Origin of the sequence: Acinetobacter sp. ANC 3929 (assembly GCF_000369405.1) — a bacterium.
GTDB lineage: Bacteria > Pseudomonadota > Gammaproteobacteria > Pseudomonadales > Moraxellaceae > Acinetobacter.
The window spans coordinates 478,054-535,724 of sequence record NZ_KB849999.1; the positions used below are offsets into that span (position 1 = coordinate 478,054).

At 38.1% G+C, this 57,671-nt stretch carries 42 protein-coding genes and 2 pseudogenes (1 of these 44 running past the window's edge); 31 read left to right on the plus strand and 13 right to left on the minus strand.

Annotated elements, in window-relative coordinates; all coding sequences use genetic code 11:
- Together F909_RS10575 and F909_RS10570 are read left to right on the plus strand one after the other, a co-directional pair.
- On the plus strand, positions 1 to 558 hold a 558-nt coding region (locus F909_RS10575; protein ID WP_032877875.1), incomplete at its 5' end, for a YagK/YfjJ domain-containing protein.
- A gap of 1 nt (position 559) precedes the next feature.
- Entirely contained in the window at positions 560 to 1,489 is a 930-nt protein-coding gene (locus F909_RS10570; RefSeq protein ID WP_005058232.1) for a hypothetical protein, read from the plus strand.
- A 68-nt stretch (positions 1,490 to 1,557) separates the two neighbouring features.
- Here F909_RS10570 and F909_RS10565 read toward each other — a convergent pair whose 3' ends face one another.
- Entirely contained in the window at positions 1,558 to 2,067 is a 510-nt protein-coding gene (locus tag F909_RS10565; RefSeq protein WP_005058234.1) for a hypothetical protein, read from the minus strand.
- Positions 2,068 to 2,179: 112 nt separating this feature from the next.
- Positions 2,180 to 3,301, minus strand: a complete 1,122-nt coding sequence (locus F909_RS10560; RefSeq protein ID WP_005058235.1) for a hypothetical protein — start codon at positions 3,299 to 3,301, stop codon at positions 2,180 to 2,182.
- Positions 3,302 to 4,100: 799 nt separating this feature from the next.
- On the opposite strand from F909_RS10560, the gene F909_RS10555 reads away from it, so the two are divergent.
- The 13 genes from F909_RS10555 to F909_RS21145 all read left to right on the plus strand — a co-directional run bounded on the left by F909_RS10555 (position 4,101) and on the right by F909_RS21145 (position 17,680).
- Positions 4,101 to 4,418, plus strand: coding sequence for a hypothetical protein (locus F909_RS10555; protein WP_005058237.1), 318 nt, complete (start codon positions 4,101 to 4,103; stop codon positions 4,416 to 4,418).
- Between the two features lie 63 nt (positions 4,419 to 4,481).
- A complete protein-coding gene (locus F909_RS10550; RefSeq protein ID WP_005058238.1) occupies positions 4,482 to 5,531 on the plus strand; it encodes a DUF932 domain-containing protein in 1,050 nt (349 codons plus the stop codon).
- Between the two features lie 170 nt (positions 5,532 to 5,701).
- The gene (locus F909_RS10545; RefSeq protein ID WP_005058240.1) at positions 5,702 to 6,844 is read left to right on the plus strand and encodes a YqaJ viral recombinase family nuclease; all 1,143 of its coding nucleotides are present in this window, start codon (positions 5,702 to 5,704) and stop codon (positions 6,842 to 6,844) included.
- A 99-nt stretch (positions 6,845 to 6,943) separates the two neighbouring features.
- Complete coding sequence (locus tag F909_RS10540) at positions 6,944 to 7,840, plus strand: recombination directionality factor (protein WP_005058241.1); 897 nt, start codon at positions 6,944 to 6,946, stop codon at positions 7,838 to 7,840.
- Between the two features lie 155 nt (positions 7,841 to 7,995).
- On the plus strand, positions 7,996 to 8,448 hold the full coding sequence (locus F909_RS10535; protein WP_005058242.1) for a hypothetical protein: 453 nt from the start codon (positions 7,996 to 7,998) through the stop codon (positions 8,446 to 8,448).
- A gap of 48 nt (positions 8,449 to 8,496) precedes the next feature.
- Positions 8,497 to 9,696, plus strand: a complete 1,200-nt coding sequence (locus F909_RS10530; protein ID WP_005150543.1) for a TolC family protein — start codon at positions 8,497 to 8,499, stop codon at positions 9,694 to 9,696.
- Positions 9,697 to 9,706: 10 nt separating this feature from the next.
- Positions 9,707 to 11,185, plus strand: coding sequence for an efflux RND transporter periplasmic adaptor subunit (locus F909_RS10525; RefSeq protein WP_005058244.1), 1,479 nt, complete (start codon positions 9,707 to 9,709; stop codon positions 11,183 to 11,185).
- A gap of 11 nt (positions 11,186 to 11,196) precedes the next feature.
- Positions 11,197 to 14,325 carry an efflux RND transporter permease subunit gene (locus F909_RS10520; RefSeq protein WP_005058246.1) on the plus strand — a complete coding sequence of 1,043 codons (3,129 nt, stop codon included), beginning with the start codon at positions 11,197 to 11,199 and terminating at the stop codon, positions 14,323 to 14,325.
- 11 nt (positions 14,326 to 14,336) lie between these two features.
- Complete coding sequence (locus tag F909_RS10515; RefSeq protein WP_005058248.1) at positions 14,337 to 14,672, plus strand: hypothetical protein; 336 nt, start codon at positions 14,337 to 14,339, stop codon at positions 14,670 to 14,672.
- Positions 14,673 to 14,713: 41 nt separating this feature from the next.
- Positions 14,714 to 15,427, plus strand: a complete 714-nt coding sequence (locus F909_RS10510; RefSeq protein WP_005058251.1) for a HupE/UreJ family protein — start codon at positions 14,714 to 14,716, stop codon at positions 15,425 to 15,427.
- 11 nt (positions 15,428 to 15,438) lie between these two features.
- Positions 15,439 to 16,077, plus strand: coding sequence for a hypothetical protein (locus F909_RS10505; protein ID WP_005058253.1), 639 nt, complete (start codon positions 15,439 to 15,441; stop codon positions 16,075 to 16,077).
- A gap of 81 nt (positions 16,078 to 16,158) precedes the next feature.
- A complete protein-coding gene (locus F909_RS10500) occupies positions 16,159 to 17,466 on the plus strand; it encodes an MFS transporter (protein WP_005058254.1) in 1,308 nt (435 codons plus the stop codon).
- Between the two features lie 88 nt (positions 17,467 to 17,554).
- Positions 17,555 to 17,680: a YHYH domain-containing protein gene (locus tag F909_RS21145; protein WP_000733641.1), complete on the plus strand. Its 126-nt coding sequence runs from the start codon at positions 17,555 to 17,557 to the stop codon at positions 17,678 to 17,680.
- A gap of 50 nt (positions 17,681 to 17,730) precedes the next feature.
- On the opposite strand, the gene chrA is transcribed toward F909_RS21145, so the two are convergent.
- The 4 genes from chrA to F909_RS10480 all read right to left on the minus strand — a co-directional run bounded on the left by chrA (position 17,731) and on the right by F909_RS10480 (position 22,537).
- Positions 17,731 to 19,083 (minus strand): chromate efflux transporter, encoded by a 1,353-nt coding sequence (gene chrA, locus F909_RS10495; RefSeq protein WP_005058256.1) that lies wholly within the window; start codon positions 19,081 to 19,083, stop codon positions 17,731 to 17,733.
- An 11-nt stretch (positions 19,084 to 19,094) separates the two neighbouring features.
- The gene (locus tag F909_RS10490; RefSeq protein ID WP_005150545.1) at positions 19,095 to 20,006 is read right to left on the minus strand and encodes a chromate resistance protein ChrB domain-containing protein; all 912 of its coding nucleotides are present in this window, start codon (positions 20,004 to 20,006) and stop codon (positions 19,095 to 19,097) included.
- Positions 20,007 to 20,307: 301 nt separating this feature from the next.
- Positions 20,308 to 21,186, minus strand: coding sequence for a toll/interleukin-1 receptor domain-containing protein (locus tag F909_RS10485; protein WP_005058259.1), 879 nt, complete (start codon positions 21,184 to 21,186; stop codon positions 20,308 to 20,310).
- A 73-nt stretch (positions 21,187 to 21,259) separates the two neighbouring features.
- Positions 21,260 to 22,537 carry a tyrosine-type recombinase/integrase gene (locus tag F909_RS10480; protein WP_005058260.1) on the minus strand — a complete coding sequence of 426 codons (1,278 nt, stop codon included), beginning with the start codon at positions 22,535 to 22,537 and terminating at the stop codon, positions 21,260 to 21,262.
- 837 nt (positions 22,538 to 23,374) lie between these two features.
- Between F909_RS10480 and F909_RS21655 the strand changes: the two genes are divergently transcribed.
- Positions 23,375 to 23,497 carry a hypothetical protein gene (locus F909_RS21655; RefSeq protein WP_265596701.1) on the plus strand — a complete coding sequence of 41 codons (123 nt, stop codon included), beginning with the start codon at positions 23,375 to 23,377 and terminating at the stop codon, positions 23,495 to 23,497.
- 199 nt (positions 23,498 to 23,696) lie between these two features.
- Here F909_RS21655 and F909_RS10475 read toward each other — a convergent pair whose 3' ends face one another.
- Positions 23,697 to 24,047 (minus strand): hypothetical protein, encoded by a 351-nt coding sequence (locus tag F909_RS10475; protein WP_005150546.1) that lies wholly within the window; start codon positions 24,045 to 24,047, stop codon positions 23,697 to 23,699.
- Between the two features lie 193 nt (positions 24,048 to 24,240).
- Between F909_RS10475 and F909_RS10470 the strand changes: the two genes are divergently transcribed.
- From F909_RS10470 to F909_RS10450, 5 genes are all read left to right on the plus strand, one after another.
- Positions 24,241 to 24,588 (plus strand): hypothetical protein, encoded by a 348-nt coding sequence (locus tag F909_RS10470; protein WP_005150547.1) that lies wholly within the window; start codon positions 24,241 to 24,243, stop codon positions 24,586 to 24,588.
- A gap of 35 nt (positions 24,589 to 24,623) precedes the next feature.
- On the plus strand, positions 24,624 to 24,941 hold the full coding sequence (locus F909_RS10465; protein ID WP_005150548.1) for a hypothetical protein: 318 nt from the start codon (positions 24,624 to 24,626) through the stop codon (positions 24,939 to 24,941).
- 83 nt (positions 24,942 to 25,024) lie between these two features.
- Positions 25,025 to 29,836: an RHS repeat protein gene (locus tag F909_RS10460; RefSeq protein ID WP_005150549.1), complete on the plus strand. Its 4,812-nt coding sequence runs from the start codon at positions 25,025 to 25,027 to the stop codon at positions 29,834 to 29,836.
- Complete coding sequence (locus F909_RS10455) at positions 29,826 to 30,851, plus strand: RHS repeat domain-containing protein (RefSeq protein ID WP_005150550.1); 1,026 nt, start codon at positions 29,826 to 29,828, stop codon at positions 30,849 to 30,851. The genes F909_RS10460 and F909_RS10455 overlap by 11 nt, the downstream gene beginning before the upstream one ends.
- Positions 30,852 to 30,854: 3 nt before the next feature.
- The gene (locus F909_RS10450) at positions 30,855 to 31,352 is read left to right on the plus strand and encodes a hypothetical protein (protein ID WP_005150555.1); all 498 of its coding nucleotides are present in this window, start codon (positions 30,855 to 30,857) and stop codon (positions 31,350 to 31,352) included.
- A gap of 1 nt (position 31,353) precedes the next feature.
- Here F909_RS10450 and F909_RS10445 read toward each other — a convergent pair whose 3' ends face one another.
- Entirely contained in the window at positions 31,354 to 31,950 is a 597-nt protein-coding gene (locus tag F909_RS10445) for a DUF4291 domain-containing protein (RefSeq protein ID WP_005150556.1), read from the minus strand.
- A gap of 196 nt (positions 31,951 to 32,146) precedes the next feature.
- Here F909_RS10445 and F909_RS10440 point away from each other — a divergent pair, with 196 nt between their 5' ends.
- Positions 32,147 to 33,022, plus strand: a complete 876-nt coding sequence (locus F909_RS10440) for a hypothetical protein (RefSeq protein WP_005150557.1) — start codon at positions 32,147 to 32,149, stop codon at positions 33,020 to 33,022.
- Positions 33,023 to 33,090: 68 nt separating this feature from the next.
- Positions 33,091 to 33,489, plus strand: a pseudogene (locus F909_RS10435) (hypothetical protein); the annotation flags it as partial.
- Between the two features lie 225 nt (positions 33,490 to 33,714).
- On the opposite strand, the pseudogene F909_RS21540 reads toward F909_RS10435, so the two are convergent.
- Positions 33,715 to 33,968, minus strand: a pseudogene (locus tag F909_RS21540) (integrase); the annotation flags it as partial.
- Positions 33,969 to 34,545: 577 nt separating this feature from the next.
- Here F909_RS21540 and F909_RS10430 point away from each other — a divergent pair.
- The 6 genes from F909_RS10430 (at position 34,546) to F909_RS10405 (ending at position 53,552) form a co-directional block, all read left to right on the plus strand.
- Positions 34,546 to 37,221, plus strand: a complete 2,676-nt coding sequence (locus F909_RS10430; protein ID WP_005150561.1) for a DUF11 domain-containing protein — start codon at positions 34,546 to 34,548, stop codon at positions 37,219 to 37,221.
- Positions 37,222 to 37,240: 19 nt separating this feature from the next.
- Complete coding sequence (locus tag F909_RS10425; RefSeq protein ID WP_005150564.1) at positions 37,241 to 39,928, plus strand: DUF11 domain-containing protein; 2,688 nt, start codon at positions 37,241 to 37,243, stop codon at positions 39,926 to 39,928.
- Positions 39,915 to 43,910, plus strand: a complete 3,996-nt coding sequence (locus F909_RS10420; RefSeq protein WP_005150566.1) for a prealbumin-like fold domain-containing protein — start codon at positions 39,915 to 39,917, stop codon at positions 43,908 to 43,910. The genes F909_RS10425 and F909_RS10420 overlap by 14 nt, the downstream gene beginning before the upstream one ends.
- A 233-nt stretch (positions 43,911 to 44,143) precedes the next feature.
- Entirely contained in the window at positions 44,144 to 44,638 is a 495-nt protein-coding gene (locus tag F909_RS10415) for a hypothetical protein (protein ID WP_005150569.1), read from the plus strand.
- 38 nt (positions 44,639 to 44,676) lie between these two features.
- A complete protein-coding gene (locus tag F909_RS10410) occupies positions 44,677 to 47,361 on the plus strand; it encodes a beta strand repeat-containing protein (RefSeq protein ID WP_005150571.1) in 2,685 nt (894 codons plus the stop codon).
- Positions 47,362 to 47,492: 131 nt separating this feature from the next.
- Positions 47,493 to 53,552 carry an SdrD B-like domain-containing protein gene (locus tag F909_RS10405; protein ID WP_005150573.1) on the plus strand — a complete coding sequence of 2,020 codons (6,060 nt, stop codon included), beginning with the start codon at positions 47,493 to 47,495 and terminating at the stop codon, positions 53,550 to 53,552.
- Between the two features lie 106 nt (positions 53,553 to 53,658).
- On the opposite strand, the gene yghU is transcribed toward F909_RS10405, so the two are convergent.
- Positions 53,659 to 54,510, minus strand: a complete 852-nt coding sequence (yghU, locus tag F909_RS10400) for a glutathione-dependent disulfide-bond oxidoreductase (RefSeq protein WP_005150577.1) — start codon at positions 54,508 to 54,510, stop codon at positions 53,659 to 53,661.
- A 115-nt stretch (positions 54,511 to 54,625) separates the two neighbouring features.
- Entirely contained in the window at positions 54,626 to 55,543 is a 918-nt protein-coding gene (locus F909_RS10395; protein ID WP_032877954.1) for a LysR family transcriptional regulator, read from the minus strand.
- A 110-nt stretch (positions 55,544 to 55,653) separates the two neighbouring features.
- Here F909_RS10395 and F909_RS10390 point away from each other — a divergent pair, with 110 nt between their 5' ends.
- Together F909_RS10390 and F909_RS10385 are read left to right on the plus strand one after the other, a co-directional pair.
- Positions 55,654 to 56,085: a CidA/LrgA family protein gene (locus F909_RS10390; protein ID WP_005150584.1), complete on the plus strand. Its 432-nt coding sequence runs from the start codon at positions 55,654 to 55,656 to the stop codon at positions 56,083 to 56,085.
- A gap of 11 nt (positions 56,086 to 56,096) precedes the next feature.
- Positions 56,097 to 56,786, plus strand: a complete 690-nt coding sequence (locus F909_RS10385) for an LrgB family protein (protein ID WP_005150587.1) — start codon at positions 56,097 to 56,099, stop codon at positions 56,784 to 56,786.
- Positions 56,787 to 56,870: 84 nt separating this feature from the next.
- Here F909_RS10385 and xseB read toward each other — a convergent pair whose 3' ends face one another.
- Together xseB and xseA are read right to left on the minus strand one after the other, a co-directional pair.
- Complete coding sequence (gene xseB / locus F909_RS10380; RefSeq protein ID WP_005150589.1) at positions 56,871 to 57,071, minus strand: exodeoxyribonuclease VII small subunit; 201 nt, start codon at positions 57,069 to 57,071, stop codon at positions 56,871 to 56,873.
- On the minus strand, positions 57,046 to 57,671 hold the 3' end of the coding sequence (gene xseA, locus F909_RS10375; RefSeq protein WP_005150591.1) for an exodeoxyribonuclease VII large subunit. The gene runs 652 nt beyond the window's last position; only the last 626 of its 1,278 coding nucleotides appear in the window; the start codon falls outside the window, past its right edge; it ends in the stop codon at positions 57,046 to 57,048. The genes xseB and xseA overlap by 26 nt, the downstream gene beginning before the upstream one ends.

The following is a 57,671-nucleotide window of genomic DNA, read 5'->3' on the forward strand; positions in this document are numbered from 1 at the left end:
ATTGCTCGTGTCGATTTTCGTTATGGAAAAACACAAAACCCTGAACTTGCCCAAGTCAAAGCAGATTTAATCACATGCCTTCGTTATTTAAAGCGGACTTCAAATTTACATATATTGGGTTATCTATGGAAATTGGAATTTGCCGAAAAAACTGGTTATCACTACCACTGTTTTTTCTTTCTCGATGGTCGTAAACACTCACAGGACATTAAGCTAGCACAACAGATTGGTGAGGTCTGGAAAAGGGTGATTGGTATTGAGGGGGCTTACCATAATTGTAATCTTGATGCCCACAATGGCAAATATCGAGATGTAGGTATTGGCATCTTGCATCGCAAAGATAAACAAAAATACGAATATTTGATTGAAGCCATTCGTTATATCACCAAAAGAGACCAATTCATTGTGCATAAAAGGATTAAGCGGGATGAGGAAAATGAACAAAACCTTAGAAATGATAAAGCCTACTTCATACGTGTTTTTGGTAAAAATATTGCTAAGGATGTTGCAATAAAAATGGGGAAATCTGTTGGAAATACTGGAAAAAAGGAGGCTTGAAATGACCCATTATGCAATGACTCCTCAAGTACAACATATATTACAGACACCAATGCTCCCATTCATGCTAGATGTTAATACCCATTTATTTTTACGAGAGAGTATTCAAAATGCAGCCCAAATTGAAAATGGGAAACTAGCAGTTATGGATAAACGTGCGCCCAAGTGTATAGATAAGAATTATCGTATATTCTTAAATTCCCTACAGTGGCTGCATTACCATCGTATGGCATTACATGGATTCCAATTAAACCCTTATTGGGTTGCAATGCTTGATACGGCAGGTTTTTCTCATTACGGTAATATCAATTACCTTATAGCGAATGCAGAGGGTATTCATGGTCAATTTAAATATAAGTTCTTGAAACGACGGATTGCACTGGAATATACAAAATTTATTGAACCTATGAATGAAAGTATTAAATTTCAAAAGGCACTGTTTAAACGCTGTCTAGACAAACATAAGCAGATCAATTGTATGTTCTATGATTTGCCTTGTATTTTTACCATTCCTTTACAATTCGACGCTGAAGTTAAATTACCAAAACTTACTCGTAAATGGCTGGAAAGATTACACCGATCGGAAGTATTGTCTGATAAGTTGTATGATGTGCAATGGCGTATTGTTAAGTCACTGAATGGGTTTTACTCAGTCCAAGCAATTATTTATGTAATTGGTGATGAGACCCCATATTCCGATTTTATCTTGCAGGAATGGAAAGGGACTTGTTTAAATAAGGGGTATGAGATTAAGCAAGAAGCTCAATATTTACTTGAAGAAAAACACTGTTACTTTGCGGACAACGATATGCGTAGCTACTGGCGTAAACAGATTGAGTTTCTAAATGAACCACTCAAGATTTACCGCTATATGAGTCAGCATATTTCCTATTTGTGGCAAAGCTATACAGGGAACATCCCAACTCATTAAGTTTCTAAAATACAAGGCGCTCTGATTAGAACGCCTTTTTGCCATAGTAAATTTCCGTGATTAAATCTCTAAAAATTATAGGTATAGGTCAAACCACTATTGGTGGTAACCGTCACTTCACGCACATATTCAGCCGAACAACCAAGATAGACCTTTGCCACAGAACCATAGCGCATATTTTGGTAATCATAAGTACCTTTGCTTCTACAATTGCCACGATTGATTAAAACCCCTGTAATGGTGGTTGGCGCATCGTTCAAGGATATGATGTTTAATAAATCGCTATAACCTGTCATGGAGTATTGAGATTCCTCACGACGGACACGGACTTCAAACTGTTCTTGCACAGTGGGTTCAGTCACTTCTTCAGCATTATATGATTCATCTTCCAGAAAGGATTTATCAACGGCTGGAAAATCATCTTCGGATTGTTGAGGCGTTTCAGTCGCATCAGCAGTGCTATTCTCACTTGTTTGGGTCTGAGTATTTTTGGGTTTTGGTACATCGTTGCCTGAATTACATGCGGTTAAAGTCAGTAGCAGCATACTGTATAAAACAATAGATGGAATAAAATTCATTACACATGCCTATATTTAATTGAATATTGTGATCTACAGGGTTGGGCGAAAGCCCAACTCTGTGTATTTAATTGCTAGATAAATCAATTTCTTACTTTTATAAAAGTGGGAATTACTCATCGATCTTTTTAAATACCTTCTGGATCGGCGTGTAGTTATCCAGAGTGAAATCAAAAGGAATTGGTTTTTTCAGCGACACATCAAATTTCTTTAATCGGGCATTTTCTATGCCGTTGAAATGTTTGCGTTGAAAGGACATGGTACTTGGTTCAAGGATTGCGATCGGTTCATTTGCAGAATCAGCTTGAGTATTGTTAGTTTGATAAATGACTAAGCTATCTAATTCCAATTTATGGTTGTTGAAGTTGAAAATGTAACCGACATACTTTTGTCCATCAGCCGTAATAATATTTTGTGCTAACTCTGGCGTGGATGGTGCGGTGAAATTCACAATAAGATCCGATGCGAAATTCATATTCTCAAAATGTAATTGTTTCGAGTCAGCATCGTAATAAACAAAATTATCAATCGGACCATTTGGTCGATCATTCGGTGTATAGCTGCTTGGCATAAACAGACTTTGACCAGACGTAGCATTTAAACTAAGTTCTAAAAGCTTCAAGTCATAATTTAGATGGGCATTTTTAGTATCCAGTTCTTTTTGAAGTGTCTGAATACGTTGTTGATATTGTTCTGTACTCTCAAATTGATCTTTTTGCGGTGGAGTCACCTGCATTGTCGATCTTATATAATTGATTGCCGTATCATGCGCTGCACGCAAAGAATAGTCATCACCTAAAGCAAAAGTGAATGCTGGAAACTGTTGACCAGTATGTCCGATCACTAAAACCTGATTGTTTTTTAAAGCCAGTACATTTCTTAAATCATTCAGAACGGTCTGGAAATGCACACAGTTTGCACAATAGTCAGCCACATCCGAATTTTCAGCAAACATCTGCAATCCAGAGATGGTTTTATACGGCGGATAAAAGGAAAAATATCCCTCATCTTTTATTAATTCCTGAAAGCTTTCACCTGTTTTGGTGAGCGGAGGTGTAATTTCATTTCGAGCGATAATCAATGGAGAAGAAACAGCCTGTGCAGGGGCTTCATCATTCAATGATATTTTTTCAATCTTTTGAGATAGTTCTTCTTTCTGTACATTATCTTGTTGTGGTTTTGAGCAGCCGACCAACGCAAGGCTGGTGAGCAGTGCAATTGAAACGTATTTCATCCTCTTATTTCCCCATCCAATATTTTTAAAGTTTTTTAAAATGAATTATGAAATTGACTGTAATTTCAAATACATTTTGCTTGGCTGTCATAGGCTCTAGCTATGCTGTTACTGAGCACAATAAGGACACGCCAAATAAGCTGTGTGACGAATTCCATGATTTTTATCCAGCACAAAGCACCACTGTTGAATAACCCCATAAAGGAACAGCAGCGGATGGATGCCTTGAATCAATCAGGACACAGCGAAAGCGTGTGATAAATGAATCGGAATAAAATGTCGAAGAGGCGGGGAAAGTGCAGGGGAATAAAGCACAGTAAATTGCGTCATGGTTGACTATTCCTTTTGTAATGAGAAGTAGTCTTACCAAATTACTGTCAAATAATGGTGGCAAGACTAGAAGGGTTGACAGACTGATACAAAAGGAAATCAGCGCACGCAAGCGTGCCCCTCCTAGCCTCACCATAAAGGCGTGACTTAAGAGAACGCACAAAAACCCATATCGCGTTTGTTGTGCGCCTTTTGTAAACGGTCTGTCAAAACCGACTGACGATGTAGGTCAGCCCTAGCATCATAATCGTTGATAAAAAACAGGTCAATTGATCTGTAGACCGAGTATTCAAAAATCACTAAAAAATGATGATAAAAACGCATTCTAAAAAAATACAAATACATAGCATCTAAATGAGAACGATGCCTCTCCATTCGAGACAGCATCAAATAAACGTTTCACATACACAGCAATCATTTTGCCTGCTTTCCCAGCAGGCTTTTTTATTCATTTACAGGAAATACCACAATGAGTTTGCCATGTCCTTATTGCCAGTCCAGAGAGACGGTACAACTGCAATCACCCCAACATTTACCCAGCACCTCAACTAACAATCCAATTTCTAACAGTGTGATGTCACCGATGGCACTTGCCACATTAGGAGTGAGTGTTTCTAAAAGTCTAAACATTCCTCCGATTGCAGGTGCAATCGTTGGGGTGCTGATCGGAGGTATCTGGATGTTGATCACTGAAGATGAACAGCAACAACCACTACAACCAATCTATTGCAGACAGTATTACTGCAATCACTGTGACCGCAGCTTTAGCCCAAATTTACGCAATTGAGTATTCAGCAAAATTTAAATCTAACGCTTTACCCATTTTAAAATTAATACAGGAATTATTCTTATGGCACATTTAGTTGAAACAATGGCATTTGTAGGACAAACCCCTTGGCATGGTTTAGGCAATGAACTTACCCCAAACCAACCCATCGAGGTCTGGGCACAACAAGCAGGAATGGATTGGCGCATCGAATCCTCGGATGTCAGTTACATGGCTCAGAATGAAAAGGGACAAAGCATCATCATGCCTTTTGAAGAACAGCGTGTACTTTACCGTTCTGATACTCATGCACCGTTATCGGTGGTCAGCCAACGCTTTCAGGAAGTGCAACCGATGGAAATCCTACACTTCTATAAAGACCTGACCGAACAATCAGGCTTTGAACTGGAAACAGCAGGGGTGCTGAAAGGTGGCAAGAAATTCTGGGCATTGGCACGGACAGGACAAAGCTCAGCCTTAAAAGGCAAGGATGTCAGCAATGGCTACATTTTATTGGCAACTGCTTGTGATGGTACACTCGCCACTACTGCACAATTCACCAGTATTCGAGTGGTCTGTAACAACACTTTAGCCATTGCCCTCAAAGGACAGCACACCAGTGCAGGTGTGGTGAAAGTCCCACACAGCACTAAGTTTGATGCCGAGAAAGTCAAACAGCAACTGGGTATTTCAGTTCGCGCATGGGATGAACACATGTATGAAATGAAACAACTGAGCCAACGTAAAGTCACCCAACAGGAAGCAGCAGCTTATTTTGATGCGGTGTTTAACAATACCAGTCTGAGTATGGCTGAACAGGATGAAAGTATTATCCAGTTTTACCGTAATGCTGCAACAGCGACTCAAATAAACCCATCCAAAGCAGACAATAAAACCGAACCAAACGGACGTGCCATGTCGAAAGTCATGACCATGTTTAACGGACATGGGCGTGGGGCAGAACTGAGTTCAGCTAAGGATACCGCTTATGGATTATTGTGCGCGATTACCGAGTTCACCGACCATGAACGCCGCGCCATGAGTACCGATCACCGCCTTGATTCTGCTTGGTTTGGCGCAGGGGCAGCGATTAAACAACGCGGTTTGGAACAGGCACTTCGAATGGTGGGTTAAGAAAACTATACCATTCATTCAGTTTTATTTAAGCCCATTTATTTAGCCTAAGCATACGGTAAAGCAAGCCGTACAAGCACAGCAACACCTTTCGCCACATTCTCCAGATGTGGCTTTTTTTATGCCCGAAATTTAGCTTTTACGATTCTACTCATACAGGAATATTCAATATGCATAGCCATACTCAAATTCAAAACAGTTTAAATCATCCACCTTTACAACCTTATTCACCAAACCTGAATCCACCCACCCAAAACTCACCGACTCAGCAAGTTGAGGTGGGAACTCGAAGCAAACGTGACCGACCGAACAAACAGCCACGAAAAACCAAAGCCCCTGTAGCCAAACGTCTTGCCAATACTAAACAGCTCAATTACCAACAATGGCTTGAAGTTCGCAAACAGGGCATTGGCAGTAGTGATGCAGCAACTGCATGTGGATTGAATCCGTATATGTCGATGCTCGAACTATGGATGATTAAGACAGGACGGATGCAACAAAACATTGAAGATGAAAGTGCAGGCTATGCGCCTTTGTACTGGGGTAAACAGCTTGAGCCGTTGGTGGCAGAATACTACAGCATGCATACCAACCATAAAGTACGTCGAGTCAATGCGGTGCTGCAACATCCTGATGAAGACAAGTATTTTATGCTCGCCAATTTGGATTATGCCGTGGTAGGCAATGGCGAAGTGCAGATTTTGGAATGTAAAACCGTTGGAGAATATGGCTCAAAACTATGGAGAGATGGTGTACCACTGTATGTCCTCTGCCAAGTTCAGCATCAATTAGCCGTGACAGGCAAACAGGCAGCGCATATCTGTGCCTTGATCTGTGGACATGAAACCAAAATCTATAAAGTGACACGCAACGAAACCGTGATCCAGCACATCATTAATGCGGAACGTCACTTCTGGCAATGTGTGGAATCAGATATTCCACCGAGTGTAGATGCGTCAGATTCAGCAGCCAAAGCCTTGCAACAACTCTACCCAGAGCAGATTCCACTATTGGTGGAAGACTTGACCCAAAATGAACAAGCCAACTATCTGTTTAACCAATTGCTTGAGGAGCGACATAAGGTTGAGCAGCATCAACAGTATTTTGATGAACTCAAACATCAACTGCAAATACTGATGAAAGAAGCAGAGCGAGCGGTATTTACAGGTGGCTCTGTCACATGGAAGAAATCGCAGGACTCGATCAGCCTAGACAGTAAGTCCTTATTGAAACAGCATCCTGAATACCTACAGCAGTTTCCGCAAACCAAAGCAGGAACACGACGCTTTCAGATTTATCCGAATGGTGGATAAGACAGCTACGCATATCCCAAATTCAACTAAACCAACTGATCCCATACCTCAAAAGGTGTGGGATTTTTTATGCCCAATTTTTATTTAAAGGAAATGATCATGATTAAAGGTTTAGCAATTACACCACCAGTTTTAGGTCGTATCAGTATCGGAAAGATCATCGAAAAGAATGGTAAACGACTCCCTGAAAAGGATGACCAATTTACCATTACCAGTCAAATTCAAGGAAAAGATGGATGGGTCAAGCATCCACTGGATGAACAACTACGAGCTAAAGCACAAAACCAAAAACTCAGAACCATACCTGTACGGATGATCTTCAATGATCCTGATCTCAACTTAAGAGCAGAGTACAGCCTATTTGACCGCCAAACTGGACGTTTAATTTGCTCAGGCAACGGTGAAAGCTGTCAGCGACTTGGACAACATGGGATTGAGCAACATCCATGTCCATCTCCAGATTTATGCCCATTGGCACAAGGTGGATTGTGCAAGCCCTACGGACGACTTTACGTCAATCTGGATGAATCGGATGAGTTTGGCACATTCATCTTTAGAACCACAGGCTTTAACAGTATCCGCACTTTGGCGGCACGGTTGCGTTATTACCATGCCGCATCGGGTGATTTGCTTTCGTGCCTGCCATTGCAACTCACTTTACGAGGCAAGAGCACCACGCAAAGCTATCGCACGCCGATCTACTACGTGGATTTAACCTTAAGGGATGGCATAAACCTGAAAGATGCAATTAGCTCAGCCAAACAGATAGATGAGCAAAGTAAGGCAGCAGGGTTTTATCAGGAAGCTTTAGATCATGTGGCACGGCAGGGCTATGGCAATGCCAGTTTTGAGGTGGGTGGTGAAGAGGGCTTGGATATTGTTGAGGAGTTTTATACGGATGAAACGAAGCCAGAGCAGCATCAACAATCTTATGATCTCACTCATGTTCAGGATATTCAGAAAGGGTTGCAGCAGTCGGTGCAGGCTTTGAATTGAAATGAATTTAATTAGAAAAGAGTACTCGTACTCTTTTTTTGCAGATTTTGGTCTGTAAATAAGAAGATATTCACTTCTAGAATATCTGAGAGATGGATTTACTTTAATAACGCTTTTTAGTATTTTGTTAGCAAATCAGAAGTATGTCCATCGTCATGCGTTCAAGTAGGTTGTCTAAGCTTATACTCGCATTTATCCTGTTTTTGTTTACGATAACAATTACGGGAGTTCATGCGTGGGCACCTGTTTTACTTGAAAATATTGAACACCAACATGAATTAAGTATTGTTGTGGAAGATGATGCATCAAGTCATTGGTCTTTGCAGCACTCAGGTGATTCTTTTACAAGTATGACTGATCATGATGTAGAAACACACACTTGGAAGAATTTTGATGAGCCAATCTACCATCACTCGGTGAAGCCTATTTCTTCTGATAGTGATCTAAGCATAGACCCTGTGTTTATTCTAAGTTTTATCACTGCTCTTATTTTTCTGTTCCTAAAGTTATCTGAACATCAGATTCGGGTATTTGACTTTAGAAAAAGAATATTTATTTTACGTAATTCTTATACCTATACAAAAGCTCTTATTGTTCTAAGAAATTGATTTTTATATACAAAAAATAATTATTCATTTTTTTGTATAGGTAAAGTCATGTCTAAAATTTATCAGCTATTCCTTAGCTGTGGTTTTGTAGTAACGGCAGCAAACGCATTTGCGGAAACGAATTATGCTGAACTACAAAAGCAGGTTATCGCAAGTGATGCTGTACTCAATAGCCTACAGCAGTCCGAGCAAGCTTATGAAATCAACCAAAAGTTTGCTGGCAGATTAAATAATCCTACTTTCAATGTGGAGTTGGATAATCTTGGTAATTCCAAATTGAAGGGTTTGGATGGCTCAACAACCTTGTTAGGGTTGTCACAAGAGATTCCTCTTAGTAATAAACTCTCCTTGAGAAAGCAAATTGCGAGTTTTCAAGGTGATCGTAATCAGTTCGAAATAGCAAAGCGTCAGGCTGAACTCAAAGCAGATTTAAGAATCTGTATGGCGAACTGGTATGTGGCAACTCAACGTGCTGAAGTTTATTCAACAGAAAGCAAGTTTAATGCAAGACAAGCCAATGTTCTTTCGGAAAGGCTCAAGTTTGGGCGAGTCATTCCTTCGGATGCTCAGCTCAGTGCAGCACTTTCATCTGAATCAAAACTACGTTATCAAAATGAAGTGAAAAAGGGGCAGTTTCAGAAGAATCTGTGCTCTAAGTTCACATCGAATCTACCAAGTAACGCTTTAGAAGTTCCTCTAAGTTTTAATTTCACAGACAAAATTAGTTTGGCTGAGCAAGAAGCGTTTCTGAGTTCAAAATTGAAAAAGACACAATTTGAACTCGCTCGTAAAGAAGCAATACCTGATATCACTTTGGGTGTTGGGGTCAAAAACTATCAAGAAACCAATGACAAGGTATTCCAAGTTTCAACCTCAATACCACTCAATATCTTCAACCGAAATAAAGGCAATATTGCGATTGCCCAAGCGGAACAGATGAAAGCTGAAACGCAGTCTGTATGGGTTAGCCGTAATTCTAAAATTGAACTGGAAAACAAGTCCATTGAGGTTTCTAACTTAATCGATGTGATCCACCAATATGATCAAACCGTTTTGCCCGCAACCAATGAAAGTCTTCGCATTGCAGAGATGGGATACCAAGCAGGGAAAAACTCGTTACTTGAGTTCAATAGCATTAAGCAAATTTGGTTAGACAAACATCTTGCTCGATTCGATTTGTGGTTGGCTTTGCAGACAGAAATTGCAGAAGTCGAGCGCAACTACATTACTCATTTAGATCAAGAATAAGGGCAAGAATATGAATAAACCAACCAATACTTTAATGGCTACGGGCATTATTGCCTTGCTTGTCGTGTTATGTGCTGTGGCATGGTACAAGACAGGTCAAAAGACTCAGTCTTCTTCAGCACATGGGGAAGCAACAGAAGTAAAAGTTGCAGTAGCAGGTGACGAGAAAGGACCTCATGGTGGACGTTTATATCGTGATGGCGATTTCTCAGCGGAAGTGAAAATCTTTGAGCAGGGCGTAGAACCACATCTCCGTGTTTATGGGTATTTCAAAGATAAACCGCTTAAACCTGAAGCATTAACGGCAAATGTCTACATCAAACGTTTGGATGCAGAGCAAAATATTCAATTTAAACCAGAGAGTGATTACTTGATCGGTAATGAAATTGTCTATGAACCACATTCATTTTTAATGATTGTCAACGTTGATTATCAAGGTAAAAAACATACGTGGAAATGGGACACCAAAGAAGGTCGTGTCACCATGTTGGACAGTAGTATCAAGAGCAGTGGTTTAGAGCTCCTAAAAGTTGAATCCATGATGTTTGAAAATGCTTTAGAGTTAAAGGGAGAATTGAAGTTCCCTGATAATTTTGAAAGTTTTATCACACCGAAAGCAAGTGGAACACTCATCAAAACATATCGCACGATTGGCGATAAAGTAAGTCAAGGTGATTTATTAGCTACAGTACAAAGCCAAGACTTGATCCGCTTAAATGCTGAGCGTTCTATTGCAGTAGATAATTTGCAATTTGCACGTAAAAAGATGGAGCAAGAGCGAACGTTATTTCAAAAACGAGTATCGCCTGAAATTGACTACATTAATGCAAAGCGTGAATTTGATAATGCTCAGATTCGTGCCAATGAACTGAACAATTTAATCAGCTCTTATGGTGGTTCAGGCAACGGTACAATTGAAGTTCGGGCTGCGATGTCTGGCACAGTCTTACAAGTGCTAGGGGCAGTTGGATCAAATGTCACACCAGCTTCGCCAATATTTAAAATTGCCAATACATCTCAGTTACTTGCAGTAGTCAATGTTCCTGCGGATAAGCTGAATACAATTAACCCGAATGCTAAGGTGACTGTAAAACCTCAAATTCAATCAGGCACAGAAGAAGCATTGGGGACGATCAAATACATCAGTGATATCATTGATCCAAAAACACGTACTGCTCAAGTCTTTGTTGAAATTGCCAACCAATTTAAATGGCGTTCAGGTCAATTGATCACCGCACATATTTTTGAAAATCAAAGCTTGAAGCCTATGGTGGTTCGTGAAGATGCTTTACAAAACTTCCGTGATTGGGATGTGGTGTTCATTCGTGTAGGCAATGATTTTGAAGCACGTCCATTAGAGTTGGGTGAAAAATATAACGGGTTTGTTGAAGTTAAGTCAGGCTTAAAAGCAGGTCAGGTTTATGCGGCAGGCAATTCTTATTTATTAAAAGCAGAGCTAGGTAAATCTGGCGCTACTCATGATCATTAAGGGGTAGTACTATGTTTGACCAAATTGTTAAGCTTTCGATTAAGAATCGTTGGCTTGTACTGATCGTCTTCCTATTCGTAGCTGCATTGGGTGTTTATAACTATTTTAAACTACCTATTGATGCTGTTCCTGATATCACAAATGTACAAGTCCAAATCAACAGTGAAGCACAAGGCTTGTCTCCTATGGAGATGGAGTCACAAGTCACTTACCCGATTGAAACAGCTTTGGCAGGTATCCCTAATCTTGAATATACACGTTCTGTGTCGAGATACGGTTTATCTCAGGTCACGGCGATATTCAAGGAGGGGACGGACATCTATTTTGCCCGTCAAATTGTCAATGAAAAATTGCAAGGCGTGACACCAACACTACCAAGCGGCATATCGACTTCAATGGGACCTGTTTCTACAGGGCTTGGCGAGATCTTCATGTATACAGTTGAGAATGCCAAGAATAGTCTAAACCCACTTTCACCCACTGAATTAAGAACCTTGCAAGATTGGGTCATTAAACCTCAGCTTCGAAATGTAGAGGGTGTGAATGAAATCAATACTATTGGTGGCTATCTAAAACAATTTGTTGTTCAACCTGATTATGCTTATTTGCGTAGTATAGGGCTGGATCAGAAAGCTATTTTAGAGGCGATCTCTAAGAACAGCATGAACAAAGGTTCAGGGTACATTGAGAAAAATGGTGAGCAGTATTTAATCCGTTCTGATTCTCAAATTAACTCGATTGAACAAATCCAAAATATTCCGATCACGACGAGCAATGGTTATATCCTCAGATTGAAAGACGTTGCAAAAATATCGATTGGTCATGAATTACGGACAGGTGCTGCGACCAAAGATGGGCAAGAAATTGTACTGGGTACAGCGTTCATGCTTATTGGCGAAAACTCTCGAAATGTTGCTCATGCTGTAGATCAAAAGCTACAACAGGTTCAAAAGTCGCTACCTGAAGGTGTTGAAGCGAAAGCAGTCTACAACCGAACAACTTTAGTTGATGCAACGATTCAGACAGTGAAGAAGAATTTACTTGAAGGTGCAATTCTGGTCATTGTGGTACTTTTTCTTTTTCTTGGACATTTCCGAGCAGCCTTGATTACGGCGATGGTGATTCCATTATCCATGTTGATGACAATTACAGGCATGGTTAACCAAAAGATCAGTGCCAATTTAATGAGTTTAGGTGCACTCGATTTCGGAATTATTGTTGATGGTGCGGTGGTTATTGTCGAGGCATCTCTCGCTAAATTAGCCATGAAGCAAAAAGAGTTAGGACGTATTCTGACTCAAAAAGAACGTTTTACGACTGTGTTTGAAGCAACAAAGGAATCTCGAAAAGCGATTCTTTATGGTCAATTGATCATTATTTTGGTTTATCTGCCTGTGATGACTTTGACTGGTGTTGAAGGCAAGATGTTTACACCAATGGCTGCAACGGTAGTTATGGCTTTAGTTGGTGCAATGATTCTGTCAATTACGTTTGTCCCTGCAATGGTGGCATTAGTTACTACAGGTGAAATTAAAGAAGAAGAGTCAAAGATTGTTCATTTTATTAAGAAATTGTATAGCCCAATTTTAGATTGGTCTTTAAATCACAGATATTTACTGATCGCCTTTGTCTCAATATTCTTTATATTCAGTGCAAGTCTTTCAACTCGTTTAGGTTCAGAATTTATACCTTCTTTAGATGAGGGGGATGTGGCATTACATGCTTTGCGTATCCCAGGTACTTCATTAACTCAAGCCGTTGAAATGCAATACACGCTTGAAAAAGAAATTGTGAAAATTTCTGAAGTTCAGACCATGTTTGCCAAAGTTGGAACAGCAGAAATCGCCACTGACCCAGTTCCACCCAATGTGGCTGATAACTTTGTCATGTTGAAGCCACGTAGCGAGTGGCCAAATCCAAAGAAACCAAAAGCGGAAGTCGTTGCAGATATTGAACGAGTAGCTAAAGGTGTTTATGGAAATAATTACGAGTTCACTCAGCCGATTCAAATGCGCTTTAACGAACTTATTTCAGGTGTCCGTACCGATGTTGCTGTGAAAATATATGGTGATGATCTAGGTCAACTACTTGAATCAGCAAACGCTGCCGCTAAAATTTTAGAGGGAGTGAATGGTACTGCTGACTTGAAAGTTGAACAGATGACGGGTTTACCCATGGTATCTGTCGAGCTGAAAAAAGACATGATTGCCAACTATGGGCTTGATGCTGAGGATGTACAGCAACAGGTTTCTAGCCTCATCACTGGTGAGACAGCAGGTAAGGTATTTGAAGGTGATCGAAAGTTCGATATTGTTGTTCGAATGGATCAAAACTCTGTCACAGACTTAGAAAAACTCTATCAAGTTCCTGTGAATCTGCCTGATGGTTCAAGTGTACTTTTATCAGAATTGATCGAGTTAAAAAATGTTCAAGGACCAAACCAAATTTCTCGTGAGAATGGTAAGCGTCGTATCGTCATCACAGCAAATGTCCGTGGTACAGATATTGGTAGTTACATTGCAGAAGCACAATCTAAGCTGAATGCAGATTTTAAATTACCAGAAGGCTACTGGCTGACTTGGGGGGGTACATTTGAACAAATGGAGTCTGCATCGAATCGACTCATGGTTGTTGTTCCAATTGCTTTAATTCTGATCTTTGCCATGATCTACATGGCTTTAGGTAATGTTAGAAACAGTGTCTTGGTATTCACAGGCGTACCATTTGCATTAACAGGTGGTGTGATCGCTTTAGCTTTACGGGATATTCCATTCTCAATTTCTGCTGCCGTCGGCTTTATCGCATTGTCAGGTGTGGCTGTGCTGAATGGCTTAGTTCTTGTTTCTGCCATTCAAAGGCTTCGAGTGCAAGGGGAAAGTGTCATTGATGCGGTGAGACATGGTGCAATGGAACGACTTCGCCCTGTGTTGATTACAGCCTTAGTGGCTTCTCTAGGCTTTATCCCAATGGCTTTAAACGTAGGTATTGGTTCTGAAGTTCAACGTCCAATTGCAACTGTCGTTATTGGTGGGATTATTTCATCAACCTTACTGACTTTGATTATTTTGCCGACCTTATATGTGTGGTTTAACCAAGGTTGGTCAAGAAAATCAAACGATGCTACTGAACAGGTTGTTTAGGGGCATCTTTAATGACAAATATATTGCGAGATAAACAAAGCAAATTTGTGATGATGTGGCTAGTCTGCATGATCAGTCTCGCTTTATGTTTGCACTTTAATGAGCATGTAACTGAAAATGAATTTCAGAGACACGTTTCAATTGACGCAATTCATTCTCATCATCATGAGGTCAGCCAACAACATTCACATGGTCATCAGGATAACTACTATGAACATTTTGTTGGTTATGACGTACTTAAATCGATTGCTTTAGCTCATCTATTAAAGGGGATATCGATTCTAGATTGGTGTAAAGAATATGTTTTTTTGATGATAAGCCGTATTTTTAAACCGCCCAAAAAGTGAATGGATTTTCAATTCATTTTAAATTTTGGAGTTTGATATACATGCAAATTATTGATTCACACATTGTGAAATTAAGTGCTTACATAAAGCGATTACTTACTTTATTCATTACATTGGCAAGTCCTACACTTTTTGCTCATGGTGTAGCAGAAGGTGATAAGGGCTACATTCAAGAAATTTATGGCGTTCATGTGATTCCATTCATCTATTTGGGTGCTAAGCATATGGTCACTGGATATGACCATTTATTATTTCTTGTTGGCATTATCTTCTTTTTATATCGAATGAAAGATATCGGCTTGTACGTCAGCCTATTTGCACTTGGGCATTCGATTACCATGCTCGTGGGTGTTTATTACAATATCTCGATAAATGCTTACATCATTGATGCAATCATTGGTTTTTCAATTGTTTATAAGGCTCTTGATAACTTGGGGGCTTATCAGCGTTGGTTTGGTTTTCAACCAAACACGAAAGTAGCGACTTTAATTTTTGGTCTGATTCATGGTTTTGGACTCGCAGTAAAAATTCAGGAGTATGAAGTTCCGAGTGATGGACTGTTGGCAAATTTAATCTCATTCAATATTGGGGTTGAATTAGGTCAGTTTATGGCTCTGTGCATCATCATGTTATTGATGACGTTTTGGAGAAAGACATCGTATTTCTTTAAAACAGCCTATCAAAGCAATGTCTTCCTCATGTTCCTCGGTTTTTTACTTGTTGGCTATCAACTTACTGGCTTCATTACTCAATAAGGATCTAAATTATGTATAACGCTGAAATTCCAAAAGATATCGAATTACCTTCATCAAGAAAGTTAATTAAATCAACAGCGATAGCTGCCGTTAGTGCTGTGGTCGTGTTGGTTACCTGTGTCATGCCTGCGGAGTATGCGATTGATCCGACGGGTATAGGTAAAGTGCTTGGCTTAACGAAAATGGGTGAAATCAAACAATCACTCGCTCAAGAATCAGTGAATGGTCTCAATGCTCAACAGGTAGTGAATAGTGCTGAAGAAATGTCAGTAGAAACTCCGACTCAAACGGCAATTGATACTGTTCAGATGACCATGCCTGCGATTAATAAAGAGAGCATTAGTATTGAGTTAAAACCTGGGCAGGCAACAGAGGTAAAACTAACAATGCCACAAAGTGCAAGTGTCAACTTTGATTGGAAAGCTGTAGGAGGTGGTCTTAACTATGATACTCATGGTGATCCCGTAAATGCCCCTAAAGGGTTCTATCATGGCTATGGAAAAGGCAAGAATGAGACAACTCAACAAGGTGTCTTAAAAGCAGCTTTTGATGGTAAACATGGTTGGTTCTGGCGTAACCGTACAGAAAATCCAGTGACTGTAACTCTACTTGTAGAAGGACAGTTTAGTGAAATGAAGAAAGTCTTTTAAGCTTTAATCAATCTCCTTGGAATAGTCTTCCAAGGAGATTTAATCGTTATAGATGTCAGATTCTAAAAAGGAATCCATAAAATGCTAGAAGTACTAAAAAATACCACATATCGGCATTTGTTCTTGGCCCAAGTGATTGCACTCATTGGAACAGGGTTAATCACGATCGCCCTAGCTTTACAGGCATACGATATTGCCAAGGGAGAAGCTGCTCAAGTTCTTGGTATTGCTTTGGCAATTAAGATGATTGCTTATATCGGTGTAGCACCTATAGCATCAGCATTTGCAGAGCGCTTACCAAGAAAACAGGTATTGGTTGGATTAGATATTATCCGAGCATTAACAGCTTTGTGCCTACCATTTGTGACACAAATCTGGCAAATCTATATTCTCATTTTTATTCTGCAATCTGCATCTGCTGCATTTACGCCAACATTTCAGGCAATGATTCCAGATGTTCTGCCTGAAGAAAAAGACTATACCAATGCTTTGTCATTGTCTCGACTAGCCTATGATTTAGAAAACATTATCAGCCCAATGTTGGCAGGTTTCTTACTCACTGTCATGAGCTACCATAATCTGTTTTTAGGAACAGTATTAGGTTTTATCGGTTCTGCTTTGTTTGTGGTAAGTGCAAAATTACCAGTCGCCAAAGTGCCTGAGTTTAGAGGTGTTTATAGCCGTATAAAGCAGGGAGCTAAAATTTATTTTAATACGCCGAGACTTAAGGCGTTGCTTGCTTTAAATTTAGCTATTGCTTCGGCGAGTGCTGTTGTGATTGTAAATACTGTTGTATTGGTTCAATCGACATTTAAACTTACCGAAAATGCAACGACATGGGCATTTGGTCTTTTTGGACTTGGGTCAATGTTATCTGCTTTTGTTTTACCAAAGATATTGGATAAATTTCCTGATAGATCAGTCATGTTGACGGGAACAACAATTCTTGTCATTGGACTATTCAGTGGTTCTTTGATTGCATCTTATAATGGTTTGTTAGCACTTTGGTTTGTCCTTGGTATTGGATATTCAGTTTCACAAACACCTACAGGTCGCTTGATTCGTAAGTCTGCATCAAGTGAGAATAGAACATCATTGTTTGCCGCCCAATTTGCTTTCTCTCATGCTTGTTGGCTGATCACTTATCCATTGGTTGGATGGTTGAGTACGAATATAGGCACATTACAGACTTTTATTCCGATGGCTGTTATTGCGATTATTGCTCTCATTCTTGCATTATGCTTATGGACAACTAAAGATGAAGATTTTCTAGCACATAGCCATGATGATTTACCCGCAGACCACGAACATGTGATTCAGCATCAAATTAATGGTGTACATGTGCATGAGTATGTGATTGATGACCATCATCAAAAATGGCCTAAATAATTCTTTTCGACTAATGGCTTAGAAGTAAATCGTTTGTTTGTTGTACAATTTCAAACTTGTTTTATCGTTCAATAAAAAGGGAAACAATATGAAAAAACTAATCTTGGTATGTTTAATGGGGCTTGCGGTAACAAATGCTTTTGCTCATTCAGGTGGTACTGATTCTTCAGGATGCCACACGAATAGTAAAACAGGGGATCGTCACTGCCACTAATGGTATAAAAAAAGGAAGCTAAGCTTCCTTTTTTATTAAAAATTATAAGTTTACGCACCAATGTACAAAATCAAACCACAGAATGCCGAAGCTAAAATGACATACATGACTTTGACTTCAAAATGGAACAAGGCGATGAATGCTGCAATCGCAATAACCATTGCTTCATAGTTGAATGGATGATCGAATCCATTTGGCCATAAAACGTGGTAACTGAAGAAAAGTGCAAGATTTAAAATTACACCAACAACAGCGGCAGTGATTGCCGTCAAAGGTGCAGTAAATTTTAATTCATTGTGGGTTGATTCAATCACTGGAGCACCAGCTAGAATAAAAATGAAAGAAAACAGGAAAGTAAACCAAGTCACAATCACAGCACCCAACGCACCTGCCAAGAACAGATGATCATTGCCTAACAGAGCATGATTAAAGCCACCTAAGAATCCTACAAACGCAACAACCATGATCAGAGGACCTGGGGTGCTTTCTCCAAGGGCTAAACCATCGATCATTTGTGTTGGACTCAACCAACCATAAAAATTAACAGCACCTTGATAAACATAAGGTAATACTGCATAAGCACCACCAAATGTGAGCAAAGCAGCTTTTGTAAAGAACCAAGCCATTTGAGTATAAGCATGATCCCAACCAAGCGTTAAAACCAAACTGAAAATTGGGGCAAGCCATAGGATTGCTCCAATCAAAAGTATCTTAGCTAAATGTTTCCAACTAAATATGGCATGTTCTGGGGTAGGTGTATCATCATCAATTAATGCGGGACCATAATCTTTTTTACCTTGCTGATGTGAACCTCCGCCTGTAAAAACGCTTGGATATTTTTTACTTGCTAAATATCCAATGATCGCAGCCGTTAGAACGATTAAGGGGAATGGCAAGTTAAAGAAAAATATAGAGATGAATGCAAGCGCAGCGATTGCCCATAAAAACTTATTTTTCAACGATCGGCTACCAATCCGATATGTCGCATGAAAAACGATAGCAACAACAGCTGGTTTAATCCCATAAAAAAGACCTGCAATAATAGGAACATCACCAAATTTTACATAGACCCATGACAGACCAATCAGGATAAATAGAGAGGGTAATACAAAAAGGATTCCTGCAACTAATCCACCAACGGTTCTATGCATCAACCAACCGATATAGGTTGCTAATTGTTGTGCTTCAGGCCCAGGCAGTAACATGCAGTAGTTGAGAGCATGTAAAAAACGCTTTTCAGAAATCCAACGTTTTTGTTCAACGAGTTCTTGGTGCATAACAGCGATTTGCCCCGCTGGTCCACCAAAACTAATAAACCCCAATTTAAGCCAAAATAAGAAAGCTTGCCAAAAATGAACTGGCTGTGCTGGTTCTTCATGTACAGCGGCTTGTTCTTGTTCCATGATTATTCTCTTTATAGGTTGGCATATAAGCCATCGAAAATGTGATTTGATAAGGCAAATAGGTGGTCATCGTCACTTATCTGGCTTCTAATTCCTTGAATAACCTTTTCAATACCGATTGCTTCGGGAGGCTCAATTCCACCGACATCTAAGTAATGAACAATTTCAGCAATTTTCTTTAATGCAGGTGTTTCTAAATTAAAACTATGTAAAAGAACTTCGAAGGTCACCCAATGATTGACATGACTGAAAGTTGCACCATCAAAATCGAATCCTAATGCTGCTTCTGGGCAGTCACTTGGCATTTCTAACCAAATGAATGTTGGTGAGGTATCAATAAATGTCTTTATTAGCCATGCAGAGGCTAGACGATCAATCCAAGGTCTTTTACGTGTTGCCCAAATTCTGTTTTGATAACTAGCTTTATCTAGAAGTTGAATATGAGCTTGTATCGCTTGAGGCTCATTCACTTCACCAAGACGTGCAATTGAAAGTTCTAATGAAGATAGCTCATTTAAAACCTGTGCTTGAGTCTCATCGGGGTAGAAGTCAATTTCTACAAGCGCATCGATACTTTTTCTCAGTTTACGAACTTGCTTGAGTAGCTCTTTCTTTTCATCTTTAGTCTGTCGATCTCTTAACTCAGAAAGTTGTTTATAGAGAGTGTCGTATTCTTCTTTTCGATTGAAGAAAGGAGCAAGTTCAAGATTTAAGGGTTGCTCAGCATGAAACACATAAGCAGTTCCTTGTTCTGAAATAACATCATTAGCAATAGGGTCAAACTTTTCACTATGCGAAATAGGGAGTAAGTAGACCCCATCTCTTAGAATTGCTGCGCCACTTGCTTTGAGAGATCGCCAGACTCTCATACGAGTGGTTGTGTTCTGCGTAGGCAATGAGGATATGAGTAAGGATATTTTCATGTAATATACTCAACTTATTTGTTTAATATATTACATATAAAAAATTAAAGGGCAAATACAAAGAAGTGATTTCTTATATCAGAAGAAATATTAAAGTGCGGAAATGACTAAAGAGCAGTTGTTTTTTAAGTTTATGATTTTATATAAATTATTTGGTTATATATTGTTTCAGCACACTTCAATATTTGTGAGTTTAGTACTACTTATCAAAAAAATTGTTTAAATTGCAGGGTGTGCAAAAGTTGACTGAGAATTAGGTTCTTTGTAAATCTCAGTCAAAATTTTAACTCTTAGAAGGTGCTTATCGATTTAAGATGACATCAGCTAATTGATGGGCAATTTCCTCAATACTATTTACAGAAGTATTTAAGGCGACTTTATCAGCTAAATTCGGACTATAATCTAAAACATCATTTTTAGTAATTCTGTGCCAAATCGGTAGAATCATTTTGTGACCATTCATTTCACGGGCTACTAAGCCATCAAGTTCATAGTTGGTCCAGTCTTTTTTTATAAAGTCAGTTGAAAGAACAACGGTACCGTATTTAGAGTTTCGGAGACCACTATCAATTTTACGACGCAAACTATCCCCAACTTTTAACGTGAATTCGTCGTACCAAACTTTTACTCCAAGTTGCTGTAATGTCTCTGCAAGTGGTCTGACAAAATCTTCTTTATCTTCTGAAGCGTGTGAAATAAACAAATCATATTCTGGTTCAATCTCAGGTATTGTATTGTTGTAAGATGGTATTGAAACATCAGTAATGTATTGGGTAGAAGCCTTAATAGCATCAATTTCACGTTTCAGTTTCTTTTGATGTTCAATTTCGTCTTTCTGATGTTTTTTAGTCAGAGCCTCTAATTTTTTTCTTTCCAGTATTTCTTCTTTTATAAGGTTCTGTTTTTCTTTCAGTAGCTTATTGTCAATATCAGTTTTCTTCTTTTGCAAGTCTGAAAGTTTTGATTGTATTCGAGCGTTTTCTTGTTCTTTCCGACTAATTTCTGTTAACTTTGTTTTTAATGTAGAAGGGCTAGTTGTCTTCCCGATAGAATTTTGAATTTGTAAAATTTTAGAAATTATATCAGCTCCCTTTTTCTGTTCTAAGCTCATTCGATGGGTAATATCTGCTAACTCCTTATTTAATCTTGTTATGGTACTGCTTATAGTTTGTATTGACATGTTGGCTCAATGATAAATATTAAAGAATAAGATTATTATTTGGTTGGGTTAAATACAAGGTCTATGTATTACGTCATTGTGTAAGCGTAGAGCAATACTCTGCCCAATCAGCCATTAAACCTTTACGCTTTCCTAGATAATTTCCACGTAGATAAGAAGCTTCAACTTTATCTGGCAATTTATGTGCTAACACATGTTCACATACTGCACGATCGTAATTAGTTTTATCTGCCGACCAGTCACGGAATGTGGAACGAAAACCATGCGTAGTAATCACCCGATTTTGTTTAGGATCAATATAGCCTAAGCCATTTTCTTTAAGCTTTTGTTCATGCATTCGTTTGATCAATGTGGTTAATGACATATCAGAAAGCATTTCTCCAGAACGTGGAGCTGGAAAAATGAAATCTTGTGGTTGGCTATATTCTTGAATTGATTCAAGCAACGTAATGGCTTCTTCAGACAAAGGTACACGATGCTCTTTATCGGCTTTCATCCGTTCTTTAGGAATAATCCAGACCTTATTCTTAAAATCAATTTCCTGCCATTTCGCCCCAAAAATCTCACCAGAACGACAGGCGGTTAAAATTGCAAATCCCAAAGCTTTAGGTGAAATTCCTTTTTTCTGTCTTAGATGATGGATGAACTCAGCAACTTGTTCATAAGGCAGGGATGGGTGAGGGCGTGATTCCTGCTTTAAGTTACCCAAGATTGGTTCAAGATTACCTTTCCATTCAGCAGGGTTGTCACCCTCAAAATATCCCATAGCCTTGGCATAATCAAAAATGGTTTCTATACGACCACGGATACGTTTGGCTGTTTCGTTTTTCTCAACCCAAATAGGTCTTAAAACTTCAGCAATTTCGGCTTTAGTAATGTTACCAATAGTAAGATTGCCCAAAGTTGGGTAAATATAAGTTTCTAGTGTCGATGACCATTGTCCAATATGTTTTTCATTTTTGAGTTCACGGGTTTTATTGCCAATAACAACTTTTGCACATTCCATGAATGTTTTGTTCCGTAGTTGCTGAACATGAAGCTTTGCAAGCTGTTCCTGTTGATGGACAATTGGATCAATACCACTTCGTATTTGTAATTTTAATTCAGTGGCTTTGGCACGAGCTTCAGCTAAAGAAACTTCAGGGTATGGACCAATACCAATATCACGGCGATGAGGTTTTAATTTTCCATTTTTATCCAGACGTTTTCCCACAACGGCACGTAAAATCCAGACACGGGAATCTCCCTCGATATTTAAACAAAGACCATCAACACCGCCTACGTGGTATCGACCAGTCTCTTTAATTCTTGCTACACTGAGTGCAGAAAGCTCTTTGGATTTCTTTGGCATGCCTTTGATTTACCCCTCAACCTACCCCTCATAAAATACTGGAAATGGTAGGATTAGACAAGATGGATTAGGATGATATAATTATTAAGTATTTGAATAATATATTTTTATAGCATTTATTTGGATTGCTTAGGACTATTGTTAGACGGACACCGCTTCCGCCAAATATCTAAATAAGCCCTTGTTTTTACAAGGGCTTATTTTTATCTATGCTTTTGCCCCACAACCTACCTCACATCAAATATTGGATTGTAATCACATCTAATGGGTCTGTTTAGGGCATACTTGGAACATCATTAAAATAGATATTAGAATACTAAACTGATTGTTCATAGGTTGAGTAGGGTTGTTTTAGCTGATTAAGTCTGAAATTTTAATCAAATGATGGCAATAAAAAACAACATAAGTTTCTCTATACTGTTTTTATTTAATCAATTGGAGTTGTAGCTCATACTGTTCTATCACGGCCAACCTCTAAAATTGGAGTGTCTTGGCCTAAATCACTAATCAGGAATAACTAGTTGTTCTTCAGTTTCATTTTTTCATGGAAAAAATGCCAATGATGTTCAATTGAGATAGCTGGATTACGAAGATTCTGAATCACAAATCACTCAAGGATATTAAGTTCTTCTAACTGTCTGATGAGATTAATTGGATTTTCATATGAAATCATCTGTTATGAATTGAAAGAGTGATATCAAAATAAATTCGCCGTTTATCCAGTGATCGGTATAAAGGGGGCTAATGATGTGCAAAGTTGGCTATAAAATATGATTTTTCAATGGCTTAGAAAATACTTATCACCCTTGATGGGGACGTGGATTTACACAAGTCTAGATGTACAGTCTGCTAACCCTTTCGATAGAGGTTGCCAAACAACTCAAACCGTATAAGAAAAGACAATGTCTGGAAATTCAATCCAAATATGGTTTCTTTAAAGATACTGGCGATGGTGCTTAAATTCACAGTATCCGTCCACGTAAGAAAACAGTCCCAACTATTTCAAGGAAATATATAAGCCATAAAAAACCACGAGCATCAGCTCGTGGTTTTTTATACATGGAACTCCGTTTTCAAGATTTTATTTAGAGGTATCCATCATTGATTTTAATATATCTATATCGCAGATAATTTAAAATAGATTTTTTCCTATTTAGAATTAAAAGTCTTGAAAAATATACAATATTTCTTTCTGTCCATCTATAGTGCAATCAGTTTTTACTCGAATAGTAATAGGTTTTTTTGATATGGCTGCTGATAATAGTAAAGCATAATAAGATTTGGCTAAAGGATTAGTAGTTGTGAAAAAATAATACTCATTGTATCCATTAGTATTTTTGGCACATGTGTCTGTTCCTTGTAGGCGAAAATAGTAATTATTACCTGAAAGATAAATTCGTTGGATTACCCCAGTTGAGTTTTGTAGATTATTTTGTGCTGCAAAAGTACTGGAAATTGGTAGTAAAAGTAATAATATGAATTTAAATACATTTTTTTTAATTTTAGCCATATTTGTGTCCTTTTTACTGATTGTATAACCAAATTGATTTTTATGTATTATTGGAAATATAAAATACTCTGTTTTTTTTTGAAAGAAAAGTATAAATTATTCGTATAGATTTTCTTTCTGCTCTTAAGAATTTAGTTGTTGATAGAAAATAAAAAATAAAATTTACTGTAATTAAAAATTTAAGGATAGAATGATGAAATATACCTTGTTTATTTTAATTTTTACTTTTTTTATCCAGCTAGCTCATGCTCAGGAAGTCACTAATTTAAAAATAGTAAAAATTCGTGTTATTGGGAGTTATCCTTCACCCAATTTAGAAAATACATTAGAGTTATGGTTTTCTGCGCCTATACCTTGGGTTTCTGGCTCAAAATGTATTGATACTAGACGAGTATATGTAGATGCAAAACAAAAACATATAGTAGCAGCTGCCTATCTTGCAGTGGCTTCAAAAAAATTAGTAAATATATATGCTGCTTCAAACTTACCAATTCGAAATGGGGTTTGTGAAATTGCATATTTAGATATTATTTCTCCATAAAAAGAAGTAAAAGGTGATCAAATGTTAAAAAAATAATGTGCTTTATTATATTAGTCTCTTTTTTGGGACAAGCTTATGCAAGTACAGCTCGAGGTAAGGTGAGTAAAGTAATTGTACGAGATTCGGATGGATTAGTTTACGTGACAGTTGAGGGAGAGCGAACTGCTAAACCAACTTGTGCTACAGGGAGCTATTTAATTATAAAAAATGAAAACTCGGCATCTGGAAAGCGGCAACTTACTTTACTTTTAATGGCCCAAGCAACAAGTAAGGTGGTGAATATCACTGGCTATGGTACCTGTATACGTTGGCCAGATGGTGAAGATATTAATAGAGTTATTATTGAGAAGTAGTCTTATTTTATTGGAAATAATTAAGTTAGCTAGTTTATCTCTAGTTAGTAAAATTTAGATAGATTTAATTAATAAGAGTTAATATGAAAAAAATAATTTATTTGTCAATATTATGTTGCATTCAAACTTCAGCAATAGCTGGGGTTATTGATTGGTCTGTTGCAATGACTTCTTTCCCCTCTGATCAAAGTGTTGGTGATACAGGGCATGAGAAAACATCTGGTGGTTATGTTGATCTCATGAGCGGTAACCTTGTATTTGATGTACCAGAAGTAACTTTAAAAGGTGATCGTGGTCTCAGTTTTACGCTATCGCGCTCATATGGAAAGGTAAATAATGGCTTCCGTGCAATGGGAAACTGGGAACTGGAGTCTCCAAGATTAGTGATGAGTACAGGCCCTTCAACTGTATTGCAAGGTGATCAGAATGGTTCAGGTATCTGTGAAGCAAATGGCGATGCAACATCTAATTCAACAGGCCGACCGTATTTTTCAGCAGCACTGCTTGATACCCCATTTAAAAGTAAAATAGTGAAGTCATATGTAAACCAGTCAAATGTATTTTTAGCAAATAAAACATTAAACTCGATCATTAATTTATTACAATATTTTGCTGTTGGAGATCCTAATGCTCAATACAACCAACAGCAATCACAGGCAGCACTTAATAACTTACAATTACAAATTTTTCAGGCCTTCGCAAATAATGTAACCTCAATAACGTATACGTATACTGAGGCAGAAACTAGAAGAAAACAATTTGAAGATTCAATTAGTGGACTTTTAAGAAATAATCAGAGCATTAAAGTGAATGGTACTTTGCTTACAATAGGAAATATTAGTTCTGTTTTAGATAACTTATCAGTTAATTCAAATTTAAAAGTGGAAACTACATTCCCAATAGCAGGTATTGTACAGCAGCAAGTAGTTGGCTATCTTTATTTTGTTAATATTAAAAGAATGAAGCAACCAGGCTTCTCAACTTCTATGAGTAGTACCAGCTCTTTAACAACATCAAGCGATGTTGACTCTAGAAAGAGGGTTATTAGTTTGTATTTACCAGGTCAGAAGAATATTGTTTTTTACCCAACCAATGGGAAAGCACAAGGATATCCTAGCTCGGCAAAATATATCTCTCAAGATAATTGGTTTATCAGTTGTGCAGAGTCTGGGAAAGATTTTGTCGTACGTTCAAGCTCAGGTGTAACTTACTACTTTCCGAGTGTAAATAGAGAAAATCAAACTGGCTTTACTTCATTTTTCTCAAGTCAATATATACCAGGTAAAGTGACAATTTATGCTTCGAAAATTGAGAATCAATATAAGGAAGGTTATTTATTAAATTATTTTAATAAACAATCAGGTATGTTGCTTTATAGTGGTTTTAATAAGTCAAACAAATTGTTTTTGAAGTCAGTGCAACATACTCTTGATAATAAAATAGTAAATGAAAACTTACCAGAATTGGTGCTCGATTATGTTAAAAAGTTAGATAGCACAGAAAATATCAATGAAAGTCAATTTGATACAATGAAAGGTGATATTTTCCTTAAAAAAATAAAAAGGTTAATTAAAGGTAGTTATAAAGAATGGGTATCTTATGTCTATTCAGTGGGAGCAAAAGCTGATGCTAATTATAAACTTGATAATCCGATTTTAATCAATGATACAATTGGGAGTTTTCAGGATCAAAACGCTGCAAAATTCTACTTGGATACAGCAGGTTATATAAATGGTGATGCAATTACATATAACTATGGTGGCCCGTATAGGATTGTTGGAAATGCGAGTCCTACTGAAATAGGTGGTTTTACCGCGCAAGAGTTTTTATGGTTTTATAGTGATCTAAAAGGGATTAGATATTCTAAGACCTCAAAAAATGGCTTAGTTAATATTAAATCAGTCGATTGGGTATATGAGCTTATCAATAATTCTAGACCTGGCTTTGTTGAACAAAAGTCATTCAAAGTCAAAAGCTCTGCATATTCGAGTTCAGATGTTAACCCATATCAAATAAATTATAGTTATAGTCGAGATGATTCGGCACACCAGCAGACGACAATTGTTACAACTAAAGATACTTTAACGGGACTCACTAAAGCTTATACCTATGTGATGAATGCTTTTGCTGGGGGTGGGGCTGAAAGTTACTTACATGGCTTACTTAAAAAACTTAAAATTGGTGATCGGGAGGAAACTTACTCTTGGACAACATCGTCAATTATTGGACAAAAAACAAAAACTATAGAAGATAACTACACAGATTATGAAGATGTAAGATTAGTACGTTTAGCTCAAAAGATTATTAACCATTTTGGCGAATATAAAACTACTTATAGTAATTTTGATCAATATGGTAATGCTCAAACAATTTCATCAACTGGTATGAATGGCACAAGTCCTGTTCAGATGCCGAATACTTCCATCGCATATTTCAACTCTGATTTCGCGAATAGTAATGTAAGCACTGGAAGTCTACCTTGGATCATTGGCTTACCTAAGCAAAGAAATACTGGAAGTTTTAATTTACAAACAACTGATTATGATGCTCAAGGCTCAATTCGTAGTGATACACAAGCGGGCCGTATTATTAAATATAAGTATGAAACTCTGTCGTTTACAACTTGTCTTGGTAATCTTGCTAATTTTCAATGGTCAAACTTTGTTAGCTGTATGTCTAGTTATGTATTCGGCGATCAACACATTGGTTTACCGATTGAAGTTGATGTTGGGAATGGTAAACAGATTACTCAATTTGCAGCATACCAGAAAGGTATCCCAACTCGAATTAAACTTGCTAGTGGTGGTACAGAAGTCAATGTTGTTGATGATTTCGGAAATATTACTCAACATACGGATGCTGATAACATTATTTCAAAAAATCAATATGATGATGCTGGACGATTGAAAGTTGAAACGCCTATTGTTGGATTATCCGAAACTACCGTTAATTATGATGGGTTAATAATTACAAAGTCCATTGGTGGAACTACTCCATTTAGTAAAATAGAAAAATATAATGGGGATGGCTTATTAATAAGAGGTGAGGATCAAGCATCTGGTAAAACGATTGTTAATACAAATAGATATGATGCCTATGGTAATTTAACTTTTAAATCTAATTCGAGCTTAGGTAGTACGAATGCAGGAGTATCAAGCAACTATGATATTTTTGATCGTCCACTGACAGTGAACGATAATGGTAGCGTTATCTCTTATTGCTATCAATCTTGTGGGGATCGAAAGGGAGCGATTGCTAAGACAACAGATGAAACGGGTGTTACTGAATCTAATTTTTTAGCAGTAGGAGATTTTAGTGCTGACCTGAAATCTTATGTTGCACGTAAAGGTATAGATGGTTCTGTTTTTCAAACAACAACGGAATTTGAATTAGCGCTCTTAAAGCCGAAAGTTGCTGTTTCTGGGAACTCTAAGCAAAGCTATACCTATAATACAAATACAACTTTAGCGACTGAAAAAGACAATGGGATCAATGGGCAAAAAGTCTTTAAGTATGATGATACAGGTCGTATTATAACGATTACACATCCTGATGCTTCGACTGAAAATATTACTTATGCACCATTAAATGACTTGATCGGTTCTCGTACTTGGCGAGGCGTAACCACTAATTACATTTATTCAGGAGCAGGGCGATTAAAGTCAACAACAAATAGTAATACTTCTCAAGTACTTGATCGCGATAGCTATGGACGTGTAAAAACATCTACACAAACAGTAAAGGGGAATAATACAGATAAATCTTATATAGTAACTTATGGTTACAATGCACTAAATCAATTAACATCAATAGCTTACCCAAATGGAAAGTCGATAAATTTATCTAATCAAAATGCTTTTGGGGAAGTTATTAGTATTCCTAATGTCATACAGTCACTTGGATATAATGCACTGCATCAATTAACGACTGTCCAGGCTAATCCTGACATTAGTTGGGGATATTCATATAGTGAAAATGGGTTACCAAGTAATGTATCTGCAAAAAGTTTAGATAAGTGTATTCTAAATATTAATTATGGCTATGATGCTTTAAATCGTATTAAAAAAATTACTGATAATTGTGGTGCTGTATATAACGCGACAATTAGTCGATATGGTACAGGTTTAATGAGCTCTGTTGATCTAGATCAAGCTCGCTATCAATATAGCTATAATAATGATGACATTATTTCAGTAAATATCACATCTAAAGGATCTTCTGTTAGTCCTGCAGTTTATACCTATAACTATGCAGCCACTACTTCCCGTTTAACCAGTGTCACGGGTTCAAAATATAACTTTACTTATGATGCAATGGGTAACGTAATAAATGATGGTATTCGTAGTCTAACTTATGATGCTAATAGCCGTATGTCCAGTAATGGAAGTGAAAACTATATTTATAACTCTGATGGATTAAGAGTTAGAGCAATAAGAGCTGATGGCATAACAGATTATGTATATGATCTTGATGGCAATTTGGTCTACGACATTAACCATCAAACAAGTTATAGCAAAGCTTATGTGTACATCGCTGGTAAATTAGTTGCGACTCTTGAACGTTATCCAGACACAAATAAAGGATTTGATTTTGTTAATGACTTTGAGGCTGCAGAGTTAGGAGTTACTAATTTATTAGATAGTTATAAGGATAGTGATGGAGATGGTTTACCTGATTATTTAGAACGTTTTATTGGTTCAGATCCAAATAATCCTGATACCGATGGCGATGGACACAAAGATGGGTATGAATATAAGTTGCTAGGTGTTAAGGGTGTATTGAATTCAAATATAAAGCCAAATGAGCCAGATCCAAATGAAAACATTGCAGCGTGGTTGCCTCCAATACTTGATTTGATTTTGGAAGATAGCGAAGGGGAAGTATATGAAGAATAATAAAAATTCTCTAGATAAGACATGGTTGTACCTTATACAACTGATTGTTTTGTGTGTGGCGATATTATTCAGCCCCTTTAGCTCTGCTAAAGATAGGATTCAATACCACGTTCAGAACTTTGATGGTTCAACTTTAAAAGTTATTAATGAACAAGGAATCGTTACTCAGTCCTATCAATATGCACCATTTGGACAACAATTACAGTTAAAGAAACCAAGCAATCTCAAGAATCCAAATGCATTTTTAGGTGGCGTGCAAGATGCAGGGGATTTAGTTTATTTAAAGCAACGACACTATAACCCAGTATTAGGTCGATTCTATCAGCCCGACCCTGTAACTTTCTTAAGTAAAGGTCATGGGCAGACTAATCGTTACCAATATGGGTGGAATGATACTTATCATTTTACGGATGCTAATGGCGAAGCTGCTGTTGTTAGAAATGGAGTTTGGGTTGATGATGGAACAAACTTTTATTCAGCATCTGGGGGATATCTCACTGATCGATTAGGCTCAACATTTTTAAGTGATTTTTCAACTTTAGCTCCAGCACCTTCACTTTTGAAATTTTCACTCTTTTATGAAAAATTATTAGCAAGAAGTGGATTTAGAGCATCATCTTTTGTATCACACCCAACACTAGTTTATAGAACTATGTACCCAAATGAATTCGCTTTTTTACAGCAACATGGCAGATTACCAGCGGGGTCTTCTGAGAAGATGATTTCACCAACGTTAGAATACGTCGAAAAATATAGGGGAGTCACTGTTGAATTTTTAATAAATCCAAAATTTTATGATAATTATTTAAATATTGCAGCAAGAGATAGTTCTAAAAAGGTCTTAGATATTCCCCAATATGCAAATTTACCACATGCTAAAGGTGGATGGTGGATGGATAATGCACTTAATATAAAGTCCGAAAAAGGCATCATAAGTATTGGACTTGGTCGTGGACCAGGACTGGATTTATTTAACAGTAATATAATTCGGTTTCGTGAGGTTTCTAGGAGGTAGGGGATGATTAACTACAAAATAATTGAGGCTTGTTATTTGGGGTATATTAAAATCTCTAACTTACAGAAAGAATTAGGGTTTGATCATATAGATATATATGATTTTGCAAAAGAGTTAATAAGGATAGCTGAATACCATAAAAATAGTGATGCAATACATATAGCTTTTTTGATTTTTGATGATTATGAGTTAAAGGAAGACGATTTTAATTTGTTAAATATTTTTTTTCATGATTGGCATGATGCTCATGAAGATATAGTTTTTACAGTAAGCAAGATAATTAATTGTAAATTAATTGATTTTTTTTACAGTGCTATTTTTTTTATTCCAAATTACCTAAAAGATGATGATTGTAGAGCACTTGCAAGAAAATCATTTTTTGGTTTAGGTAATAACATGAAGTGTGTAAAAGCAGTTGAGTATTTGAGAAAATTTGAACTAGGAGAAGATGAATTGTTGTCTGGATTTGCAAAAGAGCAGTTTAGTATTAATAGGTTTTGAATTATAAATTATTAATATCTATGTAAATGTTAGGAAGATATATTTCTTCATGAGGAAGTAAAATTTTTGCTTCCTCAATTTTGTTGCTTGAGATAAGATTTCTTATTTCTTGCGTGTACTGAGTTATATCGGTAATATCAGTTATCCAACTATTAACATAGTTTTCAACAGCTACATCACTTAGCCCAATTTGTATAGTTCTATATTTCAATGGATTTAAATGAATATCTCGCTCAGGATCCCATTGTACTCTAACTGGAGTTTCCTGTTTTAATTTTTGCCACTCCTCATTTGATAAATTTAAAGGTTTATGACTGGAACAACTATGATTAAGAGCCCAATCAAATCCTTCTTTAGTTATATCTATGGCGAGAATACGTTGTTGTTTTCCTTCTTTCATTCCCCAACCTGATCGATACATCATCCACAAAAAGGATGGTTTAATCCAAGTCATTCTTGTCATCTTAAAGAATGGATTATTTCTAAAGCTAGCAGTTTTAATTACATGATTTGCTAACTCATGAGAGTAAGCTTGATAAATGCGAATAGTAGATTCAGTCTGGACAGCTCTGATAGTTTTTTCATCGTACTTATTCATTACAAATGAATACCTGTTAACTTATTGTTAGTTATGATAGTTTATTTAATTAAATTTTAAAATAAAAAATTAAGTAAGGGGATCTTAGCAGCAGCAATTACTCTGGGGGCTGTTGGATTGTTGAATTATGCAGGAAAAGGGAAAATTCCAACTAAAGGAATCCCATTTCCATTTCCAGTTCATTAAGAGATTTACTATGAATTGTTTAAAGTCTGAAATTCAAAAAAACTTTTCTGTTTATATTCAAAGAATACAAAGTGATCTTTCAACTTTTATCGACTCAATTGATATTGATGATGAATTTAATTTTACATATTTAGACCTCTTCTTGTTATTAAAAATCCCGCGAGAGAAATTTTATAAATTTATATCAAATGAAAGCCATTATTTTTGGTATTCAGAAGAAATATGTAAAAAACCAACTAAAGGTGCTTTAAGTAATTTGGGTTTAAGTGAAAATGAACTAACTGAGCTAAAGAATAAGAGTGAAACTGAGTTTGTTGGTAATTTTGAAAGATGGTTATTAAATATAAATGAAGAATATCGTTGTTTTTTAGATAAATTTGATTTTAATCTGATGTCTGGCGATTTTGAAATGAAAGATATAAAGGGGAAGGGTAATAAGGCTATTGTTCTAGCTTATGAAAATAAAATTTTCAATGTGTCAGGGTGGAGGAATTTTGTAATTAATGCTTTTCTTGATGAACTTATAGGGTTTGAAGTTGCTTATAATCACAAGAATGTTTTTTTCTTTAAAAAGAATAAGAATTATACTTTTAAAATAGTATTGGATCCTTATGATATATTAGATGTTAATGAACTTTTGAAGAGCTATGGTATTTTTTATTTTGGATTGAGTTTTTTTGTAGAGGATAATGATGAGGGGAGTGTTTTTTATCCACCAGAAATATCATCTATCTTGTCAGAATTTTTAATTAAAAGTTATAGTGTTGACTTTAAAAATGCAACTTATGAGAATTCTAAAATAAGGATATATGCAAACATAAAATCTTATTGTAAGTTGTTGAAAGTTTTATTGCCTAGTTTAGAAAGCTTTATTTCAGAAAAATAGCTTCTTTTTTATAGTTAGATGGCTATTAAAAATTATGGAGCCAGACCAAACAATTAAGAAGAAAAATAGGCATCCCACCTAGTGTCGATGCCTCTGAGTCAACAGTCAAAGCCTTGCAACAGTTTTACCTGAAACAACTTCCATTATCGGTGAAAGACCTTACTCAAAATGAACAAGCCAACTACCTATTTAACCAATTGTTTGAGGAGCGACATAAGATTGAACAACACCAATATTATTTTGATGGGCTGAAACATCAACTACCAATGATGATGAAAGAGACAGAGCGAGCAGTGTTTACAGGTAGGTCTGCGACGTGGAAGAAATCACAAAATTTAATTGGCTTAGATATTAAATTACTTCTTAAACAACATTCTGAATATTTACAGCAATTTCCTCAAACCAAAATTGATTGGCTTGTCAATTTTGCTCAAACTTCAGCTCATTATGATTGGCGGTATAAATAATAGAAAACTTGATAAGTAAGGTTTATATCTTTTGTGTTATATCTCCTCTAGCCTTGAACCGCAATTAACGTGGTACAAGGCCAAAGGGTAAACAATCAAGAAGTTATTTGTGGGACAAGTACTTGAACATATCTTGATAAAAGGTCAGTAGGATTGTATTTGATATCGTAGTCTTTTTTAGCTGCAATTCATGGATTGAGGTCATTTGTGCATGATATAAATTGCCTAGTCGGTCATTAACCTTTTCATTTTTCAAGATAAGCTCCACGTAAGTAAGCAGCTTCAACTTCATCTTGTAATTTATGTGCAAGCATATGCTCACAGACTTCTCTCGGCTATTCTGATTTGTCGGTTGACCAGTCACGGAAAGTAGACCGGAATCCATGCGTTGTAACTACCCGATCTTGTTTGGGATCAATATACCCAATACCATTTTACTCAAATTTTTGTGCATGTATACGTTTGATCAATATCGTTAACTGTTAATAACAGTTTAAAAGTGAACCACTAAATTAGGCTCTATTCTCTAGTCGATATGAGTCATTATCAATCTCAATAATGTCATAGTTTTGCACCATCAGTTTTGATACCATCAATTGTGTGGTGAATGCGCTCGGTTTAAAACTGATGGTGCGGCAGGGTGATTTTGGGTGTGAGCTGCTTCTTCAGAGAGTGATGTTGTTCATAAGCCTTCAACGAGAGGTTCAGCCTCTAAAAAATTCAAAAAAGCTTAAAACAGTGTCAAAATGAGTTGTAGTCTAACTATTATCAAAAGCTGCTCCTTAAAATTTAAGATCAACATATTTTTAAATGAGCTGTATAAAACAATCAAAAAGGGGGTAGGTCTAAAGTTTCAATAGATAAATTTTTCTTGAAAAATAACAGTGGTCTATAGTTTTTTTTACCGTTCGGTATGTTTTGTGAAAAATTCACGCTTTTGTTAATTTATGTGTTCAATTTTGTATTTTTGTAGTATTATTTTGTGAAAATTGTCAATAAACTCGTACAATTTGTCAATAAGAAATCTATCTTTACATTTTTTGTGGGTTCTGAAACATGATAAGCCGATTCAAGAAAAGTGCTGTCCAAAAAACTTCATTTATCACTTTGTTTGGCTTATGTCTTATATTTCATAGTTCTATTGTATTTGCTCAACCTAAAGCAGGAAGTAGCATCACTAATATCGCAAGTGGTGACTTTTATGATGAGCAAGGTAATCTGCAAGTTATTAATTCAAATGCAGTTATTTTAACTGTTCAACCGATCTATTCTTTAACTTTACAAAGTAATCAACAGAATATCGGCACTATTGGTAGTAAAGTTAATTTTCCGCATGTTTTAACAAATACAGGTAACATCGTAGACGATTATAAATTAAGCCTTATTCAGTTAAGCAATGATCAGTTTAATTTAGATAATGTTGCTGTTTACATTGATCGGGACCAGAATGGGGAACCTGATGATAATAACAATTTGCTTAATTCAAGCACCAGTTTTCGTTTGGAAGCAGGAGAGTTTGCTTCCTTGGTGGTAGTTGGCAGTATCCCAACTAACGTAAGCGCAAATAACGTTGCTAATTTTACTTTAACTGCAACAAGTCAACACGACAATACGATCGTTATGACGGTAAATGACACTGCGAAAGTGGTTGATGATGCCGTCATTCAAGTCACAAAATCACAAAATATCAGCACTGGTAAGACTGGCACAGAAATTACCTATACCTTGAGCTATTCAAACACAGGTACTGCCGCAGCAAGATTGGTATTACGAGATATTTTGACCACAGATGTCACTTATAAATCTGGGAGCGGTAGTTGGGGGAATGGTTCTGGATCTTTGACAGATGCGGATGATACAGAGACAGGCGCAAATGCATCAATAAAATATAAAGCGAGTAATGGACAGGTTGATGTAGAACTTGCAAGCGTGGCTGCTTTGAGTAAGGGCACAGTAAGTTTTAAAGTAACCGTGAATCCAAATGCGGCTGAAAAAATTCCTAATACGGCAGATTACCAGCAATACAATACATCAAATGCTATTTTGAAAAATACTTTAACGAATACTGTGATTTTTAATGTTCAACAAACCTTAGGTGTTGTACTTAACTATAGTTCTAGTAGCGCAAGTGATGATGGCGAACCAAATGGCGGGCTAAATAATTTACAAATCCAAAATAATACCTTTGGGGGCGTAGCAAAAGAAATCCAATTTGATAACTATGTTTGGAATACAGGGCAAGCGACAGATACTTATAATTTAAGTTTTGTTAAAAGTAGTGTGCCAAGCTGTGCTGTCGTTCGTTTATATCATGCGGATGGTCGTACTTTACTTACAGATACAAATGGCGATGGCATAATCGACACTGGCGGATTGGCTTATGGCGCCTCAAAAAGAATTAAACTAGGGGTTTATTTCCCATCTAATTGTACTTCAACAAGTACAATGGATTTCGATATTACAGCAACTTCAACTACCGATACGAGTGTCAAAAATAGTACACGTGATAGATTGGTTAATACGGTTGCTGTTGGAGAGAGTGATTTATATAACAGCAATAATTCTGGTGTGGGTGTTGGAAATGTCACAGCTTCTGGTGGACAGGCGTTACTAGTAAAAAATGCTGTTAAAGGGGGGACTACTGTTTTCCCACTTGTTATTCAAAACAACAGTGCTGTCTCAAATAATTATAATCTGTACGCTTCAAGTACAACGATTGACATCAATAGTATCAATACGACTTTACCAACAGATTGGGGGGTAAAGTTTTATAATGGTGATGCAACTTGTCAAAATTTACAGGGTGAGATTACAAGTACTGGAAACTTAGCTGCTGGAACGACTAAACAATATTGTGCTGTTGTAACAGTTCCAGCGAATACGACTTTGACAAGCTTGCCAATTTGGTTTGCGATGAAATCACCTATGAATGCTCAGGGTGACAGCATCAAAGATCAGGTTGATGTAGCAGTACGTAAATTAACTTTGGCCAATGACCAACAAGGTCGAGTTAATGTTGGTGGTACGGTTGTTTACCTACATACCTTGAAAAACATAGGTACATTTGTTGAGGGTGATACGGCTGGAAGAGTTAGTCTTAGTGTAGTTCCCCAAAATATCAATGATGGATTTATCTATACCCTTTATTACGATGCAAATAATAATGGTGTATTAGACCCTACAGATCCTATTGCTACAGATCCTATTGCTACAGATTTATCTGTCACAGGCGGTTTAAATCCACAAAGTTCTATTCAATTGCTTTTAAAAGCTCAAGCACCACTAACGGCAACAAATGGTGTTTCTAGTGCTGCAAATATTGTGGTGTCGGCAACAAATATAATCCAAGGTTTGAACCTAGCAACCATCCAGAATACAGATTTAACAACAGTTGATCCAACGCAGCTTCGTTTAACCAAAGAACAGGTTAAAGATGAAGCGTGTGTACTGATTAATGTGACTACAGCAATATATGCCAGTAATCCATTGACGATTAAGCCAAATCAATGTGTTACTTATCGATTAACCATTAAGAATGATGGTTCAACACCGGCAGCAAATGTTGTGATTAATGATGTTGTGCCAGCTTATAGTATTTTACGAAATGCCTTGCCACCTTCAATTAGTAAAGGCTCTGTAACCGTGAGTGGGGATCAAATATCAGGAAATATTGGGGCACTTGCACCACAGGAGCAGGCTGCATTGTATTTTTCTATTCGGGTTACACCTTAAGTTAGGCGGATGATATAAGATGAATACACTCAATACATTAAAAAATATCCGCAATAACATAATCGTTTTAGTGATTCTGTTTATTACTTTATTAGGGATCCATCAGTTAAGTTTTGCTGCAGTTCCGACGCGTCAAATCATCAGTAATATGGCCATTGGCGAATATACTGAAGAGGGGTCAACTGTTGTCCAAGTCAGCCGTTCCAATTTAGTCCAAACGACTGTTCTTCCTGTTTATTCTGTTAATTTAACCGCAAACAACAGTAAAAATGTTGTTTCTGGTCAAACCGTATATTTCAACCATGTTTTGACCAATACGGGTAATGAGGCAGATCAATACACATTTGCAGTGACAAATAATACGGGGGATAGTTATGACTTTAGTAATCTATCCGTATATTTAGATAAAGATAATGATGGGGTGCCTGATGGTGCTGTAATTACGTCTTACTCTTTAAGTGCAGGTGAGTCTGTTGGTTTGATTGTGGCGGCAAATGTGCCGAGTGGAGCGACGGTTAGTCAGAATGGATTGTTAACATTCACTGTAAATTCTTCGAATAATGCTACTGGGACTAAGATTAATACAGATACAGCAACCGTTACGAACCAGTCTGCTTTGGTGGTCCGTAAAAAGTTTTCTCAAACTACTGTAGCAAATGGTGATGTCGTTACCGTTCGTTTGGATTATCAAAATTTAGGTAGCACGGCTACAGGTTCTGTAACGTTAACAGATGCGCTTGATTCCAGTTTGGTATATCAACTAAATAGTGGTGAAAACTGGAATGGTACAACCGTCAATCCGAGCACAGGTAGCAATGATCCTGCAGGGATTAATTACAGTGTGACATCAAACACTGTAACTGCGGTCATCACTTCAATTGCAGCAAATGCGACGGGTTATGTTGAATTTAAAGTCAAAGTAAATAAAGCAACTGCTGGTGCAGTCAACAATACCGTTAATTTTCAATATGATCACGATAATAATGCAGCAACAGCAACTATTTCTGATCTAAGTAATGTCGCTGTACTCAATATCGCTCCAATTTATGCCGTTAAAATTAATGGTAGTGTGAGTGATGTAAATAACAGTACTACAGTTGTTGCGACTTCAGTAGCACAGGGCGGGCAACTCACTTTTAATAACTATGTTTGGAATACAGGTAATAGTACTGATCGATTTAATTTAAACTTGACAGCAAGTACTTTCCCTACGGGCAGCCAAATTGAATTTTATCGTGCAGATGGGGTAACGCCATTATTAGATAGTAATGGCGATGGTATTCCTGATACGGGCTTATTATCGGCAGGTGCTAACTTCCCCATTGTTGTTAAAGTGCGTTTACCGAGTAGTTATGCTGTAACTGCTGATAGCACATTTGAAGTTTCACCTCAGGCCCAGTCTTTAGGTGATTTGAGTAAAACAAGTTTGATTAAAGATCAAGGTAATTTACTTGCCACAACCGTAGCGCGTTTAGTTGACTTAACCAATAGCCCAGAAAACAATGGGTTAGGGAATGGAAACATTGATAATGCTGGTAATCCATGGAAAACCGTTACTGTGTCAACAAGTATCAATCCTATTGCGGGTGGGCAAGCTATATTCCCATTGAAAGTCAGTCATACCGGTATTGGAACGGAATATTTGCTCAGTGCAAATGCAAGCAATGATTTTACGAGTTTAACTCTACCAAATGGTGTAAATCGCGTCCGTTTTTATATTTCTGCAAATGGCTCAAATTGTAGTGTTTTAGGTAGTGAGATAGGTAAAACGATATATCTCAATAATGCTGAAAGTCAGTTAATTTGTGCCGTTGTTGAGGTGGATCAGTTGAATAGTAGCTCAACTACACCGATCTATTTTCGTGTGCTGTCTACAAGTTTTGTGAGTGGGAATAACAGTAGTAATCCGAGCCAAGATATTATTAAAAATGCGATTACGATTCAGAGTGTCAATTCAGTCGCTCAAGTAGAATTCACGCCAAATTCACGAGGACAAGTTTCACCACTAGGCACCATTATTTATAGTCATCTTTTAACCAATAATACGGACGTTGACTATACAGGGAACTATAGTTTTATTACCAATAATGACCAGGTTGAATTCAATAGCACCCTTTTCTACGATGTAAATGGAAATGGCATTTTTGATGCTGGGGATTTGGTGATAAGAAGCTTAGCTGACTTACCTGGGGGTAAATTGGCGGCACATACTCAAGTGAAGTTATTGCTTCAAGTTAAGAATCTGGTTGCGAATAATCTTGCCCAAGCGAATAACAGCACGATTAATTTAACGAATAACACTAATGGTCAGGTATTAGCATTCATTACGGATGTAACGACCGTACGTCAAACGCAGCTGAAGCTAAGTAAATTACAAGCACGTGATTTTGACTGTAATGGCATAGCTGATGAGTCTTTTACAACAAATAGCTTAAATATTGGTAAACAAGCAAATGGCCAAGGCCAGTGTGTGTTGTACAAGGTGATTTTAACAAATACCAGTGCAACAAGTTTGAGTAGCATATTTACTTTTAGAGATATGACACCTGCTTATACGGTTTTATCTCAATCACCTATTTGTACGGCATGTAGTGGTATGACGGCTCCAACAGTAGGTAATGCTGGAGCGGTTTCAGGAACATTAAATAGTGTAGCTGCAAATCAAAGTTACGAATTTAATTTTGGGGTGCGCTATGTTGGTCAGTAAGCAAAAAATGAAAAAAATTATTTCTAAGTGTCAGTTGGTAAGCCAAATAGTTGGTGACATAAATACATGGATATTGCTCATTATAAGTTTTTTGCTGAGCAGTCAAATCGTCTTTGCTGCGCCGCCAACAATTGAGATTTTTTCAGGCTCGGGGGCTGGACAAGGTCCAACAGCATCTTCAGGTACACACACATTCTTGCTCAACAGAAATAACCCATCAGATAATACGGGTGAGACATACGCACCGACTACAACGGTAAGTTATACGATTACTAATTCGGTATTTAATACAGCTGTTTATTCTGGTCAAGGTACAGCAGCGAACAAGTCCGAATTAACATTTGGTGGGGATGGTGATGCTAGTAGTGTTACTGGCGTAAATATTTTGAGATCATTAAATGCAATTGGTGGTGCTCAGGATCAAATGTTTGCAGCGAGTTTACAAAATGCACCAACTGGTTGTGTAAATGGTTCTGCGTGTTCAAGTACGAATGGTGGAATTAGCTCATCAAGTAATTATGGCGTATCAATGTTTTTGATGACTAAAGGACTCAATAATACAAATTCGTCTACAAGTACTAGAGTAAAAATGGGGACGGTGCAGATAACTTTTAATCGACCTGTTACAAATCCAATTTTACAAGCCGCTGGTATGGGGGCAACAACTGGAACAGGCTTGGGTTTCGGCGGAGAGTTTACATTAACGGGAAGTAACCTTTCTACTTTACCAGTACTTAGTCGCATTGCTGGGAGTAAAGAGTTCTCAGTTAGTGGCAATAATATTACAAATAATGCCTCTACGATTACATCCACGAGTGGGAGTGGTGGAGCCAGTGGAAGTGTCTATATTAAAGGTAAAGGAATTACCTCATTAACATTTGATGTATATGTCCGTGGTGATGGTAAAGGGTCCTGGGCAAATAATGCGGCTGATGCCTTTTTCTTTGGTATATCAAGTATGGATGCTGATAGCGATATTTCTATTGCTAAAAGTCAGCGTTTAGGAACATCGGGAACTTTTGTACAAACTCAATTAAATGATGTTCCTGTAAATTCGATAATGCAGTATCAACTATTAATTACAAATAATAAGCCAGCAAGTGCAACGGTAGGTGGATCGGCTTATTTGGCTCCTTTTTCTGATGTGATTCCTTCCAATCTAAAGACAGTCAGTATTGTTGGAACCCCAAGCACGACGGGTACAGGTACGACATGTTCACCAACATTGTCTGGTAATGATACGAGTGGTTATACACTAACAGGGACATTTAGTGGTGCAAGCACAGCGACATGTACTATCGTAATTCAAGCTACAGCTAAAGTAGCAGGAACAATTACCAATACAGCAATGATTGAAGCAACCTCAACTGATTCATCGACTACAAATGATAGTAGTTCTGTAAATGCGATTATTGTTGATCCAACGCCAGTAACGGCTGATACAGCTATTTTGGAAGCACGCTTCAGCGTCACACCTAATTTACCTACGATTGTTCGTGGGCGAGTTGGTTCTCAGCTTATTGATATTAAAAATGAAGGACCTAACAATGCAACCAATGCGATTGCTACTTATGTTGCTGTGCCGCAAACAGGTGTAACAGTAACTGGTGTTAGTGTTGTTGGTGGAGCTGCTTGTACTCAAAGTGGTAGTAACTGGACGTGTCCGTTAGGAAGTGTTGCAAATGGAGCGACGAAACAATTGTCTGTGAGCTACAGTACAGCAGCTTCTTCTTCATTGGGTACTGCACAGCAGGCTAGTGTTAAGGTTTCCAGTGATGAGTTCAACCCGGGTAGTGGTGTTGGTGAAACACTCTATAAAGTTTGGGGAACTAATCAGCAAAATGAATATCGTAGAAATGGTGCATTCTGGGTCGGTTATGAGGGGACGGGTGGTACTGCTAAGGTCGGTGCTTATACTGATGAGAGTTCATCAATTGTGAGTGCATGGCCTGCTAACCAAGCCAGCCCAACGGGTGGATATTTAATTTCAGGTAATAATGGCACGAGTGATTCAACGTATGGAGCATCAAGTACGACAGCTGCTGCAATGATTCAAAGAATTATTACCAATATGAGTTCAGATACAAATGCAACGGTGCAGCTCAATTTAATCGATACGCCAGATATTGGAGATAACCGTCGAGCTTGGGAATTTACGACAGGAGTCTACATTGCCAATTCACAAGCGATAACGATGTGTATGGGCAATACCAGTATTGGTATAGATGACAGCGGCTATATTATGGTGGATGGTGTTGTTGTCAACAGCTCAAATAGTTATTTGAGTGGAGGGGTTTCAGCAACAACATCTTCTGCTTTAACCCCAGGTTATCACCGAATAACCTACCGTATTACCAACCGAAATACTTATGCTGGTGCGAGCGAACGAGCTGCAGGTGGGTATGGAGCGATTGGACTGTCACTGAGCGGTGGCTGTACGACTGCAAGCTATGATACGGCAACCAGTACTGGTATTCCTGTAAGTATTAATATTATAGATGGCGCAAGAATTAAGATTGCTAAAAATTCTGTAAATGGCACGGGTACATTTAACTATATTAATCTTTCCAACCTCGCAAACAGTACAGCTGCAGTTACAACAGATGCTGTAACTACGGTTACAACAGGAACAACAGCAATTTCTGCACAACAGTTGTGGGCTCAAAGCTTAAATACGGATGTGTCGATCACTGAAAGTGCTTTAGTTGGATATGTTTTATCAGGTGTAAGCTGTACAGATGCGAACAGTGCTACAACAGGTAATACAGGCACTTTTTGGACACTTGTAAATAATATTGTGACGATCCCTGCCGCACGTATTAAAGAAGGCGCCAACATCACTTGTACGTTTACAAATACCAAGCTTATTTATGTAGATATTACGGGGCGAGTATTTGTTGATAATAGTGGTACAACACTGGATGCAAGTAAGGCATATAACGGCATTCAAGATGCTGGTGAAGTTGGAATTGCGAATAGTACGATTCGCCTGAACAACTGTAGTACAACGCAACTAGCATCAACTGTAACGAGCGCCAATGGTGATTATGCTTTCTCGATTGAGCAAAGCCTATTGCCATCATCTTTCTGTATTGTTCAGCAGAATTTGCCTGAATATATTTCTGTGAGTGGTAGCAATGGATACACTCGCTCAACAGATACGATTACGTTAACAAAGACCAGCGCAACAAGTTATTCTGCAAATAACTTTGGAGACGTGATTGTTAATGTTGTATTGAATGAGGATGGGCAACATACAGCGATTGCGGGAGATGTGACTGATTATCCTCATCGTTTAACCACGCAAATTCCAGTACAACTAACTCAACTCTTACAGAGCCAAACCCAGCAGCCGAATTCGAGTGCTGATCAGCCATGGCAAGCATTAATTTATCGGGATATTAATTGTAATGGTCAGGTAGATATGGGAGAGGGTGTATTTAATCCAACCGTAGCAAGTTCTGTTTTATTACAACCAAGTGTTGATATCTGTTTAGTGCAGCGAGTCCATGTGCCAAGCAATGTTGCTGCTGGAGCTCAACATATTGGAACCCTCCAAGCGGGTTATCAATTTACGCTAATAAATCCAGCGCAGACCATTTCAGGGCAAACCGTCAAACGTCAGGATATGACACTTATTGGCAGTGCTGGTTTGACGTTGACAAAAAAAGTCCGTTCTGTAGCCAGCTGTCCATCTACTTCGGCGGACCAAAATGTCTTTGTTACAAATAATCAGGCAAATAAACAAGATAATTTAGAGTATGAAATCACATATAAGAACAATAGTGTGAAGAAATTACAGAATGTCAAAATCAAGGATAGTTTACCAACTGGTACTAATTTTGGCAGTGTCAGTTGTGTCATTACACCGAGTGGAAATAGCTGTAATTCAAGCCGTTCTGGCGACAATCTTGAATGGACGCTAACAGGACTTTTAAATCCATCTGCTTCAGGAACTTTAAGATTTTGTGTGGCGCAGTAGTCAGTCGTTAGACAAATGTGTCGAAAATAATATTGGTTCAGCATATTTTAATTAAAAAGTTGGTACAGAAGTTGCTAATGCTTGAACTGGTAGATATTTTTTTTACAAAAATGTGATTTTTTTCAACAAAAGCACACAAAAATGATGTATTTTTGTAACCGTTGTTAGTTTCTTTGAAAAGCGCCCTAAGCAAAGTTCAAAGAACTCTGGAAATTAGTTTAGGAGCCAAAGAGATGTACTTAACAAGTAAATGGAAAAAATACTTACTAGGGACGGCAACTTTATTTTTAGCAGTGAATGTTTTCGCTGAAACAAAAGCTGTTAAAGATCCTGTTTCAGTAGAGCTGAAAACTTACCTGATCAGTCTTAATGCAGAAGGTAAGCCAAATGCGAAGTTGGTGACTAAGGTAAAGCCAAACGATGTGATCGAGTATCGTGCAACGTATACAAATAATACATCGGGAAAAATTAAAAACTTGGCTGCTACGCTACCAATACCAGTAGAAACGCTATTTTTGGCTAAGTCTGAGCCAGAAAATGCGCAAGCAAGTACAGACGGTACAAATTTTGCCCCGATGCCTTTAAAACGCAAAGAGGGTAATCAAATGGTGAACGTTCCACTGAAAGATTACCGTGCATTACGTTGGACAATTGCAGAGCTTCCTGCTGGAAAATCTGTAACAGTTTCAGCCCAAACGCGTATTAACAGTGACAAAACCAAAAATTAAACAAGCTGACATTGAATATCAACAGGGGTAAGTTCCGAATGTCAAATCAAACTCAACGTTTAAAACTAACGCAATTGGCAGCTTCAGTTGCATTAGTTGCGGGTGGTGCAGCTTTTCTTCCAACTGCACACGCTGCGGCTCCGAGCGCAGGCACAAACATTAGTAACATTGCATCTGCAAGCTATACGGATAGCAATGGTTCTAATAAAACTGTGACTTCAAACGTCGTTACTACGACTGTATTGCAAGTCGCGAGTTTTACTTTGATCTCAGATCAAACCAAAACAGCGAATGCGAATGGTCAAGTATCTTTATCTCATACATTAACCAACACGGGTAATGGTAGCGATACATTTAACGTCGCTGTTGCTAATAACGATACACGTGATAACACGACAGATAATTACGATTTCAGTGGTCTGAAAGTCTATCTTGATGCAAATAAAGATGGTATTCCAGACAGTCAAACTCCTGTTACGAGTATTACTTTAGCTGCAGGTGAATCTGTTAACTTAATCGTACAAGCAACAACAGCAAGCAACAACGTGACTGCTGGTGATCTTGGTAAGTTAACCGTTTCAGCAATTAGTGGTTTCGATACAAGTGTAACGGCTAAGAACGTTGATACTGTTAAAATTACCAATGGTGCTGTAATTAGCTTGGTAAAATCTGCAAGTGTTAGCAATGTAGATGCAACTTTGTCAAGCCCAACAGCACGTGAAGTTGAATATAGCTTAGTTTACCAAAACACAGGTAATACGACTGCAACTAACGTTACGATTACTGACGTATTGCCAGCTGGTTTAACTTATGTTGCTAATTCTGCAACAGTAAATGGTACTGCCGTTAATGATGGTACTGCTGATTCAGACGGCTATAGTTTCGCGTCTGGAACGACTACATTAGTTATTCCGACTGTTGTTGCGAACAGTAGTGGTGTGTTGAAGTTTAAAGTTCGAGTCAATCAAAATACTCCAGCTGGCACAATTACAAACATCGCTGAAGTAGATCCAGATGGTCCGGGTACAGAAGGTAAAACACCATCTAACCCGAACGATGTAACCGTATTAGGTGTTAAAAAAGGTACGATTAACGATAGTACAACCGATGCCTTTGCTGATGGACAAGCATCTACTGCTCCAGCTGATGACGTGATTACCAAGTCAACAACTCAAGGTACGCCTGTTACTTTCGGTGTTACAGCGGGTGGTGGCGAGCCAATCGTCGTACATAACACGGGTAATGTGACAGAAGCCTTTAACATTACAGTGAATAAAAACTCTTTACCAGCTGGTAGCATCGTTGAATTATTCAAAGCGGATGGTGTAACACCATTAACGGATACCAATGGTGATGGCGTTGCAGATACTGGCCCAGTTGCAAGTGGTGCTACGTATCAAGTTGTTGCTAAGGTAACGCTGCCTTCAGGTTATTCTTCAACGACACCTATTAGCACAATCTTAACATCAACTCCTGTTACGAATTCTACGGGTACCGATACCATCACGTTAGTGATTGATAAAGTCGTAGCGTCTACCGTTGACTTACATAATGGTGATGCGACTAACAGTACGGGTACCGTTGCAGGCGCATCTGGTAAGGATACTGGCCAATATATCGATACTAAGTCAACGAAGCCAGGTCAAGCGGCTAATTTCCCATTAACTGTTGATAATAAGGGTGCAACCGCAGATAACTATAATTTATCTACATCGCCTGTATTACCAGCGGGTTGGACTGTTCAGTATTACTTAGCAGATGGTACTGGTAATCCAACAGGTGCCCCAATTACCAATACGGGTAATATCCCAAGTGGCAGCAGCGTTAAACTTGTTGCAGTTGTGACTCCTCCTGCAAATGCTCCAGCTGGTGATCAAGAAGTTATCTTCAAAGTTGCTTCTCCTGCAACGGGCTTAACAGATGTCATGTCTGATCGTGTAACAGTAGAAACGGATCGCAAACTTAGTCTGCAAAATGATCGTACTGGTCAAGTTGCGCCAGGTGGTACGGTTGTTTACAAGCATACCCTAACCAACAACGGTAACATCGTTGAAGGTGCTGCAGGTAGCTTGCCATTCACATTGACCAATGATCAGGCTGCAAATGGTTGGGTAACTAGCTTATTCGTTGATTTAAACAATGACGGTGTAGCTGACGCGAATGAATTGGTTACAGGTAATGATCTGGCAGCAGTATCTGGCACTATTGCTCGTGGTGCATCAGTAAACTTACTCATCAAAGTTCAAGCACCACCTAATGCAACAGCGGGAACGCCAAGTGCAGTTGTATTAACGATTAAACCAACAGTTATTGGTGGTCAATCTGTTGCAGACCTAGTGAACACAGACTTAACGACTGTTACAAGTGGTCAAGTACGTTTAGTGAAAGAGCAATCTTTAGCGAACTGTTCAACTGGTGTGGCTACTGGTTCTTATACTCAAAATACTGTTTCTGCTAAGCCAGGCGAGTGTGTGAAGTATAAGATCACTGCGACTAACGAAGGTAATGCAGACGTAACCAATGTTGTGATTAGCGATGCTACACCTGCGTATACAACCTTGAAAGTCGTTGCAAGTGCTTCTCCAGTTGCAACAAATGCGACTTTAAGTACTTCAACTGCAGCTTTAACTGATGGTTCAACTGGAACTATTGCAGCTGAGAAAACACCTCTTGTGCCAAACACAAGTGCAGTGTTGGAGTTTGTAATCAAAGTAAATAATTAATATTCATTCAAAAATTTAGATTATTAGGAATGAATAATTAAATGTGAGGACATTTGTGCTTTGCAGGTGTCCTCATACCATAATTTTTTAATTTTGTTTATTTAGACTATTTAGTTGAAGGGTAGAGCGCTGTGCTACAACAGAAGCAAATTCGAGCATGTCAAAACATGTCTTTCATGTTATCAACGCTGACAATATCTATATTGTCTGCGCAGTATAGTCATGCCGCGAATATTCCTGAAGTTGGTAGTACAATTCAAAACGTTGCGTATGCAACATTTACCGCTGCAAATGGTAAAGAACAACAATCAGTTTCAAATACTGTAGAAGTCAACGTTTCAGCATTATATGCCATTACTCTAACTACACCACCTGTGCTTGATACTGAGCCTAATGTAAGAGTGATATGGGCAAATACCTTATCGAATAATAGTAATGCACCGGTAAATGTTCAGCTAGAGACATTAACAATTAATGAATTAAACAATATAAAAATTTACATAGACACAAATAAAGATGGTCAGTTTGATACAACTGATCAGCAAGTCATTCAATCTGTACCTCTGCAAGTAGGCCAGAGTGTCAATTTATGGGTTGTTGCAACCACAAATTCGAATTTAAGCGAAGGTCAGCAATTTAACTTGCCGATTAAAGCAACTGTTGTTGAAGATACCAATGCAACAGCAACTGCGATTGATAGCGCGATTAGCTATGGTGCTAAATTAGTTGCAACTAAAGAAGTTCAGCAAAAAACCTTTGAGCCTTCTGCAACTGCAAATTATGATTTAAATTACACATTAAATATTAGCAATCAAGGCAAAAAACCGGCTCGACCTATTGATGTGCTGGTGGATGGTCAAACACAGAAGATGGTGCTGTTGGTTGATGATTTACCACCTAATACGACATTCAAATCTGCTTTAGCAAAAAATACCCAAGCTAAAATTTTATACAAGTTTTCAAATAATAGTTATAGCACGATCGCCCCAAGTGACGTTACACAGATCAACCAACTTGTTGTTGGTTTCCCACAAATTGCGGCGAATACATCTGAGCAAGTTAATCTTGTCGTCAGCATGAATCGTAATATTGCAAAAACTACTGTAAAAAACACTTATAAAGTTTCTTATGCGGTTACGGATAGCCAAAAAGATATTTTATCAAATGTAGCAACTACATTGGTGAGTGGCTCTGCTGATATTACAAATAACTCAAGTGATTTTAAGAGCATTTTAGCTACAGGTAGCGTGAATAAACCGCTTAATATTGAGGCTAAAAATGCAAGTTGTAATGCTGATCGTTACATGGCTGATCGTGTAAAAATTAGAATTAAATCAACAAAGACAGGCGATGTAGAAGAAGTTATTGGTATTGAAACGGGTGTAAATACTGGTGTATTTCATTATACATTACCAACAACTTTATCAGACAAAGGCATTTCATTTGATGCGGTCTTACAAACGCTTAAACGCGATAAAGTTGATATTAGTTTAACGGATTGTTTGGATGCACAAGGTCAATCTACAGCAACAATTACGGACATTAATACAAATGTATTGATGGATCCGTATGGGACTGTTTTTGATGCTAAAACTGGCTTGCCTGTAGCTGGTGCTACAGTGACTTTATTAGATCAAAATGGTCAGCCAATTGGCAGTAATGTTGCGTTTGCAATTGATGCCCAAACAGGTGAGAGGACGTCTATACCAGCGACACAAGTGACCAATAGTGCTGGTGAGTTTATTTATCCACTTGTTAAAGCGGGTACGTATAGTTTTGTTGTAGATACAAAGACGATTTCGGGTAATACACGCTATACGTTCGTTAGTGATCGCTCTGTGTACCCAAGCTTTCCAGCAGATAAAGCCGTTGATTTAAAATGGTCATACGCGGGTCAGTTTACATTAAACAATGGTGATCCAGCACTTAATATTGATATTCCAATTGACCCTGAAGTCGCAAACACCAGTTCATCGTTATTTGTTAAAAAAGCTGCTTCTAATAAGACCGCTGAGATTGGTGAATTTGAAGAATATACAGTCACAGTTGCAAATCGTGGGACTGCAGATTCAGCGAATGTTTCAATCACTGATACACTTCCTCGCGGTTTTATTTATGTACAAGGCTCAATGCGGATTGATGGTACTAAAGTTGAAGATCCGTTAGGCGGTAAAGGCCCTTATTTAAAGCTTGGATTAGGCACGCTCACGCCAAATAAAGAAGTCAAAGTGCAATATCGTGTTTATATTGGACCTAATGCGTTGAATGGCGATGGGATTAACCGTGTTCGTGCCAAAGATGCAAAAGGCATTGAGTCTAATGAAGCATCGGCAAAAGTAGAAGTAACCCCTGGTGCGATGATTTCTGATGGGTTTATTGTGGGTAAAGTCTTCACTGATTGTAATCGAAATGGTGTTCAAGATGCTGGTGAAATAGGCGTTCCTGGGGTACGTATCTATTTGGAAGATGGAAGTTATGTTATTACCGACAGTGAAGGGAAATATGACTTCTATGGAATTAGTGCCAAAACACATGTTTTAAAAGTAGATCGTACCAGTTTACCTACTGGTTCTGAATTGGTCTTAATTACTAATCGCCAAGCAGGTGATCCAAATAGCCGTTTTGTTGATTTAAAACGTGGTGAATTGCATCGTGCTGATTTTGCGATTGCTGAAGGTGAAGGTCAATGTTCAGAATCTTTAATTGAACGTGTGCTAGAGCGTAAAAAACGCATTGAGCAAGACAATACCAATTTAGAGCAAGTATTACGTTCAGATTTAACAGTTGATCCAATTTTTTCCAAAGTTACAGATGTTCGGGGACAGCCTTCGAGTGGTTGTATTTCTGCCGTTGGTGTTCAGGCGAACTGTAATCTTGATTTTTCAAAAGAACAAATTAAAGAAATTAAGCAAATACAGTTTGAGCCTGAAAAACCTGGTGCACAACCTTCTGTGGCAATACCAAGTTCTTCAACCTTAGTATTGCCAAATGAAACTCCAGTAGATTCAGCTAACGCTGCAAAGATGATTAATCTTGAAACAGCTTTAGAAACAGCTGTGAATAATCAATTAGAAATTTTGAATCTCAAAGACGGGCAGGTCTTGCCTTATCCTCAAACATCTATTCAGGTTAAAGGTACAGCAGGGACTCAGCTTGAACTTTGGGTGAATGGAACACGTGTTCCTGAAAAGCGTATTGGTAAACGTGCTGTATTACCGAACATGCAGGTTTCAGGTTTAGACTTTATTGGTGTTGACCTAAATGCAGGTCATAACACGATTGAAGTACGTCAAGTGGATATGATGGGGAATACTCGTGACGTTAAACGTATTGATGTGATCGCCCCAGACCAATTAGATAAACTGCAACTTGAGCCAAGTAAAACGATTCCGCAAGCGAATGGTCGTGACCATTTTAATGTGAATTTAAAAATTGTTGACCGACATGGCACATTGGTATCAAGCCGTACACCTATTACTTTAGACAGTTCAATTGGTAAAATTGATTTAGTTGATTTAGATCCAAAACAACCAGGTATTCAAGTATTTGTTGAAGGTGGTCGTTTACTTGTTCCAATTCAAGCTCCGATTGAAGCAGGTGAAGGAACTCTATCTGTTGAAAGTGGTATTTTCCACTCAAGCACACCGATTCGTTTCTTACCTGATTTAAGACCGATCATTGCTGTAGGTATGGTTGAAGGTTCGCTTAATTTTAAAAAGTTTAATCCTAAAGAACTGAGTGGTGTTAATTCAAACGACGGTTTTGAAGAAGAATTAAATGAAATTTCAGCTTCAAAAGATGGTAAGCGTAATTTAACCGGTCGAGCAGCATTATTTTTGAAAGGTAAGGTCAAAGGAGAATATCTTCTTACACTTGCATATGATTCTGACAAAGATAAGAAGCAAAGATTATTCCGTGATATTCGTCCAGATGAATATTATCCAGTCTATGGTGATTCTGCTGCCAAAGGCTTTGATGCCCAGTCAACCAGCAAATTATATATTCGTGTCGATAAAGGCCGTTCATATGCCATGTATGGTGATTACGTAACTCGGACTGAAAATGATGAAGGCCTATCTTTAGGTCAATATAACCGGTCATTAACAGGTGTTCGTAGTACTGTCGAAATTGATAAATATAAAGTTACAGCCTTTGCTGCACAGACAAATACCCAACAAGTTGTGAATGAACAACGTGCTATGGGAATTTCAGGTCCATATAGTTTAGGTGGTGTGAATGCCCAAGATGTACGTGATAATAGTGAAAAAGTAGAAGTGATTACGCGTGATCGTAATAATTCAGGTTTAATTATTGCACGCACAACTTTGACGCGTTTTACTGATTATGAAGTTGATACGTTCAGTAATAGTATTTATCTCAAAGATCCAGTTCCAAGTGTTGATGCTGATTTAAATCCAGTATTTCTACGCATCACCGTTGAATCTGATCAAGGTGGTGAAGAATATACGGTTGGTGGTGTATCTGGCTCTGTAAAAGTCACAGACAAAGTTAAAGTGGGGGCTTCTTACGTAAAGAGCAATAATCCACTGACTCAAGATCAGTTGGCAAGTGTGAATACGGTTGTTAAATTTGCCAATGATAAAGGTAAGTTAGTTGCTGAATTTGCTCGATCAGAAAATATTAATGATGGCTTGAACTCTAATGTAGCACCTGATGCGACCGGTAAATTATCAGGTGATGCTGCACGAGTTGAACTCAATTACGCTTATAAAGACTTGGAAATGAAGGTTTACCATAACCAAGCAGATACTGGTTTTTATAATACTGCTGCACCGATTACGGCTGGTCGTAAAGAGAGTGGAATTAAAGGACGCGTACAACTCAATAAAGTTGGTTTGGCGAAGCTAGAAGCGATTCGTACCGAAGATCAGTTGAGTGGTGTAAATCAAGGTGTTTCAGCCAGTATTGAGCGTGCAATAAATCGCATTTTAGCTTTAGAGCTTGGTCTAAAATATTATGATGAATCATCAAACCCAGCAACGCTGAATACCACACAAACTGTGCCATACCATGGTGTGACCGTTCGGTCTAAGTTAACCAGTCAACTTCCTTGGCAAGGTTCGAATGTTTTCGCTGAATATGAACAAGACATTTCTGAGGCCGATCGCCGTGTTTTTGCACTAGGGGCAAATTATCAAATTAATTCAAAACTTCGTGCTTATGGCCGCCATGAATTAGTTTCTAGTCTTAGTGGTCTTTATGATCTAAATAGTAATCAGCGCCGCAATGTAACCGTATTTGGTCTGGATAGTAAATATAACAATAACGGGACAGCCTTTAGTGAATATCGTATTCGCGATGGTATTAGTGCAAGAGAAGCTGAGGCAGCAATTGGTTTGCGTAATCGTTGGGAACTTGAAAAAGGTTTCTATGCAAATACGAGTTTTGAACAAACCAAATCGTTATCGAGTACGAATAATTTAAGTTCTGATAGCACAGCGGCATCTTTAGGGGTTGAATATTTAAAGAATCCAAACTGGAAAGCGGTTGCGCGTATTGAAGCACGTTGGTCAGATCAGTCGGATACGATTTTGAATAATTTAGGTGCTGCTTATAAATATTCGGATGATGTGACATTATTAGCAAAAAATGTAGTGAGCCTTACAGATAGCAAGAATGACAGTAGCGGTGACCGTTTAATTGATCGCTTCCAATTAGGATTAGCTTATCGAGATACGGAGCACAATCGTTTTGATGCTTTGGCCAAAGTGGAATATCGCTATGACGATAATAAAACAGATTTAAGTAATCCTTATCTTAAACATGTTTATATTTTTTCTAATCATTTAAATTATCATCCAACACGTGATCTTACGTTGTCTGGCCAATATGCTGTGAAAAATGTGGAAACAACCTTCTCTGGTTTAGAGTCCACAGGCATGACACATATGTTCAGTGCAAGAGCAATGTATGACATCAGTGAAAGATGGGATGCGGGTGTACATACTGGCGTATTATGGTCTGATATGAGTTCAGGGCGTAGAGTTCTGGTTGGTGCTGAGCTTGGATATCTCGTTGCAGCAAACTTATGGTTGTCTGGTGGTTATAATTTCTCAGGTTATAAGGATGATGATCTGGTAGATAGCGACACTACAATTCAGGGTGCCTATGTTCGTTTTAGATTCAAATTTGATGAGAATCTGTTCGCGAGCAACACAGGGCCAAAATAAGCCCAACCTAATATTGAATTTGATTGCCTCCACTTCCGCCAAATAAATAAAAGCCTTTGTGAAAAACAAAGGCTTTTATTTATTTTATTCATCAGGCAAAGAATAGTTATTGCAACTTATCCTGCGTTTTGGTCTCAAAATCACTGGCATCATGTCGTTCATGCAGTTGGCTGGCTAAGTCGCCAAAGGTACGATTCACCATACGCCCACGTTGAACTGCAGGACGTGCTTGAATGGCATCAGCCCAACGTTGAACATGCTTATACTGATGTACACTTAAGAATTCATCTGCATTATAAACCCAGCCTTTTACAACGCTGCCATACCATGGGAAAGCAGCAATATCGGCAATACTATATTCATGACCCGCCAAGTATTCGTGCTTTGCTAAATGTTGGTCTAAAACATCCAATAAGCGTTTGGTTTCAAGGGCAAAGCGGTTAATCGCATATTCGATTTTTACCGGTGCATAGGCATAAAAATGCCCTAAACCACCCCCAATATAAGGTGCGCTACCCATTTGCCAGAATAACCAGTTCAAACATTCGGTACGTGCAGCAAGGTCTGTGGGAATAAAGGCTTTAAATTTTTCAGCTAAGTAGAGCAAGATAGAACCTGACTCAAACACTCTGAGTGGTGGATTTTGGCTATGATCAACCAAGGCGGGGATTTTAGAGTTTGGGTTGATTTCAACAAAGCCACTACCAAATTGTTGGCCTTCACCGATTTTAATTAACCAAGCATCATACTCAGCATCGGCATGTCCTAATGCGAGTAGTTCTTCCAGTAGAATCGTCACTTTTTGCCCATTTGGTGTGGCAAGCGAATATAACTGGAGTGGATGTTGTCCAACAGGTAATTGCTGCTCATAGCGACTCCCTGAGGTTGGCTGATTTAAATCTGTTTTTTCTCCAGTCCATTGCCAAACTTTGGGTAGAATGTAGTTTGAATCATTCATTATGACTTGCCATCTTATCAATTGATTCATCCAGTTTAGGCGAGCTCATCTAGGATTGGGTAGCTTTTTTGTGGCAAAGCTTTATGAGTTTTTCTGCGAATTTTAGTTGAATATTTCATTCATCAATCTTTGACTTAATTAATTGAAAGTGTTGACGAATCACATTAAGCCAAGCCTGTACCGCGGGAGAAACAGGCAGATTCTTTTTCCATGCCATGACGAGATGCCACTGAATATTTGGCTTTTCCAAAGGAATAGCTGCAAATAAATCGGGATCGAGCATATCGGTATAATATTGTGGTAATAGCGCAATGCCCATCCGTTGCAACACCATATCTGCCAGTAAGTTCCATTGACTGGTACGGCAGGCAATGCTTGGATAGAAACCATGTTGTTGGCATGCATCCAGAATAATACGATTGAGCGAGAAATTTTCAGGGAACATTAAAAAGGATTGATGTTGTAATTCTTCCAGATTGATTTTCTTGCGGGTTGCCCAGGTAGCATCACGACGTAATAGCACCATCAAGGGATAATTACACAATTCGATGCTATTAAAGATCTGCTCGTCGAAAGGATGCAACAACACACCTACATCCAGTTCATTATTCAGTAAAGCCTGTTCAATTCCTTTGGAACCCACTTCAAGAAAGGAAAGTTCGATCTCTGGCCATTGTTGATGATAATCAAATAGGGCCGTGGTCAGCAGCTGAGAGCCTAAAGGTGGAACTCCAAGCTTTAAAGTGCCTGTCTTTAATTGTTGGTAGTTTTCGATTTCCAGAAAAATATTTTGTTCTGACTGCAAGAGCTCAAGCGCATGCTGATAGACGCGTTGGCCGATTTCCGTCAGTTCAACCTGCCTCTTGCGGCCATGTTCTGGCTTTACCAACAACTGTACCTGTAATTGTTGCTCAAGCTGCTGCAAGATTTTACTGATAGTCGGTTGCGTCAGATAAAGCTGTTCAGCGGTACGGGTAAAGCTTTGGGTTTTGACCAAAGTCACAAAGCATTGCAGTGATTTGAATGAAAGCATGATGAATAAAATATTATTCCATTTTTGCATAATTTTAACATGAATAATTCATATTATGCCAATAGCACTGGGATAACATAATACTGTAGTTCACCATCTTATTTGTTGTCATGAGCACTGATTCCGTTTCTGAAACGTCTTCCCCAAACAGCTTCTTCACATTGGTCAAACAGATTTTAATTCTGGCGGCTTTTTGGGGTATTGGTTATGTTTTGCATCAACAATTAGGTGTCCCGATTTCCGCAGGGATTTTAGGCATGTTGTTGTTGCTGATTTGTCTATTTTTAAAATTTATTAAAATGGAGCAGGTGGCTATGGGTGCTTCAGTTGTTCTCGGTGAATTATTACTGTTTTTTGTGCCTGTAGTTATTGCCGTGGTTCAGTACAAAACCCTGTTTATGACCGAAGGCTGGCAGATTGTACTCAGCATTGCACTGGGGACGATCTTGGTGATGTTGAGCACCTGCTTAACCATTCATTATTACAATCGTCTCAAAAGCTATTTGCAAACACGTAAACCGTTCCAGCATAAGCATATCTAAAGGCATCTCACATGAATATCTGGTCAATCCTGTGTCTGATCTGGACTTTGGTCGCCTATGTGGTTGCAAAACGCCTCTATCAGAAACATCCTAAATTATGGCTTTCACCTGCGATTAGCGTGCCAGTGCTTACGATTATATTGATGACAATTTTTGGTATTTCTTATCAAACTTATGCCCAAGATACCCAATGGATCGTCAATTTACTTGGACCTGCAACGGTTGCCTTTGCTGTGCCTATTTATCGTTATCGCGCTACCATTCGTAAAAATCTTGGTGTTTTATCCATCGCGATTGTTATTGGTATGAGTGTCGGGGTGATGTCGGCTTATGAGATGGCACAGCTTTTTCATTTCAGTCCAGAAGTCACCAACAGTTTAATGGCCCGTTCAATTTCAACGCCTTTTGCGATGATTCTAGCTGAAGATATTCATGGTTCAGCAGCATTGGTGTCGCTATTTACCGTGATTACGGGCTTGGTCGGAATGATCTGTGGAGATGCCATTTTAGCATTCACCAAAATCCGTTCTGCTGTGGCAAATGGTGCTGCATTTGGTAATGCCGCTCACGGCTTTGGTACAGCAAGAGCCCAACAACGGAATAATGAAGAAGGAGTGATCGCCAGTTTAACCATGGTGATTGCAGGTATTTTAATGGTGCTGGTTGGGCCATTTGCCATTCATTTGTGGTTATTAATCTAAGCCTTGTATTTACTTTTGCATAAGAAAATATTGAGCGATTCAAAGTTGCTTGCTGTTCAAAGCGAGTGGCTTTTAGATTCGCTATTATTCACTGTCTTTAAAGGTCTCATTTAAGGCTTGTTGCACCGCAACGACTCTGGATTTACAGGCTTTGTAAGCGGTCATTGACTCTTCAACGATTTTCATCAAATTATCGATATCAGGCTGTTCCTGTGCTTCGAGCAGCTCGGCATTCTTTTTTAATAAGGCATAACCGTCTTTAAAGCTTAATTCTTTCTTCGTCATGATCAATCACCTCGGTAAGCTTGGCATGGATATAGCCATCCTGCATTTCAATAGATAGGGATGAATTCGCTTGATGGATTGAGCGAATCGCTTTATTTTCACTGCGGACAATGCCATAACCCTTAGCCAGTACATTTCTCGGATTTTGCAACAAGGTTTCCCGCATTAATGCTTCGATTTGAGTCGAAGCTGTTTTCAGTTGTTGCTTGGCGAAATATTGCAGCGTTGATCTGGCAACTTGGAGCTGAAGATGGCTGGTACTGATTTGATTTTCAGACAGTGACTTAATACGACTGATGAATTGATCATTCTGACTTTGATAAGCCGTAATCTGATGTTGAGAAAGCAATTTGATGGTTTGAAAATGTTCCATCACTTCTACAGAACGTTCCGAAATCAGATTGCGAATACCTGCAATGACTTTACTTGGCGTATCGAAGGAGCGATGGGCAATTTCATCTAAAATGGTTCGATCTTTTTCATGTCCAATCCCGACCCAAATCGGTACTTTGCGTTTACATAGCAGGGCAGCAAGATCATAGTCATTTAAATACGCCAAATCGTTAACAGCACCGCCACCTCGAATGATCACGATCAGAT

Excerpts from the sequence above, each read along its gene's own strand:
- F909_RS10570 (WP_005058232.1), top strand. The coding sequence starts at position 560 with ATGACCCATTATGCAATGACTCCTCAAGTACAACATATATTACAGACA.
- F909_RS10565 (WP_005058234.1), bottom strand. The coding sequence starts at position 2,067 with ATGAATTTTATTCCATCTATTGTTTTATACAGTATGCTGCTACTGACT.
- F909_RS10560 (WP_005058235.1), bottom strand. The coding sequence starts at position 3,301 with ATGAAATACGTTTCAATTGCACTGCTCACCAGCCTTGCGTTGGTCGGC.
- F909_RS10555 (WP_005058237.1), top strand. The coding sequence starts at position 4,101 with ATGAGTTTGCCATGTCCTTATTGCCAGTCCAGAGAGACGGTACAACTG.
- F909_RS10550 (WP_005058238.1), top strand. The coding sequence starts at position 4,482 with ATGGCACATTTAGTTGAAACAATGGCATTTGTAGGACAAACCCCTTGG.
- F909_RS10545 (WP_005058240.1), top strand. The coding sequence starts at position 5,702 with ATGCATAGCCATACTCAAATTCAAAACAGTTTAAATCATCCACCTTTA.
- F909_RS10540 (WP_005058241.1), top strand. The coding sequence starts at position 6,944 with ATGATTAAAGGTTTAGCAATTACACCACCAGTTTTAGGTCGTATCAGT.
- F909_RS10535 (WP_005058242.1), top strand. The coding sequence starts at position 7,996 with ATGCGTTCAAGTAGGTTGTCTAAGCTTATACTCGCATTTATCCTGTTT.
- F909_RS10530 (WP_005150543.1), top strand. The coding sequence starts at position 8,497 with ATGTCTAAAATTTATCAGCTATTCCTTAGCTGTGGTTTTGTAGTAACG.
- F909_RS10525 (WP_005058244.1), top strand. The coding sequence starts at position 9,707 with ATGAATAAACCAACCAATACTTTAATGGCTACGGGCATTATTGCCTTG.
- F909_RS10520 (WP_005058246.1), top strand. The coding sequence starts at position 11,197 with ATGTTTGACCAAATTGTTAAGCTTTCGATTAAGAATCGTTGGCTTGTA.
- F909_RS10515 (WP_005058248.1), top strand. The coding sequence starts at position 14,337 with ATGACAAATATATTGCGAGATAAACAAAGCAAATTTGTGATGATGTGG.
- F909_RS10510 (WP_005058251.1), top strand. The coding sequence starts at position 14,714 with ATGCAAATTATTGATTCACACATTGTGAAATTAAGTGCTTACATAAAG.
- F909_RS10505 (WP_005058253.1), top strand. The coding sequence starts at position 15,439 with ATGTATAACGCTGAAATTCCAAAAGATATCGAATTACCTTCATCAAGA.
- F909_RS10500 (WP_005058254.1), top strand. The coding sequence starts at position 16,159 with ATGCTAGAAGTACTAAAAAATACCACATATCGGCATTTGTTCTTGGCC.
- F909_RS21145 (WP_000733641.1), top strand. The coding sequence starts at position 17,555 with ATGAAAAAACTAATCTTGGTATGTTTAATGGGGCTTGCGGTAACAAAT.
- chrA (WP_005058256.1), bottom strand. The coding sequence starts at position 19,083 with ATGGAACAAGAACAAGCCGCTGTACATGAAGAACCAGCACAGCCAGTT.
- F909_RS10490 (WP_005150545.1), bottom strand. The coding sequence starts at position 20,006 with ATGAAAATATCCTTACTCATATCCTCATTGCCTACGCAGAACACAACC.
- F909_RS10485 (WP_005058259.1), bottom strand. The coding sequence starts at position 21,186 with ATGTCAATACAAACTATAAGCAGTACCATAACAAGATTAAATAAGGAG.
- F909_RS10480 (WP_005058260.1), bottom strand. The coding sequence starts at position 22,537 with ATGCCAAAGAAATCCAAAGAGCTTTCTGCACTCAGTGTAGCAAGAATT.
- F909_RS21655 (WP_265596701.1), top strand. The coding sequence starts at position 23,375 with ATGTACAGTCTGCTAACCCTTTCGATAGAGGTTGCCAAACAACTCAAA.
- F909_RS10475 (WP_005150546.1), bottom strand. The coding sequence starts at position 24,047 with ATGGCTAAAATTAAAAAAAATGTATTTAAATTCATATTATTACTTTTA.
- F909_RS10470 (WP_005150547.1), top strand. The coding sequence starts at position 24,241 with ATGAAATATACCTTGTTTATTTTAATTTTTACTTTTTTTATCCAGCTA.
- F909_RS10465 (WP_005150548.1), top strand. The coding sequence starts at position 24,624 with ATGTGCTTTATTATATTAGTCTCTTTTTTGGGACAAGCTTATGCAAGT.
- F909_RS10460 (WP_005150549.1), top strand. The coding sequence starts at position 25,025 with ATGAAAAAAATAATTTATTTGTCAATATTATGTTGCATTCAAACTTCA.
- F909_RS10455 (WP_005150550.1), top strand. The coding sequence starts at position 29,826 with ATGAAGAATAATAAAAATTCTCTAGATAAGACATGGTTGTACCTTATA.
- F909_RS10450 (WP_005150555.1), top strand. The coding sequence starts at position 30,855 with ATGATTAACTACAAAATAATTGAGGCTTGTTATTTGGGGTATATTAAA.
- F909_RS10445 (WP_005150556.1), bottom strand. The coding sequence starts at position 31,950 with ATGAATAAGTACGATGAAAAAACTATCAGAGCTGTCCAGACTGAATCT.
- F909_RS10440 (WP_005150557.1), top strand. The coding sequence starts at position 32,147 with ATGAATTGTTTAAAGTCTGAAATTCAAAAAAACTTTTCTGTTTATATT.
- F909_RS10430 (WP_005150561.1), top strand. The coding sequence starts at position 34,546 with ATGATAAGCCGATTCAAGAAAAGTGCTGTCCAAAAAACTTCATTTATC.
- F909_RS10425 (WP_005150564.1), top strand. The coding sequence starts at position 37,241 with ATGAATACACTCAATACATTAAAAAATATCCGCAATAACATAATCGTT.
- F909_RS10420 (WP_005150566.1), top strand. The coding sequence starts at position 39,915 with ATGTTGGTCAGTAAGCAAAAAATGAAAAAAATTATTTCTAAGTGTCAG.
- F909_RS10415 (WP_005150569.1), top strand. The coding sequence starts at position 44,144 with ATGTACTTAACAAGTAAATGGAAAAAATACTTACTAGGGACGGCAACT.
- F909_RS10410 (WP_005150571.1), top strand. The coding sequence starts at position 44,677 with ATGTCAAATCAAACTCAACGTTTAAAACTAACGCAATTGGCAGCTTCA.
- yghU (WP_005150577.1), bottom strand. The coding sequence starts at position 54,510 with ATGAATGATTCAAACTACATTCTACCCAAAGTTTGGCAATGGACTGGA.
- F909_RS10395 (WP_032877954.1), bottom strand. The coding sequence starts at position 55,543 with ATGCTTTCATTCAAATCACTGCAATGCTTTGTGACTTTGGTCAAAACC.
- F909_RS10390 (WP_005150584.1), top strand. The coding sequence starts at position 55,654 with ATGAGCACTGATTCCGTTTCTGAAACGTCTTCCCCAAACAGCTTCTTC.
- F909_RS10385 (WP_005150587.1), top strand. The coding sequence starts at position 56,097 with ATGAATATCTGGTCAATCCTGTGTCTGATCTGGACTTTGGTCGCCTAT.
- xseB (WP_005150589.1), bottom strand. The coding sequence starts at position 57,071 with ATGACGAAGAAAGAATTAAGCTTTAAAGACGGTTATGCCTTATTAAAA.